The following is a 57,671-nucleotide window of genomic DNA, read 5'->3' on the forward strand; positions in this document are numbered from 1 at the left end:
ACCCTTTTTTCGCCGAGGCGGATCGGCTGAAGCTTCCGATCGCGGTCCATTTCAGCCTCCAGTTCCCGGTTCTCGACCGCCTTTTCGAGCACCACTTCCCCAACCGGGTGCTGGCGGGCATCGTCCCGATCATGGCCGGCCTCACCAGCGTGCTCTGCTCCGGCCTCCTCGATCGCTACCCCAACCTTACTTTCGCATTCCTCGAAGGCGGTATCGGCTGGATTCCCGCTCACGTCGAACGCATGGACGACCACTTCGAGAATCCGCGGTACGGCGCCCGGGACCTGATCAGCCGGCCGCCGAGTGAATACCTCGCCACGCGGCGGATCTTTTTCGGTTGCGAAGGCGACGAGAAGTCCCTGGGTCGAGTTCTTCGGGAAGTCGGCGAGGACCTGTTCATCTACTCGTCGGATTACCCGCACGCCGACCGGACCCAGGGCACCGCCCGTTTTCTCGAACGACGCGACGATCTCGAGCCCGCCGCGCGCCGAAAGCTGCTCGAGGAAAACGCCCGCTCTTTCTACGGGATCTGAAAGCGCTCGGGCTTGCCCGCAAGCTCCCTCCATGCGGTTTCGCTCGCGCTCGCTCGAGCGTGCCGGAGCGTCGCTTCAAGCGGTTGTTTTTACAAGGAAAAACTTACCTTGATTTCGCGCAGGGGGTTCTTTAGAATTTTTTCATCGGCTGCGCGGGCGGATCGGGTTTCCGGTGTGTGCGTGAAAGGAAGGAGGAGCGGAGATGGACCTGCCGAGATGCCAGAAATGCAACAACGGGGTCTTGATCCCCCTGTCGGATTACGGGCAGGACGGCGCCGCGGTGATCTTCAAGGCCTGGGCGTGCACCAACCCCGAATGCGGCTTTTCTCTCCGTGTCGACAAGGGCGAGGTGACCTACGGCAAGAAAATCGAGCCCAAGCACTGAGCCCTCGCTCGCCGGCTTCGACGCGGCCTCCCGGTCTCAGGCCGCAATGCTGCGATTGAAGCTCTGAATCGCCCGCCCGAACAGTTCGCACCCCCTCCTCAAAGCTTCCACGCACTTGTTCTGGGTTTCGGCGTCCTTGGCGTACCGCCGAAGAACCTCGGGCGCGAGCCACTCGTGGCCTTCTTCCTCGGCCAAAAGCGTATCGCGGTAGATCGCCGCCGTCTCGGGATCGACCGGCTGCACGCGCTCGATGAACGACCTCGAGGTGCGCGGGAAGAACTCCTCGTGGCCGTATTGCACGCTCGCGAACAGCTCGCAGAAGCTGCCGAGCGAGGCGTGAAAATTCCACAGCTCCTCGAGCTCTCTGAAAGGCTGGTTCCACAGCGCGTCGGGGTCTCCCCCGAGCTCGCTGATCCTCCGGCGCAGGATGGCGGCGTGCCTGAGCTCGTTGCCGACGTAGTCCGAGAGCGCCCGCTGCAGCTCGAGGTCCGGGAGCCGCGCGATCCACGGCGCGCTCACCTCGGCCGCACGCCGCTCCATCACGAAACCGAACTGGAGCCGGCGCAACACGACCGCCGGGGTGAGCGGCTTTTCCGCTCCGTAGCTCTTGCGCTCCACGGCCATCTTTTCCCAGAAAGCCTCGCGCTCCTGCTCGAGTCGCTTGAGAAAATTTTCAGGGCTCAGGGTTTCCATTTTCCACCTCCGCGGCGGCGGCGAAAAGATTGACACGGGGAATATTTTGGGCTTTAACAATACAACATTTTCGGACTCTGTAAAGGCCGCGATTTCGCCGCGGCGCCAGCGACACCGGATGGAGCCCACCGAAGCAAAAGCCTACGTTGACGCGCTTTACGAGGACCTCTACGCCCATTGGCGAAATACGATCGCCGACGGCCGCTTCATGACCGAGCTGCGGGCCGGCAGCCTCCCGCTCGGCTCCATCCGGCGATTCTTCAAGGATTGGGGGCTCTTTTCCGTCGAGGTGGTCGCGCTGAACGCGGTCTCTTATCACATCCATCTACCGTTTTTCGTCGAGAACCACGACTTGCTTCCGGCTTTCGCCGAAAAGGTCGCCGAGGAGCTGATCTCTCCCAGGCCTCCGGGCCACACGCTGATCCTTCTCGAAACCGGCAGGGCGCTCGGGCTCTCGAAAGAGGAGATCCTGGAGCAGCCCGCCTCGCCGGCGGGACGGGCGATCAGCGATTATTGCCGCAGGCTTTTCCAGGACGGCTCGATTCTCGAGCTCTGGGCGCTTCACGCCTACGAGGAGACGCTCGCCCACTGGTCCAAGCAATGGGCGAAAGCGCTGGTTTCGCACTACGGCTTGACCAAAAGGCAGGCGATTTACTTCACGGCGCACGCCGAGGCGGATCTGGTTCAGCACGAAGGAAGGATGGGCCACGGGCCGCTGAACCGTATGATCCTCCAGCGCATTCTCGAGCGGGGGCTGACCGCCTCGAGGCTCGGCTACGACCCGCGATACTGCGCGTTTACCATGGTCGACCTTCACTCCCTGATGGAAAAAAACGCCCTGGAAAACCCCTATCCCCGATCCTCATGACAGCGGACGGGCGCGCCGACCGCCTGCGAAAAGCAGTGCTGCAGACGGCCCGGTTGGGAAAACTTCCGGCCCTCGCGTTCGCCGCGCTCGCTGCGCTGCTCGGCGCCGAACATGCCGCCGCGCAGCTCGCCGGCAAGTGGGAGACCCGGGCCCCGATGCCGACCGCCCGGACCGAGGTCGCCCTCGCCGCGGCGACAGGCAGGATCTTCGTGATAGGCGGCTACGGCCGTCACGGAGACGCAGTCGAAGCATACGATCCGGCCAGTGACAGCTGGCGGAGCCGGGCGCCGCTGCCTCGCTCTCTGCATCATGTCGCCGCCGTCTCGCTGGACGGCAGGATTTACGTCGTCGGCGGCTTTGGCTCGAACGGGGGCGTAACCGATACGGTCTATCGATACGATCCGGCCTCGGACGAATGGACGCTCCTCACGCGCATGCCGACCGCGCGCGGCGCTCTCTCGGCAGCCGTGGTCGGAGGCCGGATCTGCGCCCTGGGCGGGATCGGGATTCGACGCGCGAACACGGGCGCGCACGAGTGTTACGATCCCGCCAGGAATCGCTGGGAGACGTTGGCGCGCCTGCCCACCCCCCGCGACCACCATGCGGTCGCCGTCTCGGGGGACCGGCTCTACGCCTTGGGCGGCCGCATCGACGGCCGGCACCATCGCAGCATCGCCGTCAACGAGGAGTACGACCCCGCCGCCGGCAGCTGGCGCAGGCGCGCGCCGCTGCCGACCGTCAGGAGCGGCATCGCCGCGGCGGCCCTGGGCGGAAGGATTTTCGTCTTCGGGGGCGAATCGGGGCGGGGAACCCACCGCGAGGTCGAGTCCTACGATCCCGCCCGCGACCGCTGGCAGACCTGGGCGGCGATGCCGACGGCGCGCCACGGTCTCGGCGCCGCGGTGCTCGGCGGTTCGATTTACGTCATCTCGGGAGGCCCGCAGCCCGGCGCTACTTTTTCTTCGGCCAACGAAGTCTTCACGCCCTGAGCCCGGAACGTCAGCGGTTGCCTGGCCCGCCGCCGGTTTCGGCGAAAAAGCGGACGATTCGCCGCGGGAGCCATCGCAAATGGCCGGGAAACGGGCCGGAGACGAACCCCGCATGTCCCCCCGCTGCCGGGTATTCGAGCGTGACCACGCCAGAAACTTCCTCGGGTCCCGGAAGGGAGCTTGCCGGGAAGAACGGATCGTTGCGCGCATTGATCATCAGGGTCGGGACGGCGATCGACTTCAGGTAAGGCTTGCTGCTCGAGACGCGCCAGTACTGCTCGGCGCTCTCGAAACCGTGAACCGGTGCGGTGTAGAGCGCGTCGAACTCGCGAAACGTCGAAGCCGCCTTGAGCGCCGCGGGGTCCAGCTCAAGGCCATGCACCGCGATTTTTGCCGCCGTCTTTTTTTTCAGGCTCCCAAGGAAATGGCGCGTGTAGAGGAGCCTGTTCCATCCGCGATCCAAGACGGAAACGGCAACGGTCAGATCCACCGGAGCGGAGACGGCGGCCGCGCTGGCGACCGTGGGGGCGGCCCGGTCGCCCTGCTCCCCCAGCCACTTGAGCAGCACGTTTCCTCCCAGAGAAACGCCAACCGCGTGCAGCCTCGCGGCGGGAAGCAGCCGCCGCAGGCGCCCCATAAGCCAGTCGACCTCGCCGGTGTCTCCCGAATGATAAGCACGGGCGAGCCGGTTGTTTTCTCCGCTGCAGCCGCGGAAGTGAGCCACCACGCCTCCCCATCCCCGGCGAGCGAGCTCCCGCATGAGGTTCACCGCGTAGTGGCTTCGGGAGCAGCCTTCGAGCCCGTGGAGCAGGACGACCAGCCGGGACGGAGCGGCCTGGGTTTGCGTCCAGTCGAGATCGATGAAATCGCCGTCGTCAGTTTCCCACCGCTCGCGCCGGAAGCGCACGGTGCCGAGCGCGGCGAAGTAGGCGTAGAGGGTCTGGAGATGGCCACCGGGAAGCCACCACGGGGCGCGGTAGCACGCCGGCGGGCGCGATTTCGCCGCCTTCATCCCCGGCGCATCTCTCGCTTCATTGTCTTCTGAGCTCCTCGGGAGGCACGAAGCCGTGACGCAGGGTGTTTTCGGAAACGGTTCGCGGCTCGACGAACTGCAGGAGGTAATCCGGTCCACCCGCCTTGGAGCCGATACCGGAAAGCTTGAGCCCGCCGAAGGGGTGCCGCTCGACCACGGCTCCGGTAATGCCCCGGTTGATGTAAAGGTTGCCGACGCGAAACGCCTGGCGCGCCTTTTCGATGTGGCGGGGGGCACGGGAAAAAAGCCCCCCGGTCAAGGCGTAGGACGAGCGCGTTGCGATCTCCAGCGCGTGATCGAAATCGCGCGCCCGAAGCACGGCCAGAACCGGGCCGAAGATCTCCTCGTTGGCGAGCCGGTGGTGGCACTCGACGTCGCTGAAGATCGCCGGGCCCACGAAATAACCTTCCGCGGGCGCGGCCCTTTCAAGAACGCAGCTTCCTTCCCGCTTGCCGAGCTCGATGTAATCCAGGATCCTTTCCCGGGCTTCCGCGTCGATCACCGGCCCGAGAAAATTTCGCGGATCCTCGGGTGGGCCGATCTTGAGGCTCTTGACCGCTTCGGTTAGGCGGCCGAGCACGAGATCGTGGATCTCGTCGAGGAGCACCAGTCGCGAGGCCGCGGAGCACTTCTGCCCCTGATAGCCGAAGGCGGACTCCACGGTGTGCTGGATCGCCTCGTCGAGATCGGCGTCGCTGTCGACGATGATCGCGTTCTTCCCTCCCATCTCGCAAACGACCCGCTTGATGTGCTCCTGGCCGGGCTGATGATCGTAAGCCGCCCGCAGGATCTCCAATCCGACCGCGAGGGAGCCGGTAAAGGCGATCACGTGAATCGCCGTGTGACGCACGAGCGCGCCGCCGACGTCGCCGCCGCCCTGCAGCAGGTGACAGGCGCCGTCCGGCACTCCCGCTTCCCGCAGGATCTCCAGCATCAAGGCGCCCGTGACCGGCGACTGTTCGGCCGGTTTGACGACGACGCAGTTGCCGGTCGCGAGCGCCGCGGCCGTCATGCCGGTGAGAATCGCCAGGGGGAAGTTCCACGGCGCGATCACCGCCGCCACGCCCCGCGGCTCGTAAAAATAGAGATCCAATTCGCCGGGAATTTCCTGGGTGCGCCGCGGTTGGGCCAGGCGCAGGCTCTCCCGCGCGTAGTACTCGAGATAATCGATCGCCTCGACGACGTCCGCGTCCGCCTCGCGCCATCCCTTCCCGACCTCGAAGAGCTCCCAGGCGGCGAGCTCGAACCGCCTCTTGCGCATGATCGCGGCCGCCCGCGTCAGCAACTCCGCCCTTTGCCGGGCCGGTGTGGCGCGCCACTTCGGGAAAAAGGCGGACGCGGCCTCGACTGCGCGTTCGATTTCGTGCCGTCCGGCCGCCGCCGCCCGCCCGACGATCTCCCGCGGAGCGGCGGGGTTGACCGATTCGAGCCACCGGCCGGTCTCGATCTCCTCGCCGCCGACGACCAGCGGATAGCTCCGCCCGAACTTGCGGCGGATCTGTCTCAGTTCTTCGGCGAAGCGCTCGCGGTTCTCCCGGACGGAGAAATCGAGCACCGGCTCGTTGCGAAAAGGCGCGTCCAGTCCCTCACCGGTTCGCTGGCGCGGCGATCGCTGGCTCGGTCGCCGCGGCTGCGGCGGCAAGATAAGCTGCTCGACGGCCGCTTCCTCGACGTAGGCCTGCCGGAGAAACGATGTGTTCGACGTGTTCTCCATCAGGCGGCGGATCAGGTAAGCCATCCCCGGCAGCAGCCTTCCCGTTGGAAGATAGACGCGCACCCGCTGGCCGTTTTGGATCACCGCGCGGCGAATCGGTTCCCCCATGCCGTACAGCATCTGGAACTCGTAGCCGGCCGGCGCGACGCCGAGCTCGCCGGCCGTGACGATCGCCTGGGCGATGCTGCGGATGTTGTGCGTGCCGAACGCGGCGTCGGCCACGTCCGAATTCTCCAGCAACAGCCGCGTCAGCCGCTCGTAATTCGCGTCCGTCTCGCTCTTCTCCAGGAACACCGGAATCGGCCACCCCTTTTGCCGCGCCCATGCGATCTCGCTGTCCCAGTAGGCGCCTTTCACCAGACGCACGCCGATCCGCCGCTTGCGCGCGGCCGCCCACGAAAGCAGGTCCCGCAGGTCCCGCTCGGAATCGCGCAAATAAGCCTGAACGGCGATCGCGGCGGGAGGCTCGGCGGCGAACTCCTCTTCCTCCAGCACGCCGCAAAAAATCCTCACGGTGAGATCCTTGAAGGCGTGCTGTTCCATGTCGATCGTGAGGGCGGCTCCGAGCCTGGCCGCCTCGCGAAACAGGGGGCGCAGCCGCTCCCGAACCACCGCCTCGCTGTCGGGGTCCAGCGGATCGAAGCGCGGGCAGAGCGCGGAGAGCTTGAGGGAAAGATGGACTCTCGGCAGCGGGCCGGCCGGCCCGCGGTCGATCTGCGGAATTTCCCGCCAGCTCCGCGCCATCGAGGCAAGGTTCTGCAAGAGATCGAGATAGCGGCACTGAATCGCCAGCGCTTCGCGGTCGCTGACCGTCGCCTCGCCGACGACGTCGAGCGTGAACGCCGCCGGCTCGCCGCGCAGCATCTCGATCACCCGCCGGAGCGACTCTCGGTCCTCCTCCGCGATGAACCGCCGCGCCAGGCGTTCGAGATTCTGCCTGACGACCGGCGCGAACATCCAGCCGGCGTGCAAGGCCTGAGCCAGCATCACCAGTCCGCCGAAGGCATGGTCGACGCGCGAGAAGTAGTCCTCGAGGTGGCGGCCGATTTCCCCTGCGGTGCGAAGCGACGGCAACACGTCGACGAAACGAAACAGCGCCACGCGCAGCGCCTCGTCGCGCAGCGACCATTCGACCATCTTGCCGAGCCAGTCGCGCGGCTCGAAGATGGATGGTTTGTGCTTCGCGGCCGAACGGTAAAGCGCCCGGGCCAGATCCTGGATTCGGTTCTCCAGCGACGACGCTTGCGTCTCCATGGGGCGTGGCGCGGGATCCCGCCGGCGGTCGGCGGCCCCCGCCTCGGCGGGATTCCGGTCAGCTGAAAAGCACCTTGGCCAGCTCGGAGCGGAACTTTTCGGTCAGCGGATGGTCGCTGCCGAGCACGTCGAAGATTTGAACCATCGCTTTGCGCGCCGCATCGTCGCGAAATCCCCGATCGGCCTTCACGACGGCGAGGAAAGCCTCCAGGGCTTCCGCATAGTTCTCCTTGGCGGCAAGCGTCTGGCCCAGACGAAACCGCGCGTCGATGTTCTGCGGATCGGCGCGGAGCTCGGCGCGCAGCGCCGCCTCATCCTCTCCTCCCTCGGCCTGCAGCCGCAGCCGTGCGATGAGACGTTCCGCCTCCTTGCGCTCGCCCGCCGTCACCGGAACCCGCTCGAGGTAGTCCAGGGCCTCCCGCGCGTTTCCCTCGGCGGCCGCGAGCCGGCCGAGACCCAGCAAAGCCGCCGCGTTGTGCGGGTCCTCGGCGAGCGCCGCCTGATAGGCCGCTTTGGCCTGGCCGACTTTGCCCTCGCTCTCGAGCGCAGCCGCTTCCTTTGCCTTTCTGTCGGCGGCGGTCGGCAGAAAGCGCGCCAGCACCTGGCGGACCGCCGTTTCCGGCAGAGCGCCGGTGAACTCGCCGACGACTTCCCCGTTCCGGAACAGCTTCACGGCGGGAATCCCCTGGATGCCGAACTCGGCCGCGAGCCCGGGATTGTCGTCGACATTCACTTTGGCGAGCACGAACTCGCCCCCGTACTCGTCGGCGAGCCTTTCCAGGATAGGCCCGAGAACACGGCACGGACCGCACCATGGCGCCCAAAAATCGACCACGACGGGGACCGTCCTCGAGCGCTCGATCACCTTCGCGTCGAAGTCCGAGTCGTTGGCCTCGATGATCCAGGAATTCATGGACGACAACCTCTGCTACGAGCCTTTTTTCCCGGGATAAGCTCCGGGATCGAAAGCCGTTCCGTTGAGCGTGAAGCGGCGTGCGACCGGCGTCGGTTTCAAGATCGTCTGCATCACGTAACAGCCGTTTTCGGCGTTGCGCACGACGGCGGCGATCCTTTCGGGCGGGTCGGCGGACTCCAGCTGGCAGCTCACCTCCAGTCCCAAGCCTACCGCTTGCACCGTTTCCCGCAACACCGATCCCTCGCTCCTGAATCTGGCCGCCACGGACACCCTGGCTTTGGCGATCCTGGCCTTGAGCATTTCCCCGTACCGGGAAATCTGCGTGAGCAGTCAAAAAGCCAGGGACAGCCCGAAATACGCCAGCGGCGGCGGTGCGCTGTTGTCGCCGCCGGTGCGCTCCGCCTCGTCGCAATAGACGGTAAACCCTCGCGCCCGTCCGACCTTGCGCATCCTTTCCAGGGTTTCCGCGTCCGCCTCGAGCAAGATCTCGCGCTTGATCTGCACGTCTTCGGATGTTTCAGACATCGTTTCCTCCTGAGAATCGCGGCCTTCTCCGCCACGCCTACTGCGCGGCGTATTCTTCGGAATAGAGATCCAGGAGGGCTGCCAGCAACGCCAGCACCACCGGGCCCAGGATGAAGCCGAGAGCGCCGAACACCGCCAGCCCGCCCAGGATCCCGAAAAAAAGGAACAAGACCGGCAATTGCAGTCGGCTCCCGATCAGGATCGGCTTGAGCACGTTGTCGATGACGCCCACCACTCCCAGGGAAAAAACGAGGAGAAGAAAGCCGCGCACGTTTTCCCCTTCGAGAAAGAGATAGATCGACGCCGGAACGGTGACGAGAGTGGTGCCCCCGACCGGAAAGAGAGCGGCCAGAGTAGTGACCGCGCCCCAGAGAATGGCGTAGGGCACGCCCAGCGCCCAGTACGCCACCCCTGCCAGCAGCCCTTGAACCATCGCCACCACGATACAGCCGTGAACCACCGCCGAAACTGCGTTGACCACGTGCTGGAAGAGCCGCTCCTGGTGCTCCGGATCCATCGGAAGCAAGCGGCGCACGCGCTGAAAAAACGCCGACCCGTCCCGCAGAAAAAAGAAAAGCGTGATGAGCACGAGGACGAAGTTGGCGACAAACCGTAAAATATCCTGGGCCACTTCCGTGATGTGGGCAACGAGCGCTCCCGAAGAGAGCTGGGCGCCCCGGATCAGGATTTCTTTCCAGTTGAACTGGAAATCGAGCGCCGCGAGCTCGACGCCGAGCACGCTCCACCAGCTGATAAGCTGCTGGACCCAGGCCTTCTGCTTCCACTCTTCCACGCCCTCGCGCGACATCAACGATCCGACCGAGCGGACCAGCTCGACCGCCTCGGTCGACAGGTATCCCGCAACGCGAATGCCGGGGAGCACGACCAGAAGGGTGATCAACGTGATAATGATCAAAGCAGCCGCCGTGGCCCGCCCGCCGAGCTTCCTGAGAAGCCAGACGTAAGCAGGATACACCAGGATGGCGAGAATCGCCGCCCAAGTGATCGCCCTGAGAAAGGGGCTCAAGATCAGGAAGGCGCCGTACAGGATGGTCGCCAGCAACGCAAAGAAAAAACCCGTCACGAGCCAGGTCTGATTCATGAGCGCGTTTCCGAACAACGGCAATATAGGGGTAAGGCCTCGAGGGTGCAAGCGACGAAACCCGCGGGATCGGCCGTCCCGACTGCAGCAGTTCTGCTACCCCGGCGTATCAAAACAGCAACACCTGCGGGCGACTCGAGAGCTTCGCTACAGGTTGCTGTATCGCGAACCACTTGAAATAGCGAGAGTTGGCGAGAGCTTTGCGTGCCGGGCCGCTGGCATTCGCCTTGCCCAGGGTATCTATGGTGAGCGCCGTGCGGGTCCCAAGGGAGCCTTCGGTTACCGGCTTTCGGAGAGCGCAATGATAAAGAGAGCAGTCAGGCGGCGGAGCCCGGTCGGCATGTGCTTCGGCGACAGAATCCGCCCCTTTTTTTTTCGGCCTCATGTCTGCCCTGCTCTTTCCTGTTTCCGCGGCGCAGGCTCAAAATGTATCGCGGATCGCGGTCATCGGGGCGCCGGAAGAGCCTCGGTTTTCCGAGGTGCTCTCCGGGCTCAGAAAGGGGCTCGAGCAAGCCGGTTACACGTCCGAGAGTATCCACGTCGAAGAAGTAAAGATTGCGAGAGCGGAGAAAAAATCGGCGACGGCGGTCGTCGAGCGGCTCGTGCAGAAGGACACCCGCGTTTTGTTTCTCATCGGCTCAAGGCTCGTCAAGCCGGCACGCGCCGCGTCCAAAGAAGTCCCCATCGTGTTCATTACCCCCGGCGATCCGGTAGCCTCCGGGCTGGTGGACAGCCTGGCTCGCCCCGGACGCCGCACCACCGGGATGACCTTTGAATACCCGGAACTTTCCGGCAAATGAATACCCGGAACTTTCCGGCAAACGGCTCGAGCTTCTCAAAGAGCTTTCCCCTGCTATTCGCCGGGTGCTCGTTGCCTACGATCCCGGAGACGCCTCTCCGAGGCAGGGCCTTCTGGTGGCGCGCCAAGCCAGCGCCGCGCTGGGCGCAGTGCTCGTGGAGCGCGAGGCGCGCACGCGAACGCAGCTGCTGGAGGCCATCGCAGGCTCGGCCGACGTCGATGCCTATCTATCGATTCCCGGCGGCTTTCCCACCGGCCACTATCGAACGATCATCCGGCTCGCCAATGCGCGCAGGCTCCCCTCGATCTTTCACACCCGTAGCGAAAGCACAGCCGACGCTCTCATCAGTTACGGCGCGAGCGACAGCGACGCCGCGCGGGAAGCGGCGCGACTGGTCGACCGGATCCTGAGGGGAGCCGACGCGGGAAGGTTGCCGGTGGAGCGGCCGGCGAAACTGCAGCTGGTGATCAACTTGCGAACCGCGAAGCAGATCGGCGTCACGGTTCCGCCGTCTCTGCTGGCGCGGGCGGAGCGAGTCATCCGATGAGGTCCACGGGAAGCGAGGGCCGGCGCCGGAGGGTCGTTCGCCAGTAAAGCCTCCATGCCGGGACGCCTCCAAATGCATCTGCCCAATCCGTTCAGGCCGCGGCCCGGCGGCGGCCGGCTTGTGCGCCGCTATTTCCTGCTTTCCGTGGTCTTGATCAGCGGCGGCTTGATCACCAGCGGCGTGGTGGAGATCTACTTTCGCTACCAGGAAACCAAGGTCCACCTCAGCCTGCTGCAGCAGGAAATCACCGCATCCGCGGCTTTCAAGATCGAGCGGTTCGTCCAGGAGATCCACAATATCCTGAAGGCCGCGACCCGCAGCCGGGAGATCGCCCAGGGCGGCCTTACGGTCGGCTACCGGCTGGAGCTCGAACGGCTTCTCCTGATCGCTCCGGCCGTCACCGAGGCAGTCGCCTGGGGAGAGGATGGCCGGGTGCGGGCTCAGGCCTCGCGGCTGCGCGCGATACTGCCCGGCGCCAACGGGAACGCCTCCGCGACGGAGCCTTTTTGGGTCGCGCGGCAAGGCAAATCCTATTTCGGCGGGGTCTACTTCGTTCGCGGATCGGAGCCCTACATGACCATCGCCGTCCCCATCGAGCGCTTTGCGGGCGATGTCATCGGCGTGCTGCAGGCGGAAGTCAACCTGAAGTACATCGGCGACGTCGTCTCCGCGATCAAGGTGGGCAAGGCCGGCTACGCCTATCTGGTGGCGCGCTCGGGGGATCTGATCGCGCATCCGGACATCAGCCTCGTGCTGCAACGGCGCAACGCAGGCAAGCTGGCTCAGGTCCAGGCGGCGTTCAGCACCGCTGCCCCGACGGAGGCGCAAATCGCAACGAGCCTGCAGGGGCAGCGGGTGTTCAGCTCGCGTGCGACGATTCCGGCCCTGAACTGGGCGGTGTTCATCGAACGGCCTGTCGCGGAGGCTTACGAGCCGCTCTACGCTTCCATGCTGCGTACCTCCACGCTGCTGCTCGTGGGTCTCGGCATGGCGCTCATCGCAAGTCTGCTGGTGGCGCGTCGCGTGGTCCGGCCGCTGCGCGTTCTTCGTCAAGGCGCGCAGCGGATCGGCGGCGGCGACCTGGATCACCGGCTCGACATCCAGACCGGGGACGAGCTCCAGTCCGTGGCGGAAGAGTTCAATCGGATGGCGGAGCAACTCAGGGACTCCTACGCCAATCTGGAGCGAAAGGTCGAAGACCGCACGCGCGAGCTGACGGAATCCCTGGAGCAGCAGATGGCGACGAGCGCGATCCTGCGGGTGATCGCCGAATCGCCGGCCGACGCGCGACCGGTCCTCGACGCCGTCGCCGAGAGCGCCGCCCGGCTCTGCGACGCCCGGGACGCCGCGATCCTCCTGGAAGCCCACGGCGAGCTGCATCTGGCGGCGCACCACGGTCCCATCGGAATCGGCGCCGCGACCGGGGGGCGGCTGGTCATCTCGCGCGATTCGGTGGGGGGCAGCGCTTTCCTCGACGCCAAGACCGTTCACGTCGATGACCTCCTGGCTTCCTCCGAATTCCCGAGAAGCCGGGCGTTTGCGGAAAAGTACGGGAACCGGACGGTGCTCGCCGCTCCGGTGCTGCGAAAAGGGACGCCGATCGGAGTCATCCTGATCCGCCGCGCGGAGGTCCGGCCTTTCTCGGACAAGCAAATCGCCCTGCTCAACACCTTCGCCGATCAGGCGATGATCGCCATCGAGAACGTACGGCTGTTCCGGGAGATTCAGGAGAAAAACGCCCAGCTCGAAGCCGCCAACAAGCACAAATCGCAATTTCTCGCCAATGTGAGTCACGAGCTGCGGACGCCGCTCAACTCGATCATCGGTTTCACGCGCCTGGTGCTGCGGCGGACCGAGGGGATGATTTCCCCGCTGCAAAAAGAAAATCTCCAGAAGGTCGTGGTCAGCTCGGAGCACCTGCTGAGCCTCATCAACGGCCTGCTCGACCTATCCAAGATCGAGGCCGGCCGCATGGAGGTGTTCGCGGAGACCTTCAAGCTGGAGGAGGTCGTGCGGCTGGCCACGGCCACCGTGGAACCGATGCTGAAAGACGGGCGAGTGCGGCTGGTGACCGATCTCGCCCCCGACATTCCTCTGGTCAGAACCGACCGGGACAAGCTCAAGCAGGTCATCATCAATCTTTTGAGCAACTCCGTGAAATTCACGGAACGAGGCGAGATCCGGATTCGGGCGGTCAACCATGACGGGACTCTCGAGCTTGCGGTTTCCGACACCGGGATCGGCATGAAGAAGGAAGCCCTCGACTACATTTTCGAGGAGTTTCGCCAGGTGGACATGTCGACCACCCGGAAATACGGGGGGACCGGCCTGGGGCTGGCGATCGTGAAACGCCTGGTGAACTTGCTCGGCGGAGAGATCTCGGTCGAAAGCGAGGAGGGCAAGGGTTCGACGTTCACGGTGACCCTGCCGGCGTGCCCGCCGGCGGCGTAGCCGTTTTCTGGAGACCCGCGAGCCGGACGCGCGTCGAGAGCGGAGGCAGCATGGCACAGAAGACGATTCTCGTGGTGGACGACACCGAACTCAATCGTGATCTCGTCGTTCAGCTGCTCGGCGACGACTACCATGTCCTGGAGGCCGCCAACGGAGAGGAGGGGCTGGCAAAAGCCGAGCGGGAGCGGCCCGATCTGATTCTCATGGACCTCGGGATGCCGGTGATGGATGGCTGGGAGGCCACCCGCCGCCTCAAGGCCAACGACGAGCTTCGCCACATTCCCGTGATCGCGGTGACCTCCCATGCCATGGTCGGTGACGAGATGCAGGCGCGCGCGGCCGGCTGCGACGATTACATCGCAAAGCCGATCGACGAGATCCTGCTGATCGAAAAGGTAAAAAGGTTCATCGGATAGCGCGACCGTTCCAGAGGGGGAATTCATGAGACTCTGCAAGCCGGTCCTGGGGAGTGTCCTGGCGTTCCTCCCGCTCTGCTGGAAGTTCGCTTTCGCGCAGCACGAGGTGAAAGTCTGGAAAATTGGCGTGCTCGCCTCGAGCAGCCGCGCGCTCAACGCCTCCCGCGAGGAAGCTTTACGAGCGGGGCTGCGCGACCTGGGCTATCGCGAGAACGGGAACGTCGTGTTTGAATATCGCTACGCGGAAGGCCGGCTGGAGCGGCTGCCGGCCCTCGCCCGGGAACTGGTGGAGGCCGGAGTCGATGTGATCGTTGTCGGCGGCACCCGGGTCGCCGTGGCCGCCAGACAAGCGACCGCCACGGTTCCGATCGTTGCCGCCGGGGCTGGCGACCTCGTCAGGGCGGGGCTGGTGAAGAGCTTCACCTATCCCGGAGGCAACGTCACGGGCGTGTCCAGGCGCTCCCCCGATTTCCTGGGAAAACGGCTGGAGATCTTGAAGCGCGCGGTTCCGACGATCCGGCGCGCGGCGGTTCTCTCCAACGCCGCCAATCCCGCACACGAGCGGACTTTCAACGAGGTCGAGCTCGGCGCCCGGACGCTCGGCATGACCGCAGAGCTGGTCGCGGTGCGAGGCCCCGGCGATTTCGACCGGGCCTTCGGCGCAATCGCCAGGAGCGCCGACTCGCTGTTCCTGGCCGCCGATGCGCTGTTCAACAGCCACATCGAGGCGCTCGTCGGATTGGCGGCAAGACATCGAGTGCCGGCGATCTATCCGCGAAGCGACTACGTCGAGGCCGGAGGGCTGATGAGCTATGCGGTCGACCTCAATGACCTCGCCCGGCGCTCCGCCTGGTACATCGATCAGATCTTCAAGGGACTCAGGCCCGGCGACTTGTCGATGACCGAGCCGATCAGGTTCGAGTGGGTGATCCACCTCGGAACCGCGGCGAAACTCGGGCTTTCGATGCCGCCCGAAGCGGTCGCGAGGGCCGACAGGGTCGTTCGCTAGGGGGCCGGAGGCGTCAGACGCCGGGGCAGGGCCGATGGCGGGAAAGATCCTCATCGTCGACGACGAGCCGTTCAACCTCGATCTCCTCGAGCAGGAGCTGGCCGAGCAGGGATACGCGATCGAAAGGGCTGCCGACGGCATCGAGGCTCTGGAAAAAATCCCGCGCTTCCTTCCCGACCTCATCCTGCTCGACTACATGATGCCCCGAATGAACGGCATCGAGGTCCTCAAGCGCCTCAGGGCCGACGATACCTTCAAGGGAATTCCCGTGGTCCTGCTCACCGCCAAGGCGACACAGGAGGACAAGGTCCGCGGCCTCGACGCGGGCGCCGAGGACTACGTCGTCAAGCCGTTCGATTCGGTCGAGCTCCTGGCTCGGGTTCGCGCCATGCTGCGCCTCAAGCAAATGCACGACGCGCTCCAGGAATGGAACCGGACCCTCACGGACAGGGTTGCCCGGCAGGTCGAAGAGCTGCAGCGGATGAACCGTCTCAAACGCTACCTCTCACCTCAGGTGGCCGACACGATCCTCAGGGAGGACCAGGATCTCTTCAAGAGCCACCGGCGCGAGATCACCGTGGTTTTCCTCGATCTGCGCGGGTTTACGGCGTTCTCGGAGGGCGCGGAGCCCGAAGAGGTGATGGAGGTCCTGCGCCACTACCACGCGGAGATGGGAAAGCTGATCTTCGAGTTCGGCGGCACGCTCGAGCGCTTTGCGGGCGACGGTATCATGGTGTTTTTCAACGACCCGATTCCCTGCCGGGATCATACGGAAAAGGCCGCGCGCATGTCGCTCGCCATGCGCGCGCGTCGGCGAGCTGCGCCGAGAATGGCTCAAGAACGGCTATGAGCTGGATCTCGGCATCGGGCTGGCGGCGGGCTACGCCACCCTCGGCAACATCGGGTTCGAAGGGAGGCTCGATTACGGCGCCATCGGCAACGTGACCAATCTGGCGGCGCGTCTGTGCGGCGAGGCGAAGGGCGGTCAAATCCTCACCAATCGGAAAACCCTCGTGAGGATCGAATATGCCGTGCATGCCGAGGCGGTCGGCGAGTTCGAGCTGAAAGGCTTCAATCGCCCGATTGCAGCGTTCAACATCCTTGCCGTCCGTTAGACCACGGAGGATTTCGAACGGCGATGCTGCTTTTTCCGGTCTGCTTCTCGGGAGGCTTTTGCCCGTTTGCAGTAGCCGACCCAGCTGAAGTAGATATAGTGCTTTCCCGACCGACCACGCGGACGAACCCGGGCGGCGACCGGGCCCGGTTTCAGCCGAGGCGATGATGAAAACGCTTGCCCTCGCGCTCCTGTTGCTGGCGGCCCCTGCTCTTGCAGGGGCTCAGGCACGCACGCCGCCGCGTCTGGGGATTCTGCTCCCGGAGCTCGACCGCCCGCAGTCGCAGGCAACCAAGGGATTGCGCGAAGAGCTCCGGAAACTGGGATACCGCGAGCCCCGCACTCTCTTACTGGAAATCCGCAACACCAAAGGCGACCGCGCCGCGCTGGAGCCTGCAGCCCGCGACCTTGCGGCGGCGAAGACGGACGTGATCTTCACCATGGGCACGCGGGCGACCCGAGCGGCAAAGGCGGCCACCACCGAAATTCCCGTGGTCTTCGTCCATCCGGCCGACCCGGTGGCGCTGGGCCTGGTCAAAGAGGTTGGGGGATCGGGAGGAAACCTTACCGGCGTGGCGGGCTTTGCCCTCCAGGCCACGGAAAGACGCCTGCAGCTCCTGAAGGAGCTGATCCCGGCGCTGCGGCGCGTCGTCGTTTTCTATGACGCCAACGACAGGTTCTCGCGCGCCAATTACGCCCTCGTCGCCGAAGCGGCGCCGCGCCTCGGAGTCGATCTCCTGGGGCGCGGGGTCAAGTCGACCGACGAGCTGCGGGCGACGCTGGGCGCGCTTCAAACCACCGGCGGCGACGCTCTCTTTCACATGCCGGACGACCTGATCGAGGGCGAGGGCGATTTTATTTTCGATACGGCGCGGCGGAAGAAGCTGCCTTCGATGTTCCACGAAGAAGTCTGGGCGATCAGGGGGGCGACCGCCGCCTATGGCCCGGACTACCACGAAATGGGGCGCCAGGCCGCGCACCTCGTGGTCGAAATCATCAAAGGCCGTCCCCCCGGGAGCCTGCCGATCCAGCGCGCCGGGAAGTTCGAGCTGACGCTCAACTACCGGACCGCAAACGTCATTGGCCTCCGTTTTCCGCCCGACATGCTGAAAAGAGCCGACCGGGTCATCCGCTGAACGGCCATGAACGATGTCGCCGAAAGCATACGAAGCATTCCGATCTTCTCGGGGCTTTCGCGCGAAGACATCGCCAAGATCCTCGGCAAGATGGACGAGGTCTCGCTCGGCCCGGGCGTGACCGTATTTGCCCAGGGAGACGAAGGCGACGCCTTCTACCTGATCCAGTCGGGAGCCGTCCAGGTGGTCATTGCGGGACCGAGCGGAAGATCGGAGATCATCGCGGTCCTGGGACCGCAGGACTGGTTCGGCGAGATGGCGCTGCTATCGGGGGAGCCCCGTTCGGCCACGATCGTCACAATCAAAGACACCGCCCTCTGGAAGCTCAGCCGCGACGCGTGGAACGAGCTGATCGAGAAACACCCCACCTGGCTGCTTCGATTCTGCGCCACCCTCAGCAAGCGGCTTTCCAGGGCGGACCAGCAATATTCCACCGGGCGCGAGGCGTTCAATTCGCTCGCCGAGGAATTTTACGCGTCGCGCCCCGCCGAAGAGCAGGCGTTCTTACGCCGCGCCTCGCTCCTCAACACCATCGATCCCGCCACCGTCGGCGAGCTGATCGGGACGCAGAGCGCGGCCGTATTTCTCCCCGACCTCCAGAGAACCCTGCTTCCCCTGATCCGCCCGTTAGACTCCACCAGCTACGAGCTGCACGATTTTTTTCGCCAGTTTCTCAAGGAAAAGCTGGTTGCGGTCGAAGGGCCGCAGGCCAGGCGGGAGCTCCATGCGGGGATCGCGCAGAGGTACGAGGAGCTGGGCCAGTGGCAGGAGGCGATCCACCACGCGGTCGAAATCCAGGACTGGGAGCGGGTGATCCGGCTCGTCACGGCTCAGGCCGACATGCTCCTCGACAGCGCTCCCGTGTTCTTGAAGGAGACCCTTGACCGCCTGCCGCGAGACCGCTTTTTCGCCACGCCGCAACTCGTCCACGCAAAAGCCGGCGCCATGGCCCATCTGGGCGATCTGCCCGGCGCTTTTCGAACGTACCGGGAGGTCCTGTCGCAACTGGCCCAGGGATCCGTCGGAGCCGAGGTCGCAAGCCGCTATCTGGGGATGGCGGATGCGCTCTCCCAGCGACAGGAATACACCCAGGCGATCAGCTGCCTGCGAAGCGCCCTGCAGCTCGTCGAGCACGAAGTAGCGCGCTCCGCGGACTATCCGCCCGACGGGTACACGGAGGCCGGCGGGCCGCTGGCCACGGTCGTGCCGAAGTCGGGCGCACGGGTGCGCGCGCTCTTGTCGAGGCTGCTCGGCCCGTCCACCGACTGGCTCAGACGCTCCTCTTTCAGTAAAGCCTTCGGGGCGGCCCTCGGCCTGGGCGTTTGGGCTTATCTCTGGTTCGCGGAGCCGGACATCGGTCTTGACCTCGGCGCCACCAAGCTTCTCGGACTGCTGTCCCTGACGCTGATCTACTGGGTTTTTTGGGTGCTCCCCGATTATGGCGTCGCGCTGATTTTCGCCCTGGGGCTGATCCTCGCCCGTCTCGCTTCCCCCGAAAGCGTACTGGGAGGGTTCGCCTCGACCACCTGGTTCATGACGCTCGCTGTGCTCGGGCTGGGAGCCGCGATCACGGGATCCGGGCTCTTCTATCGCCTCTCTCTCCATCTGGTGCGGCTGTTCCCGCTCAACTTCTACTGGCAGGTCTTCGCCACGGGACTGATGGGAGTGGTCGTCATGGCGCTCATCCCGCAGCAGACCGCCCGGACGGCCATCACGAGCCAGATGCTCGTCAATCTCTCCGAGAGCCTCGGCTACAAAACCCCGTCACGGGCCTCCACCGGCTTGTTCGCCGCCAGCTTTCTCGGTCTCGGACAGCTCGGCTTTCTCTTTCTCACCGGATCGACCACGAGCCTGATCGCCTGGGGCCTCTTGCCCAACGACGTGCGCGCGCAGTTCACCTGGGGCTACTGGTTCGTCGCCGCGCTCCCGCCGACACTGGTCGTGATCGCGGTGATCCTGCTCTGCATCGCGGTTCTGTTCCGCCCTGAAGTTCAGCCTCGCATCTCGTACAGGATGGTGACAACGCAGCTCGACGTCCTCGGGCCGCTCTCCCACAGGGAATGGGTGAGCTTCGCCGTCCTGTGCTTTACCGTGGCCGGCTGGCTTACGGTTTCCTATCACGGGATCGACGGCGCCTGGATCGCTTTGATCGGCTTTGCCGTCCTGGTCAACACGGGGGCGCTGGGTTGGGGAATCCTGCGAAAGGGAATCGACTGGGAGCTGCTCATCTACATGGGGGTGACGCTGAGCATTCCGAGCCTCCTCACCCGGGCGCGGATCGACCAGTGGCTGGTCGATCTGATCTCGCCGCTGATCACGCCGTTTCTCGAAAACCCGGCCATGCTCTTCATCGCGATCGCGCTGCTGACCTACGCCCTGAAGCTTTTCTTCACCAGTTTTCTCACGGTCGTCACGCTGTCGGTCGCGCTGATTCCCCTCTCGGTCGACATCGGCATGAGCCCGTGGGTGATCGCCATGATCATTCTCATGGCGTCCGAGGTCTGGTTTTTCCCGTTCCAGGTCGACTGGCATACGCTCGCCTACTCGACCTCCGAAAGGAAAGGCTTCAGCTACCCGTTCATGTGCCGTCTCAACCCTTTCTACGCCCTGGCCTACATCGCGGCGATGATCGCGGCGATCCCCTACTGGCGATACCTGGGGTTGATGGGGTAGCGATTCGCCGCGGCTGGCGGGGTTCTCGACCGCAATGATGTCTCGCCTTCTCAAAGCGCTCCCCTTCGGCCTCGCGGTGGGCGCGGCGGGGCTGGTGCTGAGTTTTCTCCAGCCGGCGCACGACCTCGAAGAGGACCTCGGGCTCGGGCTGCTCTTCAAGCTGCGGGGAATGCGATCCGCTCCTGCAGATGCCCTGATCGTCAGCATCGACAAGGAATCTTCCGAGCGACTGAACGTGCCCGAGAACCCCGACAAGTGGCCCCGTTCCCTGCACGCCCGGCTGACCGAGAGGCTCGCGGGGCAAGGGGCGAAGGTGATCGTTTTCGACGTCCATTTCCTGGAGCCGCGCGCCGAACAGGACGATCGCGCCTTCGCCGCCGCCGTGCGCAAAGCGGGAAACGTCGTGATCGCGGACGCCCTGAGCGCGCGGGAAATCCCGGTTTCAGGAAGCGCCGCGGCCGCCACCGCGGAGCACGCGATCGTCAGGGTTGTAAGACCCTTCGCGCCGTTCGCGCAGGCCGCGGCAGCCACCGCCCCGTTCGTTTTGCCGCGGATCCCGTTCAAGGTGAACCAGTACTGGACCTTCCAGAGCAGCGCCGGCGACGCCCCCACCTTTCCGGTGGTCGCGTTTCAACTTTTTACGATCGAGCTGTACCGGGATCTGCGGCGCTTGCTCGAGAAATTCGCCCCCGAAGGCGCTTCCCGGCTGCCGGCGGATCTCCAGGCCGCGGTCGCGGAGAGAAACGTGCGGCGAGCGATCCGAGACATCCGTGCGCTCTTCGAAAGCGATTCGTCGCTGGCGCCGAGAATCCTCGCGGAGCTGGAGCTTTCGGGCGGAGGCGAGACTGGAAAAGCCGGCTTGCTCAAATCGCTGGTCAAGGTGTACGGCGGCGCCGACCGCCGCTACCTGAACTACTACGGTCCGCCGCGGACCGTCAAAACGATCCCCTACTACCGTGCAATTGACCCGGCGGACATCGAACCAGGCGCCGATTTCCGGGGAAAGGCGGTCTTCGTCGGCCTTTCCGAAAGGCTTCTCGCGGAACGCAAAGACAGCTTCTACACGGTCTTTTCCCAGGCGAACGGGCTTTTCATCGGCGGCGTCGAAATCGCCGCGACCGCATTTCTCAACATGCTGGAGGACAGAGCCGTCGTCCCGATCCCTTCTCGCCTTTACTTCGCCGTCCTGCTGGTTTGGGGAATCGCCGCAGGCACGATTTGCCGCCTCTCTTCGATGGCCGTCGGCGCAGTCGCTGTCGTCGCCGGAAGCGGCCTGTACTTGTTCGCCGCCGCCGGCCAGTTCGCCACGCACGGCCTCTGGTACCCGATCGCCATCCCTCTGTTCGTGCAGGCGCCGCTGGGGTTTTTCGGCGCCGTGCTGTGGAATTACATCGAGACCAACAAGGAGCGCCAGCACATCCGCAAGGCCCTGGCCTACTACGTGCCGGACGAGGTCGTCGATCAACTGGCGAAGAACATCGTCGACATGAAAAGCGGCGGGCAGACCGTTTTCGGGGCTTGCCTGTTCGCTGACATCGCGGGCTACACGACGCTGTCGGAGAGGCTCTCGCCGCAGCAGCTCCGGGATGTCATGCACAGATATTTCGAAGCGGCCTTCGAGCCGGTCAAGAGGCACGGCGGCCTGGTGGTGAATCTCAAGGGGGATTCGTTCCTCGCGATCTGGAAGGCGGTGAAAGAAGACCCCGGCCTTCGGCGCCGGGCGTGTCTGGCGGCCCTGGACGTCGCCGAGGCCGTCAGGCGGTTCAACGCGTCGCTGGCGGATCTCGATCTGCCCACGCGCGTCGGCGTTCACTCCGGGCAGATCTTTCTGGGAAACATCGGGGCCGGCGACCACTACGAGTACGGACCGACCGGAGACACCGTGAATACCGCCTCGCGGATGGACGGCCTGAACAAATATCTGGGAACGGAAGTGCTCGCCTCGCAAGAAATCGTCGACGGCCTGGACGGACTTTTCACCAGAGAGCTAGGGAAATTCAGGCTCAAGGGCAAAGCCCAGCCGATCGTGGTTCACGAGCTCTTGGGACTTGCTGAGCAAGCGAGCGAAAAGGAGCGGCGCCGCCGCGAGACCTTCGCCGGCGCTTTGCGCGCCTTCCGGGACCGGTCCTGGGAGAACGCGAGGATGAAATTTCACCAGTCCATGGAAATGGCGAAACCAGCCGGTCCCGAACGCTTTTACCTGGAGCTTTGCGACCGATTCGAAAAATCGCCGCCGGAGGAGCCGTGGGACGGCGTTGTCGTGCTCGAGGAGAAGTGAGGCGCCGCATCAATAGAGACACACCTCCCGTATCAGAATTGAGCCGGACGCACAGGGACCGGCCACGGCGACAAGGCACGAAAACCCGCGAAGCCCATTTATTTCAGGGTCTTGGGTGCTCGCAAAAAGGCTCGTGGGGGTGGTACAGGCCTTGCGTAGGCGCCGTTCGTTGCCGATATCCTGGCTCGTTGGTTCTGTCCTGTAAGTCATCTAGTGCCGTCAACCGCCTGCAACCGGTTCTCGCAGGTTCGGCAGGCCGAGCGGGATGGCTTTTTCGCCGCTCGTTTTTTTCCGAGCTGTTTTGAAAGGCGCCCCCGGGGCAGCCCAAAAAGACGCCGATCCCCCGCTGGCCGTGCCGGAACCGGGGGGTACGGAAAGGTCGACCAGTGGCCGCAAGGTCTGGAAGACTCCTGTCTCTTTCTTCTTCCTTCGCAACGGCGATTTTCGGCGTATTGCTCGCTCCGGCGCGATTGCCTGCCGCAACCCCTTGTCAGCCGGTGGTGGCGACGGTGGCCTCGGTCCAGGGCAACGTGGAGGTCCGGAGGTCGGGTCAGACCCAGTGGCAACCCGCGCGCCTGAATGACGCCTATTGCCCCGGCGATCGGATCCAGGTCGGGGAGAGAAGCCGGGCCGATATTGCGCTGGCAAATCAGCCGGTTTTAAGGCTCGATCAGAACACCACCATCACGCTGGCGGGCATCAAGGAAGACCGGGCCTCCCTGATCGACCTCGCCAGAGGCGCTCTTCATTTTTTCAGCCGTCATCCGCGAAACCTCGAGGTTCATACGGCCTTCGTAAACGCGGGCGTCGAGGGGACCGAAGGTCTGGTCGAAGTCCAGGCGGACCGGACGTTGATCACCATCTTTGAAGGCAGGGTGCTGGCCGCGAACCCCGCAGGGAGCCTGTCGCTCACCGGCGGCCAATCCGCGGTGGCCGAGAAGGGCAGAGCCCCGGTGCTGAGGACGGTCGTGCGTCCCAGGGACGCCGTCCAGTGGGCTCTGTACTATCCTCCCGTCGGCCATTTTCGCCCCCGGGATTTTGAAGGACCGGAACCCTGGCGCGCTATGGCGCGAAAGTCCCTGGAGGCCTACAACAGGGGCGACTACGCCGCAGCGTTCGAAGCGATCAAGGGCGCGCCGCCTGACGTCCGGGAAGCCCGCTTTTTTGCTTACCGGGCCCAGTTGCTGCTCGGCGTCGGTCGAGTCGACGAAGCGAGCAAGGATATCGAGCGCGCACTCGGTTTGAATCCGGATTCCGGGGACGCCCTGGCGCTTCGATCGGTGATCGCCGTCGTGCAAAACGACAAGGAAAGAGCGCTCGACACGGCGGGGAAAGCCGTCGCCGCCGACCCGAAGTCAACCTCCGCCCTGATCGCTCAATCCTACGCCCGGCAGGCGAATTTCGATCTCGAAGGCGCGCGCGCCAGCCTCCAACAGGCGGTGGCCGTCCGTCCCGACGACGCTCTCGCGTGGGCGCGGCTCGCCGAGCTGCACATGTCCTTCGGCGACCTCGACGACGCCTTGGAAGCCGCGCAGAAGGCGGCGGCGCTCGATCCGGATCTCTCGCGGACGCAAATGGTCCTCGGATTCGCGTACCTGCTGCGGGTGAGCACGGACGAGGCGAAGGCGGCGTTCGAGAAGGCGATTGCGCTCGATCAGGCCGACTCTCTTTCCCGCCTCGGCCTCGGCCTGGCGAAAATTCGCGAGAGCAATTTCGAAGCAGGCAGAAAAGAGATAGAGATCGCGGCGAGCCTGGACCCGAACAACTCGATCGTTCGAAGCTACCTGGGCAAAGCCTACTACGAAGAGAAACGCTCCGACGTGGCCGAACGAGAGTACGCCGCGGCCAAAGAGCTCGACCCGAAAGACCCGACACCCTACTTCTACGACGCGATCCGGAAGCAAACGACCAATCGCCCGGTCGAGGCGTTACAGGACATGGAAAAAGCGATCGAGCTAAACGACAACCGGGCCGTTTACCGCTCCCGGCTGCAGCTCGACGCCGACCTCGCGGCGCGCAGCGCCAGCCTGGCGCGGATCTACTCGGACCTCGGCTTCCAGCAGCTCGCCCTCGTCGAGGGCTGGAAATCGGTCAACGCCGATCCCACGAATTTTTCCGCCCATAGATTTCTGGCCGACTCCTACTCCGTTTTGCCGCGCCACGAGATCGCCAGGGTCAGCGAGCTCTTGCAGTCGCAGCTCCTTCAGCCGCTGAACATGACGCCGATTCAGCCTCGGCTCGGCGAGGGCAACTTAGGTCTTATCAGCGCCGGGGGCCCCGGCGCGCTTTCGTTCAACGAGTTCAACCCGATCTTCACCCGCAATGGCGTTACCTTCCAGGGAAGCGCGCTCGCGGGGGAGAATAGTACGTACGCGGGAGAGGGCGTGCTTGCAGCCGTCTACAAAAGGCTGTCTTTCAGCATCGGCGGATCCCGGTTTCAAACGGACGGATGGGCACGCAATAGGGATCAGGAAGACAGTATTGCGAATGCTTTTTTTCAGCTTGAGCTTTCTCCTGAGACCAGCGTGCAGGCTGAATATCGGTATAGAAACAAGCAGACCGGCGATCTCATCCTGAGGTTCTTTCCCGATAACTTCTTCCCGGGTGAAAGAAACAAGGAAGAGAGGAATACCTTTCGCCTCGGCGCCCGGCATGCGTTTACGCCCAACTCCATCTTGCTCGCTTCGATCGTATATCAAGACGCTCAGGTCAATAAGAGGGACTTCGGCCCCGTCGATATTCCCATTTTCACGTTCGAGGGTTTTAAACGGCCTGAAACCGCTTTCGGCCAGGAGCTGCAGCATCTGTTTCGCTCGCAATACGTCAATCTCGTGACGGGGGCAGGCCATGTCGATATCAAGGGTATTCTCGACATTACCTTTGCTACGATCTTTCCTCCTCCGGACGACCTGATTTTTTCCCGTCTGAGCTTGAACCTGAGACACAACAACGTCTACGCCTATTCGTACATCACTCCCCTCAAGAACTTGACGTTCACTCTCGGTGTAAGCGGTGATTTTACGAGGGGCGACGCTGCGGACACCAAGAGAATCAATCAGGCGAACCCCAAGGCCGGGGTCACGTGGAATCCGTTTCCCGGCACGACCCTTCGTGCGTCAGCCTTCCGGGTCCTGAAGAGAACCCTGATCACCAACGCGACGCTCGAGCCGACCCAGGTTGCGGGTTTCAATCAGTTCTTCGATGACATCAACGGCACCAAGGCTTGGCGATACGGCGCCGCGATTGATCAGAAATTCACCAGAGAGATCTTCGGGGGAGTGGAGGTCTCCAAACGAGACCTCAACGTCCCGGCTTTCGATGAATTCGGCAACCCCACAAGGGTAAACTGGAAAGAACGGCTCGCCCGCACCTACCTCTTCTGGACGCCGCACCCCTGGCTCGCCCTGCGGGCGGAATATCACTACGAGCGCGACCGAGAGAGCCCCCTTTTGACCGACGGCGTGCTCAGCTTGAATACCCATCGGGTACCGTTGGGGCTCACTTTCTTTCATCCTTCCGGACTGGGCGGTTTCCTGACGGCGACGTATTACCATCAGGACGGCAAATTCCAGAGGGTTAACTTCGACCTCGAATCGGGCAGAGCCGATTTTTGGACCGTCGATCTGGGGATCCGCTATCGCCTCCCAGACCGGTACGGCTTTCTCACGCTTGGAGCAACGAACATAGCAGACCGGAAGTTCAAATTTTTCAACCGCGATTTTAACAACCCCAACATCCAACCCAAAAGAGCTGCGTTCGCGCAAATTACCCTCGCGCTCCCGTAAAGCACGACCGCACCCCGACTTCAATCACCGTCAACCACTGCTGACTATGGAGGTATCGACATGCGACCATCCAGAGACTCCCTGTGGAGGGCTTTATCGATTTTCGTTCTGGTATTACTGGCGCGTGCCTCCGCTTTCGCCGCCTGCAATCCGGCGCTCGGAACCAAATGCGGCGATTTTGGCAAGAACACGATCACTCTGATATCCACCGCCTCCGGACCCTGCCCCGTCGACGTTCCGCTGTGTACGAGGTACACCTACCAGTATAACGGAACCAACACGAATCAGATCGAGGTGCTCATTCCCAAGACGGTCCAGAGCACCTTCGTCACGACGGCGCCGGCCGCCGGGTGCGCCGCGCTCATCACCGATAGCTCAGGCGAACCGGCAAACAACTTTGGCACGAACATCTTGACGCATAACTTGTGCAAGCTTCCTGCCAACATCGCCAACGGAACCACGTTCGACATCTTTGCCGATCCCAGCGCTCCCAAGCCGCTCTCCTGGCAGGTGATTGTCAACAGGTCGATAACTGCCGACGCGCTCAATGGACCTGCAGTGCCGGCGGCCGGAGTCGAGGAAACCGGCGCAACGTTGACGACTTCAGAAGGGGTGAGCGTTTCGTACACGATCTCGAGCGGTCAAATTGAAATCACCGACTTCACCGGTACCACTCCGCGGTTGCTGCCGATAACCCAGACGAAGCTTTGCCTGCCCTCTCGACCCGGTGATCCCGTAACGTTCACGAACGCGCAGGGCGGCTGGACGTGTGAGACCATCACGTTTGCCACAGAACAGTGCGACATTAAAACGGCGGGGAGTGATCCCTGCCGGTTCGTCGGCGGCTCCTGCGTCCAGTATTAGGAGCGACTACTCGTTCAAACGAATGCGGTCGAAGCCGTGTGGAGCCGTGCCTGAGACGGGTGGACAATTGGGAGGAAAGAAAGATGCAAAAAGCCAGATTCTTAGTTTTGTGCGGGCTGCTAATCGTCGCGCTTGCGCTGCTCGCTTACAGCGAGGCGGGTGCCGTTGCCAATGGAGACGGCTCGTGCAGCTCCGCTGAAGAAGCCGGGCTGGATTGTGCCTCTTTCAGTCCGCTGAGCGCCATTATTGAGTTCCTCGGCACAACACCCACCACGTGTACGGTTGGCGCTGGCCCGGTGAAATGCACCGAGTACAAATACCAGTACACGGGGAGCTCAACCAACCAAATTAATGTCGCGATTCCCAAGGACGTCATGACCAAGTTCACGTCCGGCGATAAAACGGTCGCCGGTTGTTCGCAACTTATCACCGACGGTTCGGGCGATTCCACGACGAATTTCGGTATAAATCTCTCTACCCACAATGTCTGCCGGGTGGCGATAACCGGGACGGCCCTTTCGAAGCCTTTCAGCATCAGAGTCGATCCCAGCAGTCCTTTGCCGGGTTCGTGGCAGGTGCGCCAGAGCAGCACCCAGGTTGCCGCAGATTTGCTACTCGGACCGGGCACACCGGCCGCGCCCGTTGCCGAGACCGCTGCCACCTTAACGACATCGGAGGGCACCACCATCTCGTATACGAACGTAAACGGCCAAATTACAGTTACGAGCGGAGACGCCGCAACGGTGCCGATCTCGGACACCAAACTATGCATTTTCAACGGGGGGCTCGATCGCACATTTCCCGCCAACTGGACCTGTGAAACGATTGCGTTTGCGACGGACCAATGCGATATCAAGACAACGGGAGGTGATCCCTGCCGGTTCGTCGGCGGCAGTTGTATCTCCTATTGAAATTGAAACGACGATCCACCGGGAGATCGGGCAGGGCCGCAACCCCGCCTTCTTTTTCTTCGGAACAAAAATACTGGCGATGCCGGGACTGGCGCAGGTTTGCGTGCGTATACCAGCGTTCACACCCGGGTGTCTAAAGTTCACACCCTCTAACTGCTTGATTCTTTGAATTTTTTCCCGCCCTGGCCGGCGCGGCTGGGTCCAGCGTTGCCGGCGAGGCATCGACGGCGAGTCGGACATCGGCGCGGCGAAGTCGATGGCGCGGGAATTTTCGACAGGATTTCAATGCCTTGAGCCCCGACGGGCCGGGAGGCTCCCCTTGGCATCCCCGTTGCTTTTGATGAAAGCGTCACGAGTCAAATGCCGGTAGGGAGGGAAAAGCCCATGGCGGAACGGATCCTGGTTCCATTGACGAGCTACGACCGGGTCGACGATCTCATCCCGTATCTTCAAAACGTCGCCCGGCCCGGAGCCAAGGTGATTTTTCTCGTGCCAAGCGCCACGGCCGCGTGGCGCTATGCGATCGATCACTGGATCGCAGCCGAATCGCCGCGAAGCGCAAGGCTCGAGGCCGAGGAAATCTTCAACCGTTACTCCTGGGACAAGCAAAGGGCGGAGGCCGACCAGAGGTTGTCCACGGCGAGCGAGGCTTTACGGAAGCGCGGCGTCGAGGCGGCCGTGGAAATTTACAGCGGGGCTCTCAAAAAGACCATCAGCCGCTACATGGCCGACCGCGAGCCTGAATTAATCGTGATGCGGGACAGCATGAAACCGCCGGTCTTCGGGCGTCTCCGCGGCGTGGGCCCGTGGCTCCGGTCGCTCCGCCGGGCCGACTTCCCGAGTATGCTCCTGCTCTTCGGCCGCCATTTCGGAACGTACTGAACGGCGACGCCGGCAAGCCACAGCCCCACGGATGCGGCAACGCCTCCGCGGCCGGCAACGTACACAGCCTCCGGATTGTGCTTTTACTTTTGCCGCCCGGCTGCTATATACAGCGGGAATGCTGCAACGGCTTGTCCTCGGTTCGGAACCGAACCCCGGCTCTCAGCGTTCGGCTTCTCCTCCGTATCAACGGCGCGCCGGCCGATTCCTCTCCTGTCTCACCGTTCTCGCGATCTTTTCCCTCTCCGGTTCCGGGCTCCCGGCCGACGATAAGCTCGTGCTGATTTCCCCGCACTGGGAAGGGATCAAGTACGAGTTCGAAAGGGGGTTCAGGCAAGCTTACCAGCGGGAGACCGGCCGGAGCGTGCATTTCGAATGGATGGACGTGGGCGGAACGTCGGAAACCCTCCGCTTCATCGAATCGGAATTCAAGAGCAAGCCGGGCGGAATCGGTATCGACATCCTCTTCGGAGGGGGCTTGGACCCTTACCTTGCGTTGCAGAAGTCGGGCCTTCTGCTTCCCTATCCCCTTCCAGCTTCTCTGCTGGAAAAAATCCCGTCCCGCCTGGGCGGCGTTCCGCTTTACGACCCGAGCCATCATTGGTACGGCGCCACGCTTTCTGGATTCGGTATCGTCTATAACAAGGCCGTGTTGCGCCGGGCGAGGCTTCCCGCCGTGACGACGTGGGAGGGACTGGCGTCGCCGGAGCTTTTCACCTGGGTGGGCTCTTCCGACCCGCGCAAGAGCGGCAGCGTTCACATGGCCTACGAGATCATCCTCCAGGCTTACGGTTGGGAAAAAGGCTGGCGCATCATCACCGGCCTCGGAGCCAATGTCCGCAACTTCACAAGCTCGGCCAGTCAGGTCCCCAAGGACGTCGCCATCGGCGAGGTCGCTTACGGCCTGGCGATCGACTTCTACGCGTGGGCGCAAGTGAAAGAGGCCGGGGCGGACCTGATCGGCTACGTGATGCCAGGGAACTTGACGATCATCAATCCCGACTGCATCGGTATTCTCAAGGGCGCCCCGAATCGGAAGGTCGCCGAAGCGTTTCTCCGCTTCGTCATGTCCGAGGATGGCCAGAAGCTCTGGTTATGGACGGTCGGAACGCCGGGAGGGCCGCAGCGCTTCGAGCTCGGCCGCTTCAGCGTCCTGCCGTCCCTCTACGAGGCATCCGGGAATCGAACCGCCGTGCAAATGAACCCGTTCAAATGGCAGTCGGATTTCACCTTCGACTCGAAAAAAGGCGCCGCGCGCTGGAGCATCGTCAATGATCTGATCGGCGCGCTGATCATCGACCAGAAGCAACACCTCAACCGCGCCTGGAAAGCGGCCCTGGCCGGCGGTCTGACGGAGCAGGAATGGCAGAGACTGGCGGCAACGCCGATCTCGGAGGCCGAGGCGCTGGAGCTGGCCCGGTCGAAATGGAAGGACCCGGTTTTCCGCAACCAGAGGATCAACGACTGGATCGAGTTTGCGCGGGCGAAGTACCGCACGAACGCCGCCCCGCGGCTGCTGGCCGCCGAACGGCTGAGCCTTTACGGCTTTGCGCTGATCGCGCTGGGGCTGGTCACTTACGCCTGGAAACGGAAAACCCATGAACGATAAAGATTCCGTCGGCCTCAGGTTCGAGGCGGTGACGAAGGTTCTCGGCCAGGTCAAGGCGGTGGACCACCTGAGCCTGGAGATCCGGCCCGGGGAGCTGTTCTTTCTCCTCGGGCCTTCCGGTTGCGGCAAGACCACGGCGTTGCGCCTGATCGCCGGCTTTTACACCCCGGACGAAGGCCGGATTCTCTTCAATGGGCACGACCAGAGCCGGGTCCCGCCGCACAAGCGCAATACCGGGATGGTCTTCCAGAACTACGCGCTCTGGCCGCACATGGACGTGCAAAGCAACGTCGCCTACGGCCTCAGAATGCGCCGTCTGCCGGAGCACGAACAGAAGCAGCGAGTGGCCCGCGCGCTGGAGATCGTGCAGATGCAGGACTATGCGACGCGCTCGCCCAACCAGCTCTCGGGCGGGCAGCAGCAGCGCGTCGCGCTCGCGCGCGCGCTGGTCGTCGAGCCGGACGTCGTCCTGCTGGACGAGCCGCTCTCCAACCTGGACGCCAAGCTCCGCGTGGAGATGCGGGCGCAGATCAAGGAGATCCATCGCAAGATCGGGCGCACGATGATCTACGTCACCCACGATCAGGCCGAAGCTCTTTCGATGGCCGACCGCATCGCGGTTCTGCGGCAGGGTCGCGTCGTGCAGGTGGGGACGCCGCGCGAGCTTTACCGCCGTCCCCGTTCCGCCTTCGTCGCGGGATTCATCGGCGGCAGCAACCTGCTCCGCGGCACGCTCGAGGCGACCGGCGAGCTGTGGACGGTCAGGACCTCGGCCGGCCTCTTGAGAGCGACGGGCGGAGCCGAGGGTGTTGCGACCGGGGACGCGGTCGTGTGCTCGATCCGACCCGAGTGCGTGCGCTGGGAGGCCCGCGCCGGCTCATATGCCTCTTCGCCGGAATGCACCAACCGGCTTTCGGCCAGGGTCCAGAGCATCATGTACCTGGGAAATACGGAAGAATACTCGTTCTCGCTCCCCGGCGGGGGATCGCTCCGCGCCGTGGAGTACAACCCTGCGGAAACGCGCGCGGCGGTCGGCGCCGAGGCAACACTTGAATTCGATCCCCGGGACGTGATCGTCCTGCCTCAGGAGCATGACGGTGAGCCGGTGGCGACGCTATAACTTGACCGCCGCCGATATCGTGGTGGTCTCCCTGCTGCTGCTCTTCTTCGCGGTCTTCATGCTCTATCCGCTGGGCTATGTTTTCTCCAACGCGTTTTACACGCCCGATGGCTTGTCCGTGGTTTTTTTCCGGCTCATGCTGTCGAGCCCGAGCTATGTCGCGATCCTGGCCAACAGCATCAACCTCGGTCTGGCGGTGACCTTCTTCACCACCTTGCTGAGTCTTCCGCTGGCGCTGCTTCTCGTCCGCTACGATTTTCCCGGCAAGGCCTTCTTGAACGGGCTGATCCTGATTCCGCTCGTGCTCCCGCCTTTCGTCGGCGCTATCGGCATGCGCCAGATCCTGGCGCGCTTCGGCTCGCTCAACCTGCTGCTCATGGAGACCGGACTGATCGACCGGCCGATCGACTGGCTCGGCGGCGGCAGCTTCTGGAGCGTCGTCATCCTCGAGGTGCTTCACCTCTATCCGGTCATGTACCTGAACGTCGCGGCGGCCCTGGCGAACGTCGACCCCAGCCTGGAAGAAGCGGCGAGAAACCTGGGAGCGGACGGGCGCAAGCTCTTCCGCACGGTGACCTTTCCGCTCATGCTCCCGGGCTACTTCGCCGGAGCGATCATCGTTTTTATCTGGGCCTTCACCGATCTCGGCACCCCGCTGGTGTTCGAGTATCGGGACGTGATCGCCGTTCAGATCTTCAACATGGTCACCGACCTGCACCAAAACCCGATGGGTTACGCGTTCGTCGTCGCGGTCATGGCGATCACGCTGTTCTTCTTCTACCTCTCCAAGCAGCTGATCGGCGGCACGAGCTACGAAATGCTGGGCCGGGGACACGCGGTTTCGGCCGCGCGCCCCGCATCGCTGCCGATCCGCGTCTGCGCCTACGCCGCCGTTCTGGGAATCTCGGCGTTCGCCCTGCTCCCGCACCTGGGAATCTTCTTGACGTCGATCAGCAGCCGCTGGTTCTTGACCGTGCTGCCGTCGGACTACACGCTGAGGTTTTACCAGGGGGTCTTCAGTCACGATCTCACGCTGCTCAGCATCAAGAACAGCCTTTTCCTGAGCAGCCTCAGCACGCTGATCGACATCGTCCTGGGCGTCGCCATCGCTTATCTGCTGGCCCGCAAGCGGCTGCCCGGACGCGACGTTCTGGATGCCCTGGCGATGCTGCCGCTCGCCTTGCCGGGGCTGGTCGTCGCGTTCGGTTACGTCGCCGCGTTTTCGGCCACGCCGCTCGACGCGCGCGACAACCCGGTGCCGCTGCTGGTGATCGCGTACGCCGTGCGCCGCCTGCCCTACATGGTGCGCGCGGCCTACGCCGGATTCCAGCAGAGCAGCGCGGTCCTCGAGGAGGCCGCCATGAACCTCGGGGCCAGCCCGTTGAAGGCGCTCTGGCAGATCACCTTGCCGCTGATCTTCGCCAATCTCGTCGCCGGGGCGGTGCTTTCGTTCTCGTTCGCGATGCTCGAGGTGAGCGACAGCCTGATCCTGGCGCTGAAAGAGCAGTACTATCCCATCACCAAGGCGATCTACGCGCTGCTGGCGCGGATCGCCGACGGTCCCTACATCGCGAGCGCCATGGGCATGCTGGGGCTGGGACTGCTGGCGGGAAGCCTGTTCTTGGCCAGCCGGCTCTTCGGCCGTCGCCTGGGCGAGCTTTTCAGGGCGTGACCGGGCTCAGGAATCCTGGGGCCGGATGTTGTACCTTTTCATCTTCTTGATCAGCCCGTGGCGGCTTAACCCCAGAGCCTTTGCCGTGCGCAGCTGGTTGTGCTGCGATTCTTGCAAGGCCTCCTGAATCATCCGCCTTTCCAGATCGGCGATCATGTCTTTCAGGAATCTCGGCCGGCTTGCCGGCCGCCCGGCGCTCCACGCCGCGCGTATCGGCGCAGAGAGATCGTCGAGCGACACTCCCTTTCCCGTAACCGACACCGCAAGCCGCCTCATCTCGTTTTCCAGCTCCCGGACGTTTCCCGGCCAGCGATAGCGGCGGCACGCCTCCTCGGCCTCGGCCGTGAGCTCCAGCAGCTCCCTTCCCGCCTCACGGCAGTAGCTCGCCAGGAAGTGGCGGGCCAGCAGCGCAATGTCCTCCGGTATCTCGCGGAGCGGCGGCATTTCGATATGGATCACCTTCAAACGATAGTAGAGGTCTTCGCGGAAGCTGCCGTTTCTGATCTCCGCTTCGAGATTCTTGTTGGTCGCGGACAAGACCCGCAGGTCCACCGGGATCAGCTTGCGCCCGCCGACGCGTTCGACCGCCTTCTCTTGCAAGACGCGCAGGAGCTTGGCCTGCGCGGCGAGGCTGAGATCTCCGATCTCGTCCAGGAACAGGGTTCCGCCGTCGGACGCCTCGATTTTTCCTATCCGCCGCTCCACGCCGGTGGCCACTCCCTTCTCGATGCCGAACAGCTCGCTCTCGACGAGCGCTTCCGGCAGGGCCGCGCAGTTGAGAGCGACGAAGGGCTTGCGCGCCCGCAGGCTGCCGTAATGGATGGCTTTCGCGGCAAGCTCTTTTCCGGTGCCGCTCTCCCCCGTGATGAGGACGTTGACGGCGCTGTTGCCGATCTGCCGGATGAGGCGCAGCACCGCCCGGATCCTGTCGCTGCCGCCGACGATGCTCCCTTCGGCGTACCGGGCCTCCACCTCTTTCCAGAGCTGCGCGTTCTCCTCCTGCAGCCGGTCGCGGTGGCGTTTTATCCGATCCAGGAGCTGCGCGGTTTCGATCGCGATCGCCGCCTGGGCCGCCAGCGCCTTAAGAATTTCCTCGTCTTCGTTGCCGAAGGCGCCCGTCGTCTTGTTCAGGACCTCGAAGACGCCGAGGATCGTTCGGTCGTGGTTTCTGAGCGGCACGGCGAGCAGGGAGCGCGTGACGTAACCGGTCCTCAGGTCGATGTCCCTGAAGAAACGCGGATCGCTCTGTGCGTCCCGGACGTTGACGACCGCCCCGCTGGAAACGACCGAGCCCGCAACTCCCAGCCTGGCGTCGAAGCGGATCTCGTCGCTTCCCAGAGCGATCCTGGACCAAAGCTGATTTTTTTCTCGATCGAGAAGAAACAGGCTGGCGCGGTCCGCCTCGAGGAGCTTCGTGGCTTCGTTGGCGATGAGCTCGAGAAGCGCTCCGAGGTCGCGCTCCGAGTTCATTCTCTGGCAGATCTTCAGAAGCTCCGAAGCAAGCTGATTCTGCCGTTCGGGAGACAGGGGACTGCCGGATTCCATCGGGCTCCTTTCTCCCCGCGTGAAGCCTGTCGGACCTGCCCTACCTACCACCGGACCCTCGGGCTGTCAACGCCGTCTACATATGTATACGCCGTCGACATCCGGTAAACCTCTGCGGTTTCAATGCCTTGCACCCGGACAGCTGATAGCACCGCAACCGTGTGTCCACCAGATCTTTCGACGGGAAGGCATGGCCGGCGGGCTCGGGAAAAAATCTCGTTATTTTCGAGCTGCTTGTATATCCACCTGCCATCGATCACCGATGGCACAACCCATGCTTTACCCCGGGTTGAAAGCAGTTACGTTCGAGGAGGGAAAGATCCATGACACGGCAGATTTTGATCGCGCTGGCGAGTCGTGACAGGCTGGGTCCTATGATTCCGTACATCGAGCGCATCGCGAGACCGGGAACCCGGGTGGTCCTCCTCGTACGATTCGGATCGCAGGGCTTGGCAGGCACCTCGCAGGCAATCGCGCGCCGGAGAGCCTGGAATCTGTCTTTGCTTCGATCCGCCGAAGGCTTTCTGCCGGAGGGAGCCGCGGAGGGATCCTGCCGCCGCGTCGATGCCGAAAAGCTTTCGGCCGAGCACAGGGCCTTTCTCGCCATCGAGAGGCTGCTCAAGAAAGGAATCGAGATCACCGTGGATGTCTACACCGGCTCGCTCAGGTCGGCCGTGAAAAAGTACGCAGGTCGGGGTGGAGTCAGCCTGATCCTGAAACGCCGGACGGTCACAAAAAGGCTTCTCGCCCGGCTCACTTCCCGCTGGTTCAACCCGGATGCCGCTCGTGATCCATTAGGGGCTTCCCTCTTCGGTCCGCTCGACACCGCAGCGACCAGGATCTGAGCCCCGGCGTTCTTCGCCGGCCCGCTTCGAGCTGGCCGCCGGTTTCCCGCCCTGTCCCCCGGCAGCGTCCCGGTTGCTTACCCTGATCGATCAATGTTAGAGAAAGGGCGCCCGGCCCCGGGACTCCCCTTTCGTTGAGCTTGGCCACGCTAGGTCCGGGCAGGGGCCGATCCATGTCCCACAGGCTGCTTCTCGTCGACGACGAGCCGCTCAATCTCGACCTCCTCGAACAAGAGCTTTCACCGCACGGGTACGAGATCGAAAAGGCCGCAAACGGTCCCGCCGCCTTGAGAAGGATCGCGGAGAGCGCCCCCGACCTGGTTCTGCTCGACTACCAGATGCCGGGAATGAACGGAATCGACGTCGTCAAGGAAATCCGCAGGCAGGGCAAGGACCTTCCCGTGATCATGATCACGGCCTACGGCAGCATCGAGCGCGCCGTGGAGGCGATGAAGGCGGGCGCGGACGACTTCGTGACCAAGCCATTCGATCCCGACCACCTGGCGCTGGTCATCAAAAAAGCGACCGAGCGGATCCAGCTCAGGACCGGCTTCGAGGTTCTCGCGGAGGAAATCGGCGGCCGATATCGCCTGATCGCTGGAAGCAGCCCGTCGATGGCGCATGCGGTCACCCAGGCCCGCAAGGCCGCGCCGAGCAGGTCCACGGTCCTGCTGCTCGGAGAGAGCGGTACGGGAAAGGAGATTTTCGCCCGTTCGATGCACGACTGGAGCGAGCGCCACTCCAAGCCGTTCGTGGCGATCAACTGCGCCGGACTTTCCAGAGAGCTGCTGGAGAGCGAGCTGTTCGGACACGAAAAGGGCTCCTTTACCGGCGCCTACCATCTGAAGCGCGGCAAACTGGAACTGGCGCACGGCGGGACGGTTTTTCTGGACGAGGTCGGCGATATCTCGCACGAGCTGCAGACCAAGCTCCTCAGGTTTCTCCAGGAGCGCGAGTTCGAGCGCGTCGGCGGGACTCAGCCCATCGCCGTCGACGTCCGCATCATCGCCGCGACGAACCGCGACCTCGAGGATGCCGTCAGGCAGGGCTCTTTTCGCGAAGATCTCTATCACCGGCTGAACGTGATCGCGATCGCCCTTCCCCCGTTGCGGGAGCGGCGAGAGGACATCGCGGTGCTGGCGGAATATTTTCTGCGGCGTTTTTCTTTCGAGACGAAAAAACATTTCACCGGCATCTCGACCGACGCCCAGCAGCGCCTGCTGTCCTATACATGGCCCGGAAACGTGCGGGAGCTGGCGAACGTGATCGAACGCGCCGTGGTGCTGGGAGATCCGCCGACCCTGACGATCCAGCAGCTGCCCTGGCGGGTCTCCGGCCTCCAATCGCCGGAGCCAACGGAAACACAGCCGTACCATGCGGCGATCAACAGCTACCGGCGGCGGCTCATCGTCTCCGCCCTTGCACAAGTCGGGGGTAATCGCGCCGCGGCGGCAAAGGCGTTGGGCCTTCACAGGACGCACCTGCTGAAGCTCATGAAGGCCCTCGGCGTCGAATAGCGCTCTCCAGACAAAACTCTTGCCAATGCCGAGCACCTCGAGGCCGAATCGACCGCAATAAAACGCGCGTTCAACACCCAGGGTGGCGGAAGCTTCGCCTCAAAGCCAATTTGCCCCGGCTTGCATCACGGAGCATTTTTCAAAAAAAATTTCTTAAAATAGTATTTTTTTCTTGACATACAATTTATAGCGTCATTATAATCGGCTCACCTACAAAATATGGGAGGGTTCAAAGATCACACTTCTCGCCTGAGATCATCACGCCTTGCTTCCCATGTTTCCTGCCCGCCAAGGGAATCTTAAAAGGAGGTGTCTATGGCAGCGAAGAAGAAAGCCAAGAAGAAAGCGGCCAAGAAGAAAAAGAAGTAAGTTCTATCTGGTTGTGGGGTTGTGAGGTTAGTTTAAACCCTCCTTAATCCTCAGGCGCCGAGGCAGCCGTTCTGGCTGCCGAAAAGGAACAGAGCCCTCCGGCAAGCGACGCGGAGGGCTCTGTTTTTTGCCGTTTCACCGCACTGCCCTCGAGATGATCCAGCAGCTGGCCGGGTTCCGGGTCGACCACTATCCGCCGGAGAAAACGAAATTCAAGTCCGCCCTTGTGCTGGTTCACGGCGCCTGGTGCAGCACCGAGGCCTGGGAGAGCTGGGCCACCCACTTTTGCAACCTCGGCTGGGATTGCTTTGCGGCGGATCTGCGGCGGCCCGCCGACGCGCGACTGACTCTCGCCTCCTGGGCCGCCAACCTACGACAGCTGCTTGCCGCCTTTCCCTTTCCCCCGGTGCTCCTCGGCATCAACGTCGGCGCTCTCGCAGCGCTCGCGGCCTCAGGCCGAGCTTCCGCGCTGGTGCTCGTTTCTCCCTCGCCGCCCGGAAATTTTCCCGCCTCGCGGTCGCGGGCCGTGAGGCTCCTCTCCCTCAAGTACTCTGCGTTGATCTGGCTCCGCCGAGTCATTCGCCCAGACGGGAAAGACTTCGACCGCTACTTCGCCAACCACTTGCCTCCCGGCCAGCGGGCGGAGGTCCTGAGCCGTACGGTGCCCGAGTCACCTCATATCGTCCGCGAGCTACTGTCGCCCGCGAGCCGCTTCGAACCTGGATCCGCCGACGCTCCGCTCCTGCTTCTCGCCGGGCGTCAGGACCGTCTGTACCCGCCCGCAGATGCCGAGCGGCTGGCAAGATGGCTCGGAGCCGATTTCCGCCTCTACGACTCCCATGGCCATTGGATGATCGCGGGACCGGGCGAGGCGATCGTCCGGGATACCCATCGTTGGCTGGTCCAGCGGCTGGGCGATCGCATCCTCCTCGAGTCCTTCCAGTAGCATCGCGCCTTGCCGGCCGCGGCTGCCGTGTTGCGTGCCGCAGGCTTGTTCGCTAGATTAAAAAACGATGTCGGCCCGGTGGTCCAACCTGTTGTTCCTGGCGCTCTGCCTTGCGCTCGCTCCCGCCGCAGCCCCGGCGCAGTCGAAGATCAACTACAAGGTAATTCCCAACCTCAACCCCATGAACGACGGCGCGGCGACGCCCGACTTCGCCCTCGTTGGCGTCGACGGCAAGAAGCTCTCGCTCAAGGACTTCAGAGGGAAAACGGTCTTTCTCAATTTCTGGGCGACCTGGTGCGCTCCCTGCCGCGAGGAAATGCCCGCGATGGAGCGGCTCTATCAGGAGTTCAAGGACAGGAAATTCGTCGTGCTCGCGGTGAACGTCAAGGACCGCAAGCAGGAGGCGCTGGCCTTCATCAAGGAGCTCAGGCTCACCTACCCCGTGATGTTCGATCCCGACGCGCAGGTCGCCGCGCTCTACGGCGCCTGGGGGCTTCCCACGACCTATCTGATCGGCCCCAAGGGTGAAGGGCTCGCCCGCGCCTGGGGGCCGGCCGACTGGTACAGCCCCGCGGCCCGCAAGCTGATCCGAGAAATCCTCGAGAAGCGATGAGCGACGTCAACATTTATGTCGCGTTTGCCGCCGGTATCCTTTCGTTTCTCTCCCCCTGTGTCCTGCCGCTGATTCCGTCCTATCTCTCGTTCGTTTCGGGCGTCTCGCTCGAGGAGATGCAGAGCGAGCGGGTCGCTCGTCGCGTCGCTCTGAACTCGATCGCGTTCATCGCGGGTTTCTCGCTGGTCTTCGTTTCGCTGGGCGCCTCGGCGAGTTTCCTGGCGAGCCTGTTTCTCGGCTACCGCGGCTTCATCCGCGTCCTCGGGGGCCTTTTCATCGTCTGCGTCGGGCTCTACCTGCTCGGCCTCTTCAAAGTCCCTCTCGCGGAGCGCTATCTGCAGTTTCATCTGAAGGACAAGCCCGCCGGATATCTCGGGTCGGCGCTGGTGGGCGTCACCTTCGCCGTGGCCTGGACGCCCTGCGTCGGCCCCATCCTCGGCGCCATCCTGACCCTCGCCGGAACCTCGGCCGAGGTCGGCCGGGGTATGCTCCTCCTTTCGGCCTACGCGGGCGGCTTGGCGTTGCCGTTTTTCCTGAGCGCCGTGGCCGTGAATTCCTTTTTTCAGTTCTCGCGCAGCATCAGGCGCCACCTCGAAGTCATCCACAGAGCAGGCGGCGCGCTCCTGCTGCTCGTGGGCCTCCTGCTGCTCACGGACATGATGACCTGGCTCAACACCTACGCGCTGCGGCTGACACCGGAGTGGCTGCTCAAGAGACTGTGAGGCTGCCGCGCTCCTTGAGCGGTTTTTCGCGGGATGATACGTTTGACGATTCGGGTCCGTTCGGAGCCTTCGAACAGGGTTGACCGGCGGCGAAACGGAGCTGATTGATTCCATGGAAGAGCAGATTCGGTTTATCCTCAAGGCGCTGGGAGAGGACCCTGAGCGGGAGGGCCTGATCAAAACCCCGGCTCGCGTGGCCCAGGCGCTCTCGTACCTCACGCAGGGCTACAAGATGGATCCGGAGAAGGTGATCAACGACGCCCTGTTCACCGAGGACTACGAGGAAATGATCGTCCAGAAGGACATCGATTTCTTCTCCCTCTGCGAGCACCACCTGCTGCCGTTCTTCGGCAAGGCGCACGTCGCCTACATTCCGCATCACAAGATCGTGGGGATCTCCAAGCTCGCCCGGCTGGTCGACGTCTACGCCCGCCGGCTGCAGGTTCAGGAGCGGCTCACGAGCCAGATCGCGACGACGATCATGGAGAAGCTGGACCCGCTGGGAGTCGCCGTGGTCATCGAGGCCGAGCACCTGTGCATGAGAATGCGCGGGGTCGAAAAGCAAAACTCGATGATCATCACCAGCACGCTCCTCGGCGCCTTTCGCTCGCGGCAGGAAACCCGCAACGAGTTCATGAACCTGATACGCCCGAGGAGCTGAGCGATGGAGGTGCGATTCCGAGACAGCCGCCCCGAGAGCTTGCGGACCGAGCTCCTGGTGCTCCCGGTCGCGGAGAAGAAAACCGACCAGCCGGAGATCCGGGCCCTGGACAGAAGGCTCAAGGGTCACCTGCGCGAGCGGATCGAGAAGAGCCGGTTCTCAGGAGCGGACGGGAGCAGCCTTCTCTATTCCACCGCGGGACTTCTGCCGGCCTCCCACCTGTTGCTGCTCGGCATCGGCCCCGAGCGCGAGATCGGCACCGACACATGGCGCGCGGCTGGAGCGCGAGCGAGCAAGGAAGCATCCGCGGTCGGCGCCTCGGAGGTCGCCTTTTTTTTCCCTCCCGCGACCGGCCTTGAGGAAGGCGCGGGCGCGGTCACCGAAGGCGCGCTGCTCGCCTCCTATCAGTTCAACAAGTACCGCTCCAACTCGAAGCCGGCCGCGCCTCTGAAGGTCCTGACCCTTCTCAGGCCTGGCTTGCGGCGCACCGCCGGGCTGGAAAAAGCCGTCGCTTTCGCACGAGAGGCAGCCGCGGGCGTTTTCCTGGCGCGCGACCTGGTCAACGAGCCGCCTTCGGTGACCACGGCCCGTTTCCTCGCCGAACAGGCCCGCCGCCACTGCCGCGGCAACGGCCTTTCCGTGGAGATCTGGGGCAAACGGAAGATCGAGGCCGAGCGTCTCGCCGGCTTGTTGGCGGTCAACCGCGGCAGTCAGGAAGAGCCCAAGTTCATCATCGTTCGCTACCGGCCCGAGACACCGGCACGCAAGCGGGTCGCTCTGATCGGCAAGGGGATCACCTTCGACTCCGGCGGCCTTTCGCTCAAGCCGGCCAAGTCGATGGAAACCATGAAGCTCGACATGTCCGGAGGGGCAGCGGTGATTGCCGCAATGAGCCGCCTTCCGGCGCTCCGGCCGCCGGTGGAGGTCACGGGCTATATTCCGGCGACCGACAACCTCCCCGGGGGCAACGCCCAGAAGCCCGGCGACGTCATCCGCTACCTCAACGGCAAGACCATCGAGGTTCTCAACACCGACGCGGAGGGGCGGTTGATTCTGGCCGACGCTCTGGCTTACGCCGCCCGGCAGAAGCCGGACTACATGATCAACCTAGCCACGCTGACCGGGGCTTGCATGGTCGCGCTCGGGTCGGAGGTTGCGGGTCTCTTCAGCAATCACCAGCCGCTGGCGGACCGGGTGATCCGCTGCGCTCGCGAAAGCGGCGAGAAGCTCTGGCAGCTTCCCCTGGTCAAGGAGTACCGCGAGGCCATCAAGAGCAGCGTCGCCGACATGAAGAATGTCGGCGGCTCGCACGGCGGAGCGATCATCGCCGCCCTGATCCTGCAGGAATTCGTGGCGGACATTCCGTGGGCCCATCTCGACATCGCCGGGCCGGCCTTCGCCGAGAGAGACACCCCGCTTTGCCCCAAAGGGGGCACCGGCTTCGGAGTCCGCACCCTGCTCCGCTTTCTAACCACGATCTAACGGCGAGACCCGATTCCAGGAGGCTGCATCATGGGAAAGATTACCGAGGTGGGAGATGTGAACTTCGACGCCGAGGTCCTGCGCTCCGATCTGCCGGTGCTGGTCGATTTCTGGGCCCCGTGGTGCGGGCCCTGCAAAACCATCGCGCCCGTCATCGAGGAGCTCGCGAACGAGTATGAAGGGCGGCTCAAGGTCGCGAAACTGAACGTCGACGACCACCCCGCCACCGCCTCCCGTTACGGCGTGCGCGGAATCCCCAACCTGATTGTTTTCAAGGGGGGAGCGGTCCGGGAACAGATCGTGGGCGCCGTTTCGAAATCCAGGCTCGTCAACGCGGTCGAAAAGGCACTGAGCTAGCTGCGGCGGCCGGCGCCTAGAACGTGAAGCGGCGCATGCTCACGTTGATCATCAGGCCTATCCCGAACATCATCGAAGCGAGCGCGGAGCCGCCGTAGCTGAAAAGGGGCAGCGGCACCCCCACCACGGGCATCATTCCGGTTACCATGGCGACGTTGATCACCACGTGCCAGAAGAAGATGGACAAGACGCCGAATGCGAGCAGAGCTCCGAAGCGATCCTTCGCCCGCCCGACCAACCTCAGGCTGTAAAGCATGAACAGAAAATAAAGGCCCACCAGAACGAAGCAGCCGACAAAGCCCCACTCTTCGGAAAAAACCGCGAAGATAAAATCGGTGTGCTGTGCCGGCAGGAAATCCAGCCGGTTCTGCGTTCCGTGAAGATAACCGGTTCCAAAAAGCCTGCCGGAGCCGACCGCAATCTTCGATTGAATCACGTGATATCCGGCCCCGAGCGGATCCCGGTCCGGATCGAGGAAGGTCAGGATGCGTTGCCGCTGGTATGGCTTGAGGAAGTGCCACGCGATCGGAAGAAAAGCGAGACCCGTGCCCACCAGGCAGAGAAACGACTTCAAGCGAAGCCCGCCCATGAGCATCATGCTCAGGAAAACCAGACTCAGGATGATCGCCGTGCCGAGGTCGGGCTGGACGAGCGTCAACAGGACCAGAGGCGCCACCAGGACGAAAGAGGCCCAGAGGTCGCGCAGCCGATAACCCCGCGGGGGCTCGTCGCTCTGCAGGTACTTGGCCATCAACAGGACGACCGCCAGCTTGGCCGGCTCCGACGGCTGCAGACGAAAAAAGCCGAGGTTGATCCAGCGTTGCGAGCCGCCGCCGCTGTGTCCGATGAAGAGCACGAGGAAGAGGAGGACCACCATCGCCCCGTAGAACGGATAGGCCACCCGATCGAGGTAGCGATAGTCCACGGCGAGCGCGGCGGTCATGACCACCAGGCCGACCCCGAGCCACGCGAGCTGGCGGGTGGGCAGCCCGCCGGCGTGATTCTCGACGATGTTGTAGTTGGCGCTGTAGATCGTGCCGACCCCCATGAGCACCAGAGCCAGCGTGAAACCCAGGAGGGTCCAGTCGAAGTGCGATATCAGCCGCCGGTCAATTTGCACGTTGCTCCCCGTCGGCACGGACCTGCTGTTGCCCCTGCAGCCGCCCCTGGATTTCCACATACTTTTCCGCGACCTTGCGCGCCAGCGGCGCCGCAGCCTCGCCGCCGTGGCCGCCGTGCTCGACGAGGACCGCAATCGCGATCTGCGGATCGTCGGCGGGCGCGTAGGCGATGAACCAGGCGTGATCGCGGTTGAAATAGGCGAGCTGCTCGCTCTTGAGATAGGCCCCTTTCATCTCCACCACCTGAGCCGTGCCGGTCTTGCCGGCGAGCGCGACGACGTTCGAGCGCGCCGCGCCGCCGGTGCCGCCGGGACCCTGCACGACGTCGCGCAAGGCGTTTCGCACCCGCTGGAGCGTTCCCGGCTTCAGCGCGATGGCGCGGATCTTTTCCGGTCCGTACTCGCGAACCGTCGCGCCATCAATCGATTCCACCCGGCGGACGATGTAAGGCCGGTAAAGGGTTCCGCCGTTCGCCACCGCGGCCATCATGTTCGCCAGCTGCAACGGGGTGACGGTCAGGTAGCCCTGCCCGATGGCGATCGAGGGGGTCTCTCCGGGGTACCAGGGCTGGCGGTAGCGCTTGCGCTTCCACTCGCTGTCCGGGACCAGGCCGGTCTTTTCGTCGTCCAGCTCGATGCCGGTCTTTTCCCCGAGCCCGAAGGCGCGCGCGTGTTTGGCGATGCGGTCGATGCCGAGCTTCTGTCCGGTCTGGTAAAAGTACACGTCGCAGGACTGGACGATCGCCTTGTGCAGATCCACCGATCCGTGCCCTCCTTTCTTCCAGTCGCGGAAGGCCCGGTTCCCCACGGAGTAAAAGCCGGGGTCGAAGATCGTCGCCTCCGGCTGGATCGCGCCTTCCTCCAGAGCCGCGATCGCCATGATGACCTTGAAGGTCGAGCCGGGGGGATACTGTCCCTGGATCGCCCGGTTGTTCAGCGGCCGCAACCGGTCCTTGACGAGCTCCCGCCACTCGTCGGCTTTCACCCCGCGGGCGAAAATATTTGGATCGAAAGCGGGGCTGCTGACCATCGCCAGCACGGCGCCGCTGTGGACGTCGAGCACGACGATCGTTCCTTCTTTTCCCGAGAGCGCCTCGTAAGCCGTCTCCTGCATCTCGCGGTCGAGCGTGAGATGGACCGTGTATCCCGGAACGTCGGCCACCTCGTGGAGCACGCGCACGCGCCGCCCCAGCGCGTCGACCTCCACCTGCTGCCCGCCGCTCTGCCCCCGCAACACCTCCTCCCAGGTTTTCTCGAGCCCGTACTGGCCGATCTCGTCGCCCAGGGCGTATCCCCGGTCCTTGAGCGCCTTGAGCTGCCTCGGACCGATTTCGCCGAGATAACCGAGGACGTGGGCGGCGACGGGGCCGTTCGCGTAACTGCGGCGCGGCCGCACCCGCAGCGTCACCCCCGGCAGCTCCAGCTGGTGCGTTTCCACGGCGACCACCGTGGGCCAGTCGACGTCACGGCCGAGGACAATGTCGTCGAACGCGGCCCGGCCCTTGTTCTCCTCGAAGACCGCCAGCAGCTCCCGCTCGTCCCGCTTGAGATAGCCCGCCAGCGTCCGCAGCGTCGCCTCCGGGCTGTGCGTATCCTCGGGAACGAAGATCAAATCGAAGGAGGGCCGGCTGTCCACGAGCAGCTGTCCGCGCCGGTCGAAGACCATGCCGCGAGTGCCCGGAATCCGCTTGATCCGGATCCGGTTGTTCTCGGAGAGAAAGGTGTAGCGTTCGCCGTCGACGATCTGCAGAAACCCCAACCGAAACGTCAGCAGCAGGAAGATCGCCGCAACGACCCGGTAGAGAAGACGGACCCGGCGGCGCAGCTCCGGCGCCCCGTCCTGCTTGGAAAGACCGGTCAGAACCGTCATCAAACTTCAGCCCGCGGCGATCTTCAGCCCCTCGAAATAGACCTGACCGCGCCGCAACAGCGCGAAAACCGCTGGCGCCAGAACCGCGGCGAGCAACGCTTCCAGCACCAGGTAACGCAGGGCGCCGAGCCACAGGCCCTCGGCGTCGAGGAAAAGCACCCAGGCGAGCATGAGGCCGGCACCCTTGACCAGCGAGGCGAGCAGAACCACCACGGCGCTCACGGTCGCGCTGTGAAGCCAGATCGAGCGCGAGGTCATGTACACCGCCAGAAAGACCAGCGACATCGCGAACGCGTTGAGTCCCAGAATCGGGCTCGATACCACGTCCACCGAATACCCGAGAATGAAGGAGCCGAGCGCGGCGCCGACCGTCGGGTGGTGAAGCCCCCAGTAAACGCACAGCACGAGAACGAGGTCCGGGACCACGGGCCCGAGCGGCAGCAGATGAAGAAAGGTGGTCTGCAGCAGGAGCAGAACCAGGCCGACGGTGAAGAACAGCAAAGAGAGCTTCATCGAACGAGCTCCGACGGCAAGCTCTAGCCGGCCAGCTCGCGCAGCTCCGAGCCGACCACGATCACCTCTTCGGTTCGCTCGGGACGCACCGCCGGGGCGACCTCGATCGATTGAAACAATCCGAGACTCTGCTTGCGCACCTTGGTCACCACGCCCACCATGAGTCCCTTGGGGAAGATGCCGTCCAGCCCCGAGGTGACGAGCCGGTCCCCTTCCTGCACGTCCTCGCTGCGCTTGACGTATTTCATGATCGTCCCGTTCTCGAGCGATCCCGCCACGATGCCCCGCGCCCGGCTGCGCTGCACGAAAACGTCCACCCCGCTGTTGGCGTCGGTCAGCAGCAGAACCTTGGCGGTGCGGCGCGACACGTCCACGACGCGGCCGACCACGCCGAGCGGCGTAACCACCGCCATTCCCTTGCGCACCCCGTCGGCGCTGCCGCGGTTGATCAGGCAGCTCTGAAACCAGCTGCTCGCGCTGTTGGCGATGATCGAGGCGACGACGCCGCTGGCGGGCAGGCTCGCCTTGAACTCGAGCAGCTGCCGCAGGCGCTGATTCGTCGCCTCGGCTTCGAGGAGACGGTTTCTCTCGATCTCGAGCTGGGCGATGCGCTTCTTCAGCCGCTCGTTCTCGGCGCGCAGGCCCGCCGTGGTCCAATAGGCCTCATGGAGTCCCTTGACCCAGCCGCTCGCGGCTTGAGCGGCGACCTGCAGCGGCCGCATCAACCACAGCAGCAACGGGCCGACCGGATCGCTCTTCAGCTGCCCGCGAGAAGCCGCCGTCAGGATGTAGAGGGACAGGAGCAGACAGGCACATGACGCGACGGGAATCTGGTACTTGCGCAGTAACGCGAGCATGAAACGCTCGATCGCCTCGAGGGGACGCTCCCGAAGCTCTAATGGACCGCCACCTCCCTGAGAAGCGAGATTTCGTCCAGCGCCTTCCCCGCGCCCATCACCACGGCGGTCAGCGGATCATCGGCCATCATGACGGGCAGGCCGGTCTCCTCGCGGATCAGGATATCCAGGTTGCGGAGCAACGCTCCGCCGCCCGCCAGGACGATGCCGCGATCCACGATGTCGGACGCCAGCTCCGGCGGCGTGCGCTCGAGCGACAGCCGCACCGCTTCCACGATCTGATTGATCGGTTCGAGCAGCGAGTCGCGGATTTCCTCGTCCGTGATCACGACGGTCTTCGGCACGCCCGCGACCAGGTCCCGACCCTTGATCTCCATCGTCTGGATCTCGTCGCCGGGATAAGCGGAGCCGATCGTGATCTTGATCAACTCGGCCGTGCGCTCGCCGACCAGCAAATTGTACTTCCGCTTGATGAACTGGGCGATCGCCTCGTCCATCTTGTCGCCGCCGACGCGCACGGAACGGGAAAAGACGATTCCGGAGAGCGAGATGACCGCCACCTCCGTCGTGCCGCCGCCGATGTCGACGATCATGTTCCCGGTCGGCTCGGTGATCGGCAGGCCCGCACCGATCGCCGCCGCCATCGGCTCTTCGATAAGGTAGACCTCGCGCGCCCCGGCCGATTCCGCCGATTCCCGGACCGCGCGTTTTTCGACCTCCGTGATCCCGAACGGCACCCCGACGATGATACGCGGCCGCACGAGCGTGCGTCGATTGTGCACCTTTTGAATGAAGTAGCGCAGCATCGCCTCCGTGATCTCGAAATCGGCGATCACGCCGTCTTTCAGCGGCCGGATCGCGACGATGCTTCCCGGCGTTCGGCCCAGCATCCGCTTGGCTTCGGCGCCGACCGCCAGAACCTTTTTGCCGCCCCGCTCGTTGCGCTGCTGCACCGCAACCACCGAAGGCTCGTTGCAGACAATGCCCTGGTTCTTGACGTAGATCAGGGTATTGGCGGTCCCGAGGTCGATCGCAAGATCGTTGGAAAAGACCCCAAAAAGGGCATCCAGCATCGCAAACGCTCCTTTATCACCGTTGGCAAGAGGAAAACGGCACGGTGAAAATAACAGATTTGGGTCATCCAAGCAAGCTACGGAAAAACCAGAGGAAAAAGCCAAATCGCGGCGCGGGGATCGTTTGCATTGCGAAGGCCCATTCCCTATGATGGGATCGTTTACGCGCGGCACGCGGCCGCACGGGGACGACATCCATGCTCGACCTTTTACGAAAACGCAAGCGTTCCTGGATCATCACCTTCTTTCTCGGGATCATCATCCTTGTCTTTGCGCTCTTCTACGGGGGGACGAAGCTCCGCGACCCGTCGTCGCCCGACGTCGCCGAGGTGAACGGCGAGCCGATCACGCGCCGGGAATTCGCTCTTTCCTTGCAGCGGGCCATGGAGCGCTACCGCGAGATCTTCAAGGTCACGCTCACACCCGAGCTCGTCAAGGCCATGAATCTCAAAGGCGCGGTGCTCGAGGAGCTGATCGAACGGCGGCTGCTGCTGCAGGAAGCGCGCCGCCTCGGGCTCGCGGTGACCGACGACGAGCTGGCGAATTTTCTTGCGCGCATCCCGGAGTTCCACGACGTCAACCGGCGCTTCAACAAGGAACGCTACCTCCAGGTGCTGCGCGCCAACCGCCTCACGCCAGCGCAGTTCGAGGAAGAGCAGCGGGAAAACCTGACCGTGCAGCGTCTTTACGCCATCGTGCTCGACTCGGTCCGCCTGTCGGAAGCCGAAGCGCGGGAGCGCTATCGATTCGAGCGCGAGATGCTCAATCTCCGCTTCGTCCGCGTCTCCGCGGGAGACTTCATCGCCTCGGCGAAGGTCACCGAGGAAGAGATCAAGAAGTTTTACGAGCGCAACCAGGAGTCCCTGAAGGATCCCCTGCGGGTTCAGGTGGAGTATCTCGCCTATCCGTTCGAAAGGTTCACCGCGGCCGCGACGATCAGCGAAAAGGAGATCGAGGAGTTCTATCAAGCGCATCGCGATGACCGCTTCCATTCGCCGAAGCAGGCCAAGGTGCGCTATATCCTGGTCCGGCCGGCCGGTCCCGATGCCGGGCAGAAGGAGGAAGCCCGGCGCCGCGCCAGCCGGATCGTCGCGGAAGCGCGGGCGGGGAAAGATTTCGCCCAGCTCGCCCGCAGACAATCCGACGATCCCACCGCCGCTCGAGGCGGCGACCTCGGTTGGCTCGCGCAGGGGCAGTTGCCGCCGGAGCTCGACAAGCCCATCTTCGCCCTCGCCAAGGGGGAGATCGGGGGGCCGGTGGAAAGCCCCGCCGGCTTCAGCGTCTTCAAGGTCGAGGAGATCAAACCGGAAAAAACACAGACGCTGCAGGAAGCCATGCCGGAGATCCGGCGCGCGCTGCTGATCGACAAGAGCAGGCGCGAGGCGGGGAACGCGGCGGACCGGGATCGCGCCAGGGCGCTTTCGGGCGCGGACTTCGCCAGGCTGGCGAAGGAAAGCGGCGCGACGCTGAGCACCACGAGGCATTTCGCCGCCGGCGAGATCCTGCCGGAAATCGGGCCGGCGCCGGACTTCTACAAGAACGCTCTTTCCCTGGGACCGAAGGAGATCAGTCCGGTGATCGAGGGGCCCAACGCCTTCTACATCCTCAGGGTGAAGGATCGTAAAGAGCCGTCGCTGCCGCCTCTGGAAACCGTGCGATCGAAAATCGAAAAGGGGCTCACGGAATCGAAGGCCCGCGAGTTGATGCTGCAGCAGGCCAACACCCTGCTCGACCAGCTCAAGAAGAGCCAGGACCTCGAGAAGGTCGCCGCGGAACACGGCCTTAAGGTCGAAGAGACCGGATGGTTTCCGCGCGGCGCGACGCAGATCCCCAAGATCGGCGATCTCCAGGAACTGCGCGGCGGAAGCCTCGGTATCTCAGCGCAAAAGCCCGTGGCGGAAAGGGTCTTCGTGCAAAAGGACGCCGCCTTCCTGCTCGCGCTCAAGGACCGGCGTGACGCCGACATGGCGGAGTTCGAAAAGGAGAAGGAGACTTTCATGAAGCAGGTGCTGGCGGAAAGCCGCCAGCGCCTGCTGGAAAAGCTCAAGGACGGCCTCAAGGCGAAGGCCAAGATCGAGCTCCGCATCGGCTCCCTCGAGGAGCTCTGATCCGGCGCCCACAAACGCAGAGATCATCGTGCAGATCGTGCTGTTGCGCCACGCCGCCACGGACTGGAATCTCGAGGGGCGCTGCCAGGGCAGCTCCGACCTCGAGCTCAACGCCACCGGCATCGGCCAGGCCCGGGCGGTCGCGGAGCTTCTGGCCGGGGAAAGAATCCATGCCGTCTACTCCAGCCGCCTCAAGCGGGCGCGCCAGACCGCCGAGCTCGTCAGCCGGCCTCACGGTCTTGGGGTCGCCGTTGAAGAGGATCTCCACGAGCTCGACCACGGGCAGCTTGAAGGGCTCACCTTCGACGACGTCAAGATCCGCTACTCGGAGTTCCTCGAGCGCTGGCGAACCGAACCGGCGGAAATCCGCGTCCCGGGCGGCGAAAAGCTGGTCGAGGTGGCGGAGCGCGCGTGGAACGGCTTGAACCGCATCGTTCTGCGCCACCGCGACGAGGAGACCCTGGTCGTGGTGAGCCATCATTTCCCCATTCTCGGCATCGTCTGCCGCATCACCGGCACCGATCTCAACCGCTACCGGACCTTTCGCCTCGAGCCCTGCAGCCTCACCCGCCTGAACCTCTCGCCGGCCCGTCGGTGGTCGATCACCGAGATGAACGGCGTCCCGTGTGCGCCGGGGACTCCGGCGCAGCCCCTGGAGGGCTAGTCAGTCCTCGCCGCGCAGCAGCTCGACCGCGAAGAACAACGCGGCCAGCATGGCGTAGCCGCCGGCGAACTCCGGTGCCGCCAGCAGCCCGAACCGGTTCACCACGCCCCCGGGCGTCAACTCGTAGGCATGGATGATGCCCAGCGCCGAGAACGCGGCCGCCGCCAGAGACCACGCGCCGGCCGTCTTGAAGCGCCGCTCGATCAACGCCACGCCGATGGCGGCGACGATCATCGACGTGAAGATGAACCCCTGCTGCAGAGAGACCATACCGTGCATCGCCGGGCTCTGGCCGAAGGGCGCGAGCCCGACCGTGTAAAGCGATTTTCCCGCCGCTCTCAGCCCGGTCTCCACCATGAGAAGCCCCCAGGCGGCGAGCGCCGGCACGATTCCGAGAGCCACCGCGGGCGCGTGCTCGCGCGGTATCTCCTGAAAGGACTGGGCCACGATGATGATGCCGATGTAGAGCAGGATGCCGATTCCCGCCTCCAGCGGAATCAAGGCCAGCGCCGCCTGAATGGTTCCGGTAAGGCAGAGGGACGCGATGAACAAGCCGTTGAGACTGGAGTAGCCGGAGCGGGCTCCGAGCTTCTTCCAGCCCGGGTGGCCGATGTAGATCGTGGTCGAGAAGACGCTCCCGAACAGCGCCGCCGCCACCGAGCCGATCCCGTTGACGAGGAGCGAGGGAAACGTGGAGTAGGAGTCGCCGGCGGCCTCGGCGCTTTCTATGTTCTGCAGAGAGCCGACGACGTTGAAAATTCCCATCGGCAGGATGACCGAGAGATAGTTGAGGAATCCCGGATCGCGCAGCGCTTCCCACAAAGGCCCGCCGGTGAACTCGGGAAGCGACAGCCCGAAGCGGAGCGGCGCCGTGGCGCTGCGCGCGGTGCCCAGGAGCCAGCCGAGCCCGGTGCCCACCGCCACCGCCGCCATGCCCCCGGGAAGGCCGAGCGGCAGCCTCTGGCGCGAGAAGTAGGCCACGAAGATCAGCGCCATGGGAAGCAACGCGACCAGCGGTTGCGCGAAAATCCTGAACGTGAAATCCATCGAGATGAACGTGATGGCGATCCCGGCCAGCGCCGAGAGCAGGGCGGCGCGCGGCGTCACGCGGCGCACGCTCTCGGCGACGAACGCACCGGCGATCTCGATGACGCCGTTGAAGAAGCAGGCCACCAGCCCCACCCGCCAGGCCTTCACCGGGTCCCCCGTCTCCTGATAGACGGGGAGCATGATGAAGAAGACGAATGCAAAGAGGCTCACCGTGTTGATGCCGTAGGGCAGCGCCGTGACGTCTTCCCGGCCCGTACGGCGGGCGAGCTGACGGGCCTGCCACGCATAGAACAGATTTCCGACCAGGATGGAAACCGCCGCGCCCGGAAGGATCCGGCCGAAGATGTAGCCGTCGGGCAAGTGGATCAGCTCCCGGCAGAACGTCACGATCAGGACCAGCTGGATCAGATTGTCGATCATCAAGCCGAAAAACCCGTCCAGGTCCTTGCGCACGAACCACGGCGGGTTGAACGTCGACTGCGCCATAGTGCCGCCCTTTGCGTCGAACAGAATGTCGCTTATGTAACGGCTCCCGCTCCTGGCTGTCAAATGCACGACAGCGAGGGTTGCAAGCGCCGGACGCGGACGCTAAGAGTGGACCGATGGCGACGTTGTATTACCGGGATCTCGGGCGGGTGGAGTATCTGGAAGCCCAGGCGCTCCAGGAAAGGCTCGCCGATCTGAGGCGCCGGAATCTCTGTCCCGACACGCTGCTGTTCGTCGAGCATTTCCATGTCTACACGCTCGGCCGCGGCGGCAGGCGGGAAAACGTGCTCACGCCGGGCGCGATACCGGTCCACCGCGCCAGCCGGGGGGGCGATGTTACCTATCACGGGCCCGGGCAACTGGTCGTCTACCCGGTGATCGACCTGCGCTCCCGGCTCCGCAAGGAGGTGCATCGCTATCTCAAGAATCTCGAGCTGGCGGCGATCGATCTCCTCGCGGAGTACGGCATCGAGGCCAGCCGCCGCCCTCCCTATACGGGCGTCTGGATCGGCGACCGCAAGATCGCGGCGATCGGGGTCGCCGTCCGCCGCGGGGTGACCCTTCACGGCCTCGCCCTCAACGTCGATCCCGACCTCGCGTACTTCGGCGCGATCGTCCCGTGCGGGCTTCGGTGGGCCGGGGTCACCTCGATGGCGCGGGAGCTCGGAACGGCGCCGCGAGGCGAAGAGGTCAAGAGCCGATTTCTAGGCTGCTTCGCGCGCCGCTTCGGCTACGGCGAGACCCGCGCAGCCCCGGACGATCGCTTTATCGCGGAACCGTCGCCGAACGCCGCCGCGCGCAGCGCGTGAACGAGGGAAGCAAACGCCATGGGCCGAAGGCATCCGGACTGGATCAAGGTCAGACCGCCGGGAAATCCCAACTATCTCCGGCTCAAACGCACGCTGCGGGCGAAGAATCTCCACACCGTTTGCGAGGAAGCCCGCTGCCCCAATATCGGGGAGTGCTGGGGCCACAATACCGCGACTTTCCTGATTCTCGGCGATACCTGCACGCGCGGCTGCCGCTTCTGCGCGATCGGCAAGGGGGTGCCCTCGGCGCTCGATCCCGAAGAACCGCGCAACGTGGCGCGCGTGGTCAGAGAATTGGGGCTCGAGCACGTCGTGGTCACCTCGGTCGATCGCGACGACCTTCCCGACGGCGGCGCCAGGCATTTCGCGGAGACGGTCTTCTGGATCAAGGCCCTCAACCCGGGGGTTCGCGTCGAGGTCCTGATCCCCGACTTCAAGGGCGACCTGCGCTCGCTCAGGACCGTGCTCGACGCGGGCGTGCACGTGCTGAACCACAACATCGAAACCGTCCCGCGCCTCTACGGCAGGGTGCGACCCGGCCACAGCTACGAGCGCTCGCTCGGCCTCCTCGCGCGAGCGAAGGAGATGCGCGCCGACGTTCTGACCAAGAGCGGCCTCATGCTCGGCGTCGGCGAGGTCCGGGACGAGGTCCTGCAGACGCTCGCGGATCTCCGCGCGCACGGGGTCGACATCGTCACCCTCGGCCAGTACCTCCAGCCCTCTCCCAAGCAGCTCAAGGTCGAGCGCTACCTTGCGCCGAGCGAATTCGAAGAGTTGAAGGCCGACGCCGGGCGGCTCGGCTTTCGTCACGTGGAATCCGGTCCGCTCGTGCGCAGCTCCTATCACGCCTGGAGCCACGTCGCTCCGGCCGTTTCCTGACGCGGCGAGCCGGCGCGACCTCCCGCCGAGCCCGCCCGTCCGGCTTTTCAGCTTGACAGCCTCGGTGGAGATTCGATAGCGTGCGCCCAAGCCAATGCCCGGACGGCCGTTCCTGCTGATTCCCGGCCCGGCGCTGATTCCCGAGAGAATCTCGCGGGCCATGTCCCAATCCCTGATCGATCACCGGGGACCGGAGTTCGCCTGCCTGCTCCGCGAGGTCCTGGACGGGCTGAAGAGAATTTTTCAGACCTCGTCGGCCGAAATCATTCTCTGCCCCGGCTCCGGCACCGGCGCCTGGGAATCATGCGTGGTCAACACCCTCTCTCCCGGAGACCGTGTCCTCGGCTGCGTCAACGGCCACTTCAGCGAGCGGTTCTGCGACACCGCCAGGGCCCACGGCATCGAGGTGGAGGAGATCGAGGTGCCCTACGGCGCCGCGATTCCCGCTGAGACCGTGCATGCGCGGCTCGAATCGGACGCGCGGCGCGACATCAAGGCCGTCCTGGTCCTGCACAACGAGACCTCCACCGGCGTGGTCAACGACATCGCCGCCATCCGCCGGGCCATGGACCGCTGCGGCCATCCGGCGCTGCTCCTGGTCGATGTCGTGAGCTCGCTGGCGTCGATCGATTTTCGCTTCGACGAGTGGCGCGTCGACGTCGCCCTCACGGGAGCGCAGAAGGGGCTCATGCTGCCGCCCGGAATGGCGATCCTGGCGGTCAGCGCGAAAGCCCTCGAAGCCAATCGTTCAGCGAGATGCTCGCGTTACTTCTGGGACTGGGCCCCGGTGCTCGAGCGCAACGCGCGCGGCGAGTTTCCGTTCACGCCCGCGACGGCGCTGATCTTCGGCCTCAAGGAAAGCCTGGCGATGCTCGAGGAGGAGGGACTTGCCAACGTCTTCGCCCGCCACGCGCGGCTGGCCGAGGCGTGCCGACGCGCGGTGCAATCGATGGGGCTGAGCCTGCTTGCGCGCAAGCCCGAGCAGGCTTCGAACACGTTGACGGCGGTTTGCATGCCCGAAGGGCTCGACGCCGACGCCTACCTGGCGCACGCGCGGCGAACGCTCGAGCTGCCACTGGGGCCGGGGTTGGGAAACGTCAAGGGCAAGATCTTTCGGATCGGACACCTCGGCAGCCTCAACGAGCTCGAGCTGCTCGGCGCCCTGGCGGGGATCGAGATGACCCTGACGAGCTTCGGCGTCCCCGTGCCTCTCGGAGCGGGGCTGGCCGCGGCCGAAACCTATCTTTTGCGCACGGCAAGCGGAACGGGGTCCGGCCGATGAGGATCGACCCGGAGAAATGCGTGGCCTGCGGCAACTGCCTGGCCGTGTGCCCGATGGGAGCGATTTACATCGATCCCGCGCTCAACCGCGCGCGCGTGAACGCGGACGAATGCGTGGAGTGCTTCGCCTGCTATCGCGGCATGTCCAGGGAGCACCTGAACCCGCGCTTCGTGCGGGCGATTCGCAAGGCGGCGCACCTGTTGCGGTTCCGCTTCGACCCCGAGCCCGATATCTGTCCGACCGATGCGTTCGCGCCCGACGACCTCCAATGGCCGCGGCTCGTGCGCCGGGCTTTCTCCGACCCCCAGGTGCCGCACGAATCGACCGGCATCCACGGACGCGGCACCGCCGAGGTCAAAACCAACGACGTCACCCGCCGGGTGGGAGAGGGCGAGGCCGGCTTCGTGATCGAGTTCGGGCGGCCGGGAGTCGGCGCCCGCTTCCGGGACATCGAGCGGGTCACCCGGGCCCTGGCCGAGCTGGGCATCGAGTTCGAACCCGACAATCCCGTGACTTCGCTCATGAGCGATCGGAAGCGCGGTCTTCTCGACCCGGAGATCCTCGACGAGAAAGTGCTTTCGGCGATCGTGGAGATCAAAACCCGTCTGGAAGAGGTGCCCATGGTGTTGCGGCGTATCCGGCGGATTTCACCCGAGGTCAACACCGTGATCAGCATTGGCGTTTCCACCCGTTGCGGCGCCGGGGGCGAAGAACCGCTGCGGGAAATGCTCGAGCGCGAGGGATATCCGACCTACCGGGGAAAAACGAACCTCGGCCTGGGGCGGGCCGCGGCGGTTCACGATGCCGGCTGACCGGATCGCGCTTGTAGCGCGCGACGCTCCGCGGTGCGGTCCCGGCCGCTCGGGGTGTTTTGCGCCGGGCTTCCGGCCGAGGTTCCGATGACCAACACGCTCCACCGTTACAGCGAGCATTACGCGACCGAGCGGCCGCGTGACCCGGAGCCCGTGCGGGACGATTTCGTCGTCTTTGCGATGGCGACTCGGGGGGTGAACGACGACGATCTCGTAGCCAAATACCGCGCGTTCCTGCGGCTCGCGCTCAAACACCGCCCGGTCAACATCGGAGATGCCACGCGGGGCGGCGCGTTTCGGCCCCAACGGGCCCTCGATCCGACCAGCCACTGGCGCCGCGACACGGGAGCCGACGCGGAGGCGGTCATCGCCGGCATCGAGGGACACACCACCGTGGCGGCCGTCTTCGACCGCTACGAGAACATGAGGGCGTTCGTCGCCGAGCTGCGCGACGCCGATCTCGGGATCTCGGTCAACATCAGCGCCCCGATGGACGAGGCGAACCGCTGCTGCCGCGAAGCGGGGATGACGCGCCACAGCGTCGAATATTCCCTCGGCTTCTGCGGCCGCGTGGACAAGCTTCCCGACTCGCTCGTGCTCGAGCTCACGACGATGTGCGGTCACGGCATGATCAGCGCCGCGCTGGCCAGGAAAATGATCGACTGGGTGAAGGAAAACCGCCGCGGCGCCGCGGAGGCGGCGCGGGTGATGGCGCGGTTCTGCAGCTGCGGCGTCTTCAATCCCAGCCGCGCCGAAGCGATCCTCGAATCGGCGCGCACGAGGAATCCCTGAGGCGGTCCGCTCCGCGGCGAACAAGCGAGGAAAGGAGAAGGCGATGAAGCGAGCGCTTTTCGGTCTTGTGGCCTTGGGCTGGCTGCTGGCGGCGCAGGGATCGCGGGCGCAGAGCACGACCCTCAGGCTCGGCCACGTCGGGTTTCCGGGCTCTCTGTTCGCGCTGACCACGGACGAGTACGCCAGGCGCGTCAACGCGGCGCTGAAGGGCAAGCTCGAGATCAAGGTGTTCCATTCGAGCCAGCTCGGCAGCGACGAGCAAATGATGCGCGGCGTCAAGCTCGGCGCCCCGGAGATGTTCCTGCCCTCGACCGTAATGAGCACGGTCGAGCAGAAGTTCGGCGTCTTCGAGATGCCCTACATCATCGTCAGCCGGGCGCACATGAAGAAGGTCGCCGAAAACCCTGAGGCGCGCAGAACCCTGTTCGACGGCCTTCCCGCCAAAGGGATCAGGGTGCTCGGCGTGTGGGAAAACGGCTTTCGCCACATCACGAACAACGTCCGGCCGATCGTCCGGCCTGAGGACCTCAAGGGAATCAAGCTGAGAGTTCCCGGCGGCGTCTGGCGCGTGAAGATGTTCAAGACCTACGGCGCCAACCCCTCACCCATGCCTCTCGCGGAGGTCTACTCGGCGCTGCAATCCGGCGTGATGGACGGCCAGGAAAATCCCTTTCCGCAGATCGCCTCCGCCAAGTTTCACGAGGTTCAGAAGTTCCTTTCGCTGAGCGGCCATGTCTATACGCCCGCCTACCTCGTGATCGGCGAAGAGTCATGGAAAAAGCTGCCCGCGGACGTCCAGGCGACGCTGTCCCGCGTCGCCGCCGAGATCGGGGATTTCGCCCGCGCCGAAGGTGAGCGGCTCGACAGAGAGCTCATGGGCAGGGTCGCGCCCCCCATGAAGGCGAACGAGGTCGACAAGGAGGCTTTCATCAAGGCCTCGGCCGCGATCTACGAAGAGTTCGGCAGGGAAGTGCCCGGCGGCCGGGATCTCGTCAAGCTCGTCCAGTCGCTGCGATGACC

Annotated in this window: 50 protein-coding genes (1 of these 50 cut by a window edge); 37 read left to right on the plus strand and 13 right to left on the minus strand. The window is 64.2% G+C overall.

Going from position 1 to position 57,671, the window contains the following annotated elements:
• Both VNN77_02910 and VNN77_02915 read left to right on the plus strand, forming a co-directional pair.
• Positions 1–533, plus strand: the end of a protein-coding gene (locus VNN77_02910; protein HXG50338.1) for an amidohydrolase family protein. The gene continues 562 nt to the left of window position 1, outside the view; 533 of the gene's 1,095 nt are visible here — the last part of the coding sequence; its start codon lies off the left edge, out of view; the stop codon is at positions 531–533.
• Between the two features lie 202 nt (positions 534–735).
• Positions 736–918: a hypothetical protein gene (locus tag VNN77_02915; GenBank protein HXG50339.1), complete on the plus strand. Its 183-nt coding sequence runs from the start codon at positions 736–738 to the stop codon at positions 916–918.
• A 36-nt stretch (positions 919–954) separates the two neighbouring features.
• Here VNN77_02915 and VNN77_02920 read toward each other — a convergent pair whose 3' ends face one another.
• On the minus strand, positions 955–1,611 hold the full coding sequence (locus VNN77_02920; GenBank protein ID HXG50340.1) for a hypothetical protein: 657 nt from the start codon (positions 1,609–1,611) through the stop codon (positions 955–957).
• 118 nt (positions 1,612–1,729) lie between these two features.
• Between VNN77_02920 and VNN77_02925 the strand changes: the two genes are divergently transcribed.
• Complete coding sequence (locus VNN77_02925) at positions 1,730–2,479, plus strand: iron-containing redox enzyme family protein (GenBank protein ID HXG50341.1); 750 nt, start codon at positions 1,730–1,732, stop codon at positions 2,477–2,479.
• Positions 2,476–3,468, plus strand: coding sequence for a kelch repeat-containing protein (locus tag VNN77_02930; GenBank protein ID HXG50342.1), 993 nt, complete (start codon positions 2,476–2,478; stop codon positions 3,466–3,468). Before VNN77_02925 ends, VNN77_02930 begins: the two co-directional genes overlap by 4 nt.
• A gap of 10 nt (positions 3,469–3,478) precedes the next feature.
• On the opposite strand, the gene VNN77_02935 is transcribed toward VNN77_02930, so the two are convergent.
• The 5 genes from VNN77_02935 to VNN77_02955 are packed head-to-tail and all read right to left on the minus strand — an operon-like array spanning position 3,479 to position 10,012.
• Positions 3,479–4,480, minus strand: a complete 1,002-nt coding sequence (locus VNN77_02935; GenBank protein ID HXG50343.1) for an alpha/beta fold hydrolase — start codon at positions 4,478–4,480, stop codon at positions 3,479–3,481.
• 19 nt (positions 4,481–4,499) lie between these two features.
• A complete protein-coding gene (pruA, locus tag VNN77_02940) occupies positions 4,500–7,469 on the minus strand; it encodes an L-glutamate gamma-semialdehyde dehydrogenase (protein ID HXG50344.1) in 2,970 nt (989 codons plus the stop codon).
• Between the two features lie 58 nt (positions 7,470–7,527).
• Positions 7,528–8,382 (minus strand): thioredoxin, encoded by an 855-nt coding sequence (trxA, locus tag VNN77_02945; protein ID HXG50345.1) that lies wholly within the window; start codon positions 8,380–8,382, stop codon positions 7,528–7,530.
• A gap of 15 nt (positions 8,383–8,397) precedes the next feature.
• On the minus strand, positions 8,398–8,910 hold the full coding sequence (locus tag VNN77_02950; protein ID HXG50346.1) for an OsmC family protein: 513 nt from the start codon (positions 8,908–8,910) through the stop codon (positions 8,398–8,400).
• Between the two features lie 37 nt (positions 8,911–8,947).
• A complete protein-coding gene (locus VNN77_02955) occupies positions 8,948–10,012 on the minus strand; it encodes an AI-2E family transporter (protein HXG50347.1) in 1,065 nt (354 codons plus the stop codon).
• Positions 10,013–10,395: 383 nt separating this feature from the next.
• On the opposite strand from VNN77_02955, the gene VNN77_02960 reads away from it, so the two are divergent.
• From VNN77_02960 to VNN77_03040, 17 genes are all read left to right on the plus strand, one after another.
• Complete coding sequence (locus VNN77_02960) at positions 10,396–10,812, plus strand: ABC transporter substrate binding protein (GenBank protein HXG50348.1); 417 nt, start codon at positions 10,396–10,398, stop codon at positions 10,810–10,812.
• On the plus strand, positions 10,784–11,359 hold the full coding sequence (locus VNN77_02965) for an ABC transporter substrate binding protein (GenBank protein HXG50349.1): 576 nt from the start codon (positions 10,784–10,786) through the stop codon (positions 11,357–11,359). Before VNN77_02960 ends, VNN77_02965 begins: the two co-directional genes overlap by 29 nt.
• Positions 11,360–11,479: 120 nt before the next feature.
• A complete protein-coding gene (locus tag VNN77_02970) occupies positions 11,480–13,810 on the plus strand; it encodes an ATP-binding protein (protein HXG50350.1) in 2,331 nt (776 codons plus the stop codon).
• A 50-nt stretch (positions 13,811–13,860) separates the two neighbouring features.
• Positions 13,861–14,226 (plus strand): response regulator, encoded by a 366-nt coding sequence (locus VNN77_02975; protein HXG50351.1) that lies wholly within the window; start codon positions 13,861–13,863, stop codon positions 14,224–14,226.
• Positions 14,227–14,251: 25 nt separating this feature from the next.
• Positions 14,252–15,235 (plus strand): ABC transporter substrate-binding protein, encoded by a 984-nt coding sequence (locus VNN77_02980; GenBank protein ID HXG50352.1) that lies wholly within the window; start codon positions 14,252–14,254, stop codon positions 15,233–15,235.
• A gap of 34 nt (positions 15,236–15,269) precedes the next feature.
• Positions 15,270–16,085, plus strand: a complete 816-nt coding sequence (locus tag VNN77_02985) for a response regulator (protein HXG50353.1) — start codon at positions 15,270–15,272, stop codon at positions 16,083–16,085.
• A gap of 49 nt (positions 16,086–16,134) precedes the next feature.
• Complete coding sequence (locus tag VNN77_02990; GenBank protein ID HXG50354.1) at positions 16,135–16,350, plus strand: hypothetical protein; 216 nt, start codon at positions 16,135–16,137, stop codon at positions 16,348–16,350.
• A gap of 166 nt (positions 16,351–16,516) precedes the next feature.
• Positions 16,517–17,485, plus strand: a complete 969-nt coding sequence (locus VNN77_02995) for an ABC transporter substrate-binding protein (GenBank protein HXG50355.1) — start codon at positions 16,517–16,519, stop codon at positions 17,483–17,485.
• 6 nt (positions 17,486–17,491) lie between these two features.
• On the plus strand, positions 17,492–20,158 hold the full coding sequence (locus tag VNN77_03000; protein ID HXG50356.1) for an SLC13 family permease: 2,667 nt from the start codon (positions 17,492–17,494) through the stop codon (positions 20,156–20,158).
• A 34-nt stretch (positions 20,159–20,192) separates the two neighbouring features.
• Complete coding sequence (locus VNN77_03005) at positions 20,193–22,436, plus strand: adenylate/guanylate cyclase domain-containing protein (GenBank protein ID HXG50357.1); 2,244 nt, start codon at positions 20,193–20,195, stop codon at positions 22,434–22,436.
• 509 nt (positions 22,437–22,945) lie between these two features.
• Complete coding sequence (locus tag VNN77_03010) at positions 22,946–26,221, plus strand: tetratricopeptide repeat protein (GenBank protein HXG50358.1); 3,276 nt, start codon at positions 22,946–22,948, stop codon at positions 26,219–26,221.
• A 60-nt stretch (positions 26,222–26,281) separates the two neighbouring features.
• Complete coding sequence (locus tag VNN77_03015; protein HXG50359.1) at positions 26,282–27,085, plus strand: hypothetical protein; 804 nt, start codon at positions 26,282–26,284, stop codon at positions 27,083–27,085.
• Positions 27,086–27,168: 83 nt separating this feature from the next.
• Positions 27,169–27,996: a hypothetical protein gene (locus VNN77_03020; protein HXG50360.1), complete on the plus strand. Its 828-nt coding sequence runs from the start codon at positions 27,169–27,171 to the stop codon at positions 27,994–27,996.
• Between the two features lie 384 nt (positions 27,997–28,380).
• Entirely contained in the window at positions 28,381–28,878 is a 498-nt protein-coding gene (locus VNN77_03025; GenBank protein HXG50361.1) for a hypothetical protein, read from the plus strand.
• Positions 28,879–29,155: 277 nt separating this feature from the next.
• The gene (locus VNN77_03030) at positions 29,156–30,487 is read left to right on the plus strand and encodes an extracellular solute-binding protein (protein ID HXG50362.1); all 1,332 of its coding nucleotides are present in this window, start codon (positions 29,156–29,158) and stop codon (positions 30,485–30,487) included.
• A complete protein-coding gene (locus VNN77_03035; GenBank protein ID HXG50363.1) occupies positions 30,477–31,607 on the plus strand; it encodes an ABC transporter ATP-binding protein in 1,131 nt (376 codons plus the stop codon). The genes VNN77_03030 and VNN77_03035 overlap by 11 nt, the downstream gene beginning before the upstream one ends.
• A complete protein-coding gene (locus VNN77_03040; GenBank protein ID HXG50364.1) occupies positions 31,585–33,279 on the plus strand; it encodes an iron ABC transporter permease in 1,695 nt (564 codons plus the stop codon). The genes VNN77_03035 and VNN77_03040 overlap by 23 nt, the downstream gene beginning before the upstream one ends.
• A gap of 6 nt (positions 33,280–33,285) precedes the next feature.
• Here VNN77_03040 and VNN77_03045 read toward each other — a convergent pair whose 3' ends face one another.
• Complete coding sequence (locus VNN77_03045; GenBank protein ID HXG50365.1) at positions 33,286–34,824, minus strand: sigma-54-dependent Fis family transcriptional regulator; 1,539 nt, start codon at positions 34,822–34,824, stop codon at positions 33,286–33,288.
• Between the two features lie 323 nt (positions 34,825–35,147).
• Between VNN77_03045 and VNN77_03050 the strand changes: the two genes are divergently transcribed.
• The 8 genes from VNN77_03050 to trxA (VNN77_03085) all read left to right on the plus strand — a co-directional run bounded on the left by VNN77_03050 (position 35,148) and on the right by trxA (VNN77_03085) (position 42,336).
• Positions 35,148–35,669, plus strand: coding sequence for a hypothetical protein (locus tag VNN77_03050; protein HXG50366.1), 522 nt, complete (start codon positions 35,148–35,150; stop codon positions 35,667–35,669).
• 173 nt (positions 35,670–35,842) lie between these two features.
• A complete protein-coding gene (locus VNN77_03055) occupies positions 35,843–37,186 on the plus strand; it encodes a sigma-54 dependent transcriptional regulator (GenBank protein HXG50367.1) in 1,344 nt (447 codons plus the stop codon).
• Between the two features lie 496 nt (positions 37,187–37,682).
• Positions 37,683–38,501 (plus strand): alpha/beta hydrolase, encoded by an 819-nt coding sequence (locus VNN77_03060; protein HXG50368.1) that lies wholly within the window; start codon positions 37,683–37,685, stop codon positions 38,499–38,501.
• A gap of 67 nt (positions 38,502–38,568) precedes the next feature.
• On the plus strand, positions 38,569–39,114 hold the full coding sequence (locus VNN77_03065; GenBank protein ID HXG50369.1) for a TlpA disulfide reductase family protein: 546 nt from the start codon (positions 38,569–38,571) through the stop codon (positions 39,112–39,114).
• Entirely contained in the window at positions 39,111–39,836 is a 726-nt protein-coding gene (locus VNN77_03070) for a cytochrome c biogenesis protein CcdA (protein HXG50370.1), read from the plus strand. Before VNN77_03065 ends, VNN77_03070 begins: the two co-directional genes overlap by 4 nt.
• 112 nt (positions 39,837–39,948) lie before the next feature.
• Entirely contained in the window at positions 39,949–40,497 is a 549-nt protein-coding gene (gene folE / locus VNN77_03075) for a GTP cyclohydrolase I FolE (protein ID HXG50371.1), read from the plus strand.
• 3 nt (positions 40,498–40,500) lie between these two features.
• Entirely contained in the window at positions 40,501–41,979 is a 1,479-nt protein-coding gene (locus VNN77_03080; protein HXG50372.1) for a leucyl aminopeptidase, read from the plus strand.
• A 30-nt stretch (positions 41,980–42,009) separates the two neighbouring features.
• Positions 42,010–42,336: a thioredoxin gene (trxA, locus tag VNN77_03085; protein ID HXG50373.1), complete on the plus strand. Its 327-nt coding sequence runs from the start codon at positions 42,010–42,012 to the stop codon at positions 42,334–42,336.
• A gap of 16 nt (positions 42,337–42,352) precedes the next feature.
• Here trxA (VNN77_03085) and rodA read toward each other — a convergent pair whose 3' ends face one another.
• From rodA to VNN77_03110, 5 genes are read right to left on the minus strand one after another with little or no spacing between them, the layout of a single operon-like run.
• Entirely contained in the window at positions 42,353–43,456 is a 1,104-nt protein-coding gene (gene rodA / locus VNN77_03090; GenBank protein ID HXG50374.1) for a rod shape-determining protein RodA, read from the minus strand.
• Positions 43,446–45,326 (minus strand): penicillin-binding protein 2, encoded by a 1,881-nt coding sequence (gene mrdA, locus VNN77_03095; protein ID HXG50375.1) that lies wholly within the window; start codon positions 45,324–45,326, stop codon positions 43,446–43,448. The genes rodA and mrdA overlap by 11 nt, the downstream gene beginning before the upstream one ends.
• 6 nt (positions 45,327–45,332) lie before the next feature.
• The gene (gene mreD, locus VNN77_03100; protein ID HXG50376.1) at positions 45,333–45,839 is read right to left on the minus strand and encodes a rod shape-determining protein MreD; all 507 of its coding nucleotides are present in this window, start codon (positions 45,837–45,839) and stop codon (positions 45,333–45,335) included.
• Between the two features lie 23 nt (positions 45,840–45,862).
• A complete protein-coding gene (gene mreC / locus VNN77_03105; GenBank protein HXG50377.1) occupies positions 45,863–46,696 on the minus strand; it encodes a rod shape-determining protein MreC in 834 nt (277 codons plus the stop codon).
• Positions 46,697–46,734: 38 nt separating this feature from the next.
• The gene (locus tag VNN77_03110; protein ID HXG50378.1) at positions 46,735–47,769 is read right to left on the minus strand and encodes a rod shape-determining protein; all 1,035 of its coding nucleotides are present in this window, start codon (positions 47,767–47,769) and stop codon (positions 46,735–46,737) included.
• A 197-nt stretch (positions 47,770–47,966) separates the two neighbouring features.
• On the opposite strand from VNN77_03110, the gene VNN77_03115 reads away from it, so the two are divergent.
• Complete coding sequence (locus VNN77_03115) at positions 47,967–49,877, plus strand: SurA N-terminal domain-containing protein (GenBank protein HXG50379.1); 1,911 nt, start codon at positions 47,967–47,969, stop codon at positions 49,875–49,877.
• A gap of 28 nt (positions 49,878–49,905) precedes the next feature.
• Entirely contained in the window at positions 49,906–50,541 is a 636-nt protein-coding gene (locus tag VNN77_03120) for a histidine phosphatase family protein (protein HXG50380.1), read from the plus strand.
• On the opposite strand, the gene VNN77_03125 is transcribed toward VNN77_03120, so the two are convergent.
• A complete protein-coding gene (locus tag VNN77_03125; protein HXG50381.1) occupies positions 50,542–52,077 on the minus strand; it encodes an NCS2 family permease in 1,536 nt (511 codons plus the stop codon).
• A gap of 116 nt (positions 52,078–52,193) precedes the next feature.
• On the opposite strand from VNN77_03125, the gene lipB reads away from it, so the two are divergent.
• The 6 genes from lipB (at position 52,194) to VNN77_03155 (ending at position 57,669) form a co-directional block, all read left to right on the plus strand.
• Complete coding sequence (gene lipB / locus VNN77_03130; GenBank protein ID HXG50382.1) at positions 52,194–52,886, plus strand: lipoyl(octanoyl) transferase LipB; 693 nt, start codon at positions 52,194–52,196, stop codon at positions 52,884–52,886.
• Between the two features lie 18 nt (positions 52,887–52,904).
• Positions 52,905–53,765, plus strand: coding sequence for a lipoyl synthase (gene lipA, locus VNN77_03135; GenBank protein ID HXG50383.1), 861 nt, complete (start codon positions 52,905–52,907; stop codon positions 53,763–53,765).
• Between the two features lie 94 nt (positions 53,766–53,859).
• Positions 53,860–55,047, plus strand: coding sequence for an aminotransferase class V-fold PLP-dependent enzyme (locus VNN77_03140; GenBank protein ID HXG50384.1), 1,188 nt, complete (start codon positions 53,860–53,862; stop codon positions 55,045–55,047).
• Positions 55,044–55,859, plus strand: coding sequence for a 4Fe-4S dicluster domain-containing protein (locus VNN77_03145; GenBank protein HXG50385.1), 816 nt, complete (start codon positions 55,044–55,046; stop codon positions 55,857–55,859). The genes VNN77_03140 and VNN77_03145 overlap by 4 nt, the downstream gene beginning before the upstream one ends.
• Positions 55,860–55,946: 87 nt before the next feature.
• Positions 55,947–56,651: a hypothetical protein gene (locus tag VNN77_03150; GenBank protein ID HXG50386.1), complete on the plus strand. Its 705-nt coding sequence runs from the start codon at positions 55,947–55,949 to the stop codon at positions 56,649–56,651.
• 43 nt (positions 56,652–56,694) lie between these two features.
• Positions 56,695–57,669: a TRAP transporter substrate-binding protein gene (locus tag VNN77_03155; protein ID HXG50387.1), complete on the plus strand. Its 975-nt coding sequence runs from the start codon at positions 56,695–56,697 to the stop codon at positions 57,667–57,669.
• Positions 57,670–57,671 lie beyond the last annotated feature (2 nt).

The organism is Candidatus Zixiibacteriota bacterium (assembly GCA_035574315.1).
Lineage (GTDB): Bacteria > Desulfobacterota > Binatia > UBA9968 > UBA9968 > DATLYW01.

Coding starts and splice junctions, on each gene's coding strand:
- VNN77_02915 (HXG50339.1), top strand. CDS start 736: ATGGACCTGCCGAGATGCCAGAAATGCAACAACGGGGTCTTGATCCCC.
- VNN77_02920 (HXG50340.1), bottom strand. CDS start 1,611: ATGGAAACCCTGAGCCCTGAAAATTTTCTCAAGCGACTCGAGCAGGAG.
- VNN77_02925 (HXG50341.1), top strand. CDS start 1,730: ATGGAGCCCACCGAAGCAAAAGCCTACGTTGACGCGCTTTACGAGGAC.
- VNN77_02930 (HXG50342.1), top strand. CDS start 2,476: ATGACAGCGGACGGGCGCGCCGACCGCCTGCGAAAAGCAGTGCTGCAG.
- VNN77_02935 (HXG50343.1), bottom strand. CDS start 4,480: ATGAAGGCGGCGAAATCGCGCCCGCCGGCGTGCTACCGCGCCCCGTGG.
- pruA (HXG50344.1), bottom strand. CDS start 7,469: ATGGAGACGCAAGCGTCGTCGCTGGAGAACCGAATCCAGGATCTGGCC.
- trxA (HXG50345.1), bottom strand. CDS start 8,382: ATGAATTCCTGGATCATCGAGGCCAACGACTCGGACTTCGACGCGAAG.
- VNN77_02955 (HXG50347.1), bottom strand. CDS start 10,012: ATGAATCAGACCTGGCTCGTGACGGGTTTTTTCTTTGCGTTGCTGGCG.
- VNN77_02960 (HXG50348.1), top strand. CDS start 10,396: ATGTCTGCCCTGCTCTTTCCTGTTTCCGCGGCGCAGGCTCAAAATGTA.
- VNN77_02975 (HXG50351.1), top strand. CDS start 13,861: ATGGCACAGAAGACGATTCTCGTGGTGGACGACACCGAACTCAATCGT.
- VNN77_02980 (HXG50352.1), top strand. CDS start 14,252: ATGAGACTCTGCAAGCCGGTCCTGGGGAGTGTCCTGGCGTTCCTCCCG.
- VNN77_02985 (HXG50353.1), top strand. CDS start 15,270: ATGGCGGGAAAGATCCTCATCGTCGACGACGAGCCGTTCAACCTCGAT.
- VNN77_02995 (HXG50355.1), top strand. CDS start 16,517: ATGAAAACGCTTGCCCTCGCGCTCCTGTTGCTGGCGGCCCCTGCTCTT.
- VNN77_03000 (HXG50356.1), top strand. CDS start 17,492: ATGAACGATGTCGCCGAAAGCATACGAAGCATTCCGATCTTCTCGGGG.
- VNN77_03005 (HXG50357.1), top strand. CDS start 20,193: ATGATGTCTCGCCTTCTCAAAGCGCTCCCCTTCGGCCTCGCGGTGGGC.
- VNN77_03015 (HXG50359.1), top strand. CDS start 26,282: ATGCGACCATCCAGAGACTCCCTGTGGAGGGCTTTATCGATTTTCGTT.
- VNN77_03020 (HXG50360.1), top strand. CDS start 27,169: ATGCAAAAAGCCAGATTCTTAGTTTTGTGCGGGCTGCTAATCGTCGCG.
- VNN77_03025 (HXG50361.1), top strand. CDS start 28,381: ATGGCGGAACGGATCCTGGTTCCATTGACGAGCTACGACCGGGTCGAC.
- VNN77_03035 (HXG50363.1), top strand. CDS start 30,477: ATGAACGATAAAGATTCCGTCGGCCTCAGGTTCGAGGCGGTGACGAAG.
- VNN77_03045 (HXG50365.1), bottom strand. CDS start 34,824: ATGGAATCCGGCAGTCCCCTGTCTCCCGAACGGCAGAATCAGCTTGCT.
- VNN77_03050 (HXG50366.1), top strand. CDS start 35,148: ATGACACGGCAGATTTTGATCGCGCTGGCGAGTCGTGACAGGCTGGGT.
- VNN77_03055 (HXG50367.1), top strand. CDS start 35,843: ATGTCCCACAGGCTGCTTCTCGTCGACGACGAGCCGCTCAATCTCGAC.
- VNN77_03065 (HXG50369.1), top strand. CDS start 38,569: ATGTCGGCCCGGTGGTCCAACCTGTTGTTCCTGGCGCTCTGCCTTGCG.
- VNN77_03070 (HXG50370.1), top strand. CDS start 39,111: ATGAGCGACGTCAACATTTATGTCGCGTTTGCCGCCGGTATCCTTTCG.
- folE (HXG50371.1), top strand. CDS start 39,949: ATGGAAGAGCAGATTCGGTTTATCCTCAAGGCGCTGGGAGAGGACCCT.
- VNN77_03080 (HXG50372.1), top strand. CDS start 40,501: ATGGAGGTGCGATTCCGAGACAGCCGCCCCGAGAGCTTGCGGACCGAG.
- trxA (HXG50373.1), top strand. CDS start 42,010: ATGGGAAAGATTACCGAGGTGGGAGATGTGAACTTCGACGCCGAGGTC.
- mrdA (HXG50375.1), bottom strand. CDS start 45,326: ATGACGGTTCTGACCGGTCTTTCCAAGCAGGACGGGGCGCCGGAGCTG.
- mreD (HXG50376.1), bottom strand. CDS start 45,839: ATGAAGCTCTCTTTGCTGTTCTTCACCGTCGGCCTGGTTCTGCTCCTG.
- mreC (HXG50377.1), bottom strand. CDS start 46,696: ATGCTCGCGTTACTGCGCAAGTACCAGATTCCCGTCGCGTCATGTGCC.
- VNN77_03110 (HXG50378.1), bottom strand. CDS start 47,769: ATGCTGGATGCCCTTTTTGGGGTCTTTTCCAACGATCTTGCGATCGAC.
- VNN77_03115 (HXG50379.1), top strand. CDS start 47,967: ATGCTCGACCTTTTACGAAAACGCAAGCGTTCCTGGATCATCACCTTC.
- VNN77_03125 (HXG50381.1), bottom strand. CDS start 52,077: ATGGCGCAGTCGACGTTCAACCCGCCGTGGTTCGTGCGCAAGGACCTG.
- lipB (HXG50382.1), top strand. CDS start 52,194: ATGGCGACGTTGTATTACCGGGATCTCGGGCGGGTGGAGTATCTGGAA.
- lipA (HXG50383.1), top strand. CDS start 52,905: ATGGGCCGAAGGCATCCGGACTGGATCAAGGTCAGACCGCCGGGAAAT.
- VNN77_03140 (HXG50384.1), top strand. CDS start 53,860: ATGCCCGGACGGCCGTTCCTGCTGATTCCCGGCCCGGCGCTGATTCCC.
- VNN77_03145 (HXG50385.1), top strand. CDS start 55,044: ATGAGGATCGACCCGGAGAAATGCGTGGCCTGCGGCAACTGCCTGGCC.
- VNN77_03150 (HXG50386.1), top strand. CDS start 55,947: ATGACCAACACGCTCCACCGTTACAGCGAGCATTACGCGACCGAGCGG.
- VNN77_03155 (HXG50387.1), top strand. CDS start 56,695: ATGAAGCGAGCGCTTTTCGGTCTTGTGGCCTTGGGCTGGCTGCTGGCG.